Annotated in this window: 51 protein-coding genes, 1 pseudogene and 1 riboswitch (1 of these 53 cut by a window edge); of the genes and pseudogenes, 14 read left to right on the plus strand and 38 right to left on the minus strand. The window is 38.3% G+C overall.

The annotated features are described in order from the left end of the window. Together ACNHOZ_RS24635 and ACNHOZ_RS24640 are read right to left on the minus strand one after the other, a co-directional pair. Positions 1-674: the 5' portion of a hypothetical protein gene (locus tag ACNHOZ_RS24635; protein WP_048021592.1), read on the minus strand. It extends 223 nt beyond the left edge of the window; 674 of the gene's 897 nt are visible here — the first part of the coding sequence; its start codon is at positions 672-674; the stop codon falls past the left edge of the window. A 160-nt stretch (positions 675-834) separates the two neighbouring features. Beyond that, on the minus strand, positions 835-2,172 hold the full coding sequence (locus tag ACNHOZ_RS24640) for an ATP-binding protein (RefSeq protein WP_048021594.1): 1,338 nt from the start codon (positions 2,170-2,172) through the stop codon (positions 835-837). A 347-nt stretch (positions 2,173-2,519) separates the two neighbouring features. On the opposite strand from ACNHOZ_RS24640, the gene msrA reads away from it, so the two are divergent. Continuing rightward, positions 2,520-3,035 (plus strand): peptide-methionine (S)-S-oxide reductase MsrA, encoded by a 516-nt coding sequence (gene msrA / locus ACNHOZ_RS24645; RefSeq protein WP_028412466.1) that lies wholly within the window; start codon positions 2,520-2,522, stop codon positions 3,033-3,035. 48 nt (positions 3,036-3,083) lie between these two features. Here the strand turns inward: msrA and ACNHOZ_RS24650 are convergent, their stop codons facing one another. Both ACNHOZ_RS24650 and ACNHOZ_RS24655 read right to left on the minus strand, forming a co-directional pair. Continuing rightward, the gene (locus ACNHOZ_RS24650) at positions 3,084-4,721 is read right to left on the minus strand and encodes a family 14 glycosylhydrolase (RefSeq protein ID WP_033580731.1); all 1,638 of its coding nucleotides are present in this window, start codon (positions 4,719-4,721) and stop codon (positions 3,084-3,086) included. A 104-nt stretch (positions 4,722-4,825) separates the two neighbouring features. Next, positions 4,826-5,980 carry an endonuclease gene (locus ACNHOZ_RS24655; RefSeq protein ID WP_033580730.1) on the minus strand — a complete coding sequence of 385 codons (1,155 nt, stop codon included), beginning with the start codon at positions 5,978-5,980 and terminating at the stop codon, positions 4,826-4,828. Positions 5,981-6,267: 287 nt separating this feature from the next. On the opposite strand from ACNHOZ_RS24655, the gene ACNHOZ_RS24660 reads away from it, so the two are divergent. After that, complete coding sequence (locus tag ACNHOZ_RS24660) at positions 6,268-6,744, plus strand: hypothetical protein (RefSeq protein ID WP_028412469.1); 477 nt, start codon at positions 6,268-6,270, stop codon at positions 6,742-6,744. Between the two features lie 50 nt (positions 6,745-6,794). On the opposite strand, the gene essA is transcribed toward ACNHOZ_RS24660, so the two are convergent. The 16 genes from essA to corA all read right to left on the minus strand — a co-directional run bounded on the left by essA (position 6,795) and on the right by corA (position 26,912). Then, a complete protein-coding gene (gene essA, locus ACNHOZ_RS24665) occupies positions 6,795-7,292 on the minus strand; it encodes a type VII secretion protein EssA (RefSeq protein ID WP_048021596.1) in 498 nt (165 codons plus the stop codon). Next, entirely contained in the window at positions 7,270-10,452 is a 3,183-nt protein-coding gene (gene esaA / locus ACNHOZ_RS24670) for a type VII secretion protein EsaA (protein ID WP_447697335.1), read from the minus strand. The genes essA and esaA overlap by 23 nt, the downstream gene beginning before the upstream one ends. Further along, positions 10,449-14,927 carry a type VII secretion protein EssC gene (essC, locus tag ACNHOZ_RS24675; RefSeq protein ID WP_048021599.1) on the minus strand — a complete coding sequence of 1,493 codons (4,479 nt, stop codon included), beginning with the start codon at positions 14,925-14,927 and terminating at the stop codon, positions 10,449-10,451. Before essC ends, esaA begins: the two co-directional genes overlap by 4 nt. A gap of 12 nt (positions 14,928-14,939) precedes the next feature. Beyond that, complete coding sequence (essB, locus tag ACNHOZ_RS24680) at positions 14,940-16,244, minus strand: type VII secretion protein EssB (RefSeq protein WP_048021601.1); 1,305 nt, start codon at positions 16,242-16,244, stop codon at positions 14,940-14,942. A gap of 14 nt (positions 16,245-16,258) precedes the next feature. Beyond that, on the minus strand, positions 16,259-16,498 hold the full coding sequence (locus tag ACNHOZ_RS24685) for an EsaB/YukD family protein (RefSeq protein WP_025752817.1): 240 nt from the start codon (positions 16,496-16,498) through the stop codon (positions 16,259-16,261). Between the two features lie 93 nt (positions 16,499-16,591). Beyond that, positions 16,592-16,885, minus strand: a complete 294-nt coding sequence (locus tag ACNHOZ_RS24690) for a WXG100 family type VII secretion target (RefSeq protein ID WP_028412473.1) — start codon at positions 16,883-16,885, stop codon at positions 16,592-16,594. 371 nt (positions 16,886-17,256) lie between these two features. Further along, positions 17,257-17,649 carry an SseB family protein gene (locus ACNHOZ_RS24695; RefSeq protein ID WP_033580724.1) on the minus strand — a complete coding sequence of 131 codons (393 nt, stop codon included), beginning with the start codon at positions 17,647-17,649 and terminating at the stop codon, positions 17,257-17,259. A gap of 61 nt (positions 17,650-17,710) precedes the next feature. Further along, positions 17,711-18,310: a WXG100 family type VII secretion target gene (locus tag ACNHOZ_RS24700; RefSeq protein WP_048021603.1), complete on the minus strand. Its 600-nt coding sequence runs from the start codon at positions 18,308-18,310 to the stop codon at positions 17,711-17,713. A 109-nt stretch (positions 18,311-18,419) separates the two neighbouring features. After that, entirely contained in the window at positions 18,420-18,737 is a 318-nt protein-coding gene (locus ACNHOZ_RS24705) for a hypothetical protein (RefSeq protein WP_048021605.1), read from the minus strand. A gap of 252 nt (positions 18,738-18,989) precedes the next feature. Then, positions 18,990-20,195: a DEAD/DEAH box helicase gene (locus ACNHOZ_RS24710; RefSeq protein ID WP_028412476.1), complete on the minus strand. Its 1,206-nt coding sequence runs from the start codon at positions 20,193-20,195 to the stop codon at positions 18,990-18,992. Between the two features lie 364 nt (positions 20,196-20,559). Continuing rightward, positions 20,560-21,654 (minus strand): ATP-binding protein, encoded by a 1,095-nt coding sequence (locus ACNHOZ_RS24715; protein ID WP_224980631.1) that lies wholly within the window; start codon positions 21,652-21,654, stop codon positions 20,560-20,562. Positions 21,655-21,947: 293 nt separating this feature from the next. Next, the gene (locus tag ACNHOZ_RS24720) at positions 21,948-22,700 is read right to left on the minus strand and encodes an STAS domain-containing protein (RefSeq protein WP_033580723.1); all 753 of its coding nucleotides are present in this window, start codon (positions 22,698-22,700) and stop codon (positions 21,948-21,950) included. Further along, entirely contained in the window at positions 22,687-23,346 is a 660-nt protein-coding gene (locus ACNHOZ_RS24725) for a cobalamin B12-binding domain-containing protein (RefSeq protein ID WP_028412479.1), read from the minus strand. The genes ACNHOZ_RS24720 and ACNHOZ_RS24725 overlap by 14 nt, the downstream gene beginning before the upstream one ends. 141 nt (positions 23,347-23,487) lie before the next feature. Further along, entirely contained in the window at positions 23,488-24,213 is a 726-nt protein-coding gene (locus tag ACNHOZ_RS24730; RefSeq protein WP_048021607.1) for a response regulator, read from the minus strand. Then, positions 24,206-25,792, minus strand: a complete 1,587-nt coding sequence (gene dcuS, locus ACNHOZ_RS24735) for a DcuS/MalK family sensor histidine kinase (RefSeq protein WP_048021641.1) — start codon at positions 25,790-25,792, stop codon at positions 24,206-24,208. Before dcuS ends, ACNHOZ_RS24730 begins: the two co-directional genes overlap by 8 nt. A 154-nt stretch (positions 25,793-25,946) precedes the next feature. Beyond that, on the minus strand, positions 25,947-26,912 hold the full coding sequence (gene corA / locus ACNHOZ_RS24740) for a magnesium/cobalt transporter CorA (RefSeq protein WP_048021608.1): 966 nt from the start codon (positions 26,910-26,912) through the stop codon (positions 25,947-25,949). Positions 26,913-27,063: 151 nt separating this feature from the next. Between corA and ACNHOZ_RS24745 the strand changes: the two genes are divergently transcribed. Beyond that, complete coding sequence (locus ACNHOZ_RS24745; RefSeq protein ID WP_028412483.1) at positions 27,064-27,519, plus strand: ferritin-like domain-containing protein; 456 nt, start codon at positions 27,064-27,066, stop codon at positions 27,517-27,519. 54 nt (positions 27,520-27,573) lie between these two features. Here the strand turns inward: ACNHOZ_RS24745 and ACNHOZ_RS24750 are convergent, their stop codons facing one another. Beyond that, positions 27,574-28,740, minus strand: a complete 1,167-nt coding sequence (locus tag ACNHOZ_RS24750) for a M20 family metallopeptidase (protein WP_047751748.1) — start codon at positions 28,738-28,740, stop codon at positions 27,574-27,576. 143 nt (positions 28,741-28,883) lie between these two features. Between ACNHOZ_RS24750 and ACNHOZ_RS24755 the strand changes: the two genes are divergently transcribed. Then, entirely contained in the window at positions 28,884-29,939 is a 1,056-nt protein-coding gene (locus tag ACNHOZ_RS24755; RefSeq protein ID WP_048021614.1) for an aromatic acid exporter family protein, read from the plus strand. Between the two features lie 32 nt (positions 29,940-29,971). On the opposite strand, the gene ACNHOZ_RS24760 is transcribed toward ACNHOZ_RS24755, so the two are convergent. Beyond that, positions 29,972-31,426, minus strand: a complete 1,455-nt coding sequence (locus tag ACNHOZ_RS24760) for an alanine/glycine:cation symporter family protein (RefSeq protein ID WP_048021616.1) — start codon at positions 31,424-31,426, stop codon at positions 29,972-29,974. Positions 31,427-31,681: 255 nt separating this feature from the next. Between ACNHOZ_RS24760 and ACNHOZ_RS24765 the strand changes: the two genes are divergently transcribed. Then, positions 31,682-32,434 (plus strand): lipase family protein, encoded by a 753-nt coding sequence (locus ACNHOZ_RS24765; RefSeq protein ID WP_053074090.1) that lies wholly within the window; start codon positions 31,682-31,684, stop codon positions 32,432-32,434. Positions 32,435-32,458: 24 nt separating this feature from the next. Here the strand turns inward: ACNHOZ_RS24765 and ACNHOZ_RS24770 are convergent, their stop codons facing one another. Beyond that, the gene (locus tag ACNHOZ_RS24770; RefSeq protein WP_014461888.1) at positions 32,459-32,947 is read right to left on the minus strand and encodes a DinB family protein; all 489 of its coding nucleotides are present in this window, start codon (positions 32,945-32,947) and stop codon (positions 32,459-32,461) included. Positions 32,948-33,293: 346 nt separating this feature from the next. On the opposite strand from ACNHOZ_RS24770, the gene ACNHOZ_RS24775 reads away from it, so the two are divergent. Next, positions 33,294-33,449: a hypothetical protein gene (locus ACNHOZ_RS24775; RefSeq protein WP_014461889.1), complete on the plus strand. Its 156-nt coding sequence runs from the start codon at positions 33,294-33,296 to the stop codon at positions 33,447-33,449. Between the two features lie 132 nt (positions 33,450-33,581). Here the strand turns inward: ACNHOZ_RS24775 and ACNHOZ_RS24780 are convergent, their stop codons facing one another. Then, the gene (locus tag ACNHOZ_RS24780; protein WP_013055087.1) at positions 33,582-34,106 is read right to left on the minus strand and encodes a type 1 glutamine amidotransferase domain-containing protein; all 525 of its coding nucleotides are present in this window, start codon (positions 34,104-34,106) and stop codon (positions 33,582-33,584) included. A gap of 305 nt (positions 34,107-34,411) precedes the next feature. Between ACNHOZ_RS24780 and ACNHOZ_RS24785 the strand changes: the two genes are divergently transcribed. Continuing rightward, positions 34,412-34,834 carry a DoxX family protein gene (locus ACNHOZ_RS24785; RefSeq protein WP_014461891.1) on the plus strand — a complete coding sequence of 141 codons (423 nt, stop codon included), beginning with the start codon at positions 34,412-34,414 and terminating at the stop codon, positions 34,832-34,834. A 67-nt stretch (positions 34,835-34,901) separates the two neighbouring features. On the opposite strand, the gene ACNHOZ_RS24790 is transcribed toward ACNHOZ_RS24785, so the two are convergent. The 7 genes and pseudogenes from ACNHOZ_RS24790 to ACNHOZ_RS24820 all read right to left on the minus strand — a co-directional run bounded on the left by ACNHOZ_RS24790 (position 34,902) and on the right by ACNHOZ_RS24820 (position 41,694). Continuing rightward, a complete protein-coding gene (locus ACNHOZ_RS24790; RefSeq protein ID WP_048021617.1) occupies positions 34,902-36,065 on the minus strand; it encodes a M20 family metallopeptidase in 1,164 nt (387 codons plus the stop codon). A gap of 229 nt (positions 36,066-36,294) precedes the next feature. Beyond that, positions 36,295-37,092, minus strand: coding sequence for a HoxN/HupN/NixA family nickel/cobalt transporter (locus tag ACNHOZ_RS24795; RefSeq protein ID WP_014461893.1), 798 nt, complete (start codon positions 37,090-37,092; stop codon positions 36,295-36,297). A 133-nt stretch (positions 37,093-37,225) separates the two neighbouring features. Beyond that, positions 37,226-37,408: riboswitch (cobalamin riboswitch) on the minus strand. A gap of 105 nt (positions 37,409-37,513) precedes the next feature. Next, a complete protein-coding gene (locus ACNHOZ_RS24800) occupies positions 37,514-37,933 on the minus strand; it encodes an organic hydroperoxide resistance protein (RefSeq protein ID WP_028412491.1) in 420 nt (139 codons plus the stop codon). Positions 37,934-38,085: 152 nt separating this feature from the next. Next, positions 38,086-38,679, minus strand: coding sequence for an undecaprenyl-diphosphatase (locus ACNHOZ_RS24805; protein WP_033580715.1), 594 nt, complete (start codon positions 38,677-38,679; stop codon positions 38,086-38,088). Between the two features lie 146 nt (positions 38,680-38,825). Further along, a complete protein-coding gene (locus ACNHOZ_RS24810) occupies positions 38,826-39,758 on the minus strand; it encodes an ABC transporter ATP-binding protein (RefSeq protein WP_034266954.1) in 933 nt (310 codons plus the stop codon). A 1-nt stretch (position 39,759) separates the two neighbouring features. Next, positions 39,760-40,455, minus strand: a pseudogene (locus ACNHOZ_RS24815) (ABC transporter permease); the annotation flags it as partial. Positions 40,456-40,479: 24 nt separating this feature from the next. Beyond that, on the minus strand, positions 40,480-41,694 hold the full coding sequence (locus tag ACNHOZ_RS24820; RefSeq protein ID WP_048021621.1) for a DUF418 domain-containing protein: 1,215 nt from the start codon (positions 41,692-41,694) through the stop codon (positions 40,480-40,482). Between the two features lie 170 nt (positions 41,695-41,864). On the opposite strand from ACNHOZ_RS24820, the gene ACNHOZ_RS24825 reads away from it, so the two are divergent. The 6 genes from ACNHOZ_RS24825 (at position 41,865) to ACNHOZ_RS24850 (ending at position 47,785) form a co-directional block, all read left to right on the plus strand. Beyond that, on the plus strand, positions 41,865-42,590 hold the full coding sequence (locus tag ACNHOZ_RS24825) for a response regulator transcription factor (RefSeq protein ID WP_048021623.1): 726 nt from the start codon (positions 41,865-41,867) through the stop codon (positions 42,588-42,590). Between the two features lie 155 nt (positions 42,591-42,745). Then, positions 42,746-44,341 (plus strand): sensor histidine kinase, encoded by a 1,596-nt coding sequence (locus tag ACNHOZ_RS24830; protein WP_230683534.1) that lies wholly within the window; start codon positions 42,746-42,748, stop codon positions 44,339-44,341. 80 nt (positions 44,342-44,421) lie between these two features. Beyond that, positions 44,422-45,114, plus strand: coding sequence for a response regulator transcription factor (locus ACNHOZ_RS24835; protein ID WP_048021627.1), 693 nt, complete (start codon positions 44,422-44,424; stop codon positions 45,112-45,114). Positions 45,115-45,117: 3 nt separating this feature from the next. Next, entirely contained in the window at positions 45,118-46,464 is a 1,347-nt protein-coding gene (locus ACNHOZ_RS24840; RefSeq protein WP_048021629.1) for a HAMP domain-containing sensor histidine kinase, read from the plus strand. 72 nt (positions 46,465-46,536) lie between these two features. Then, positions 46,537-47,112, plus strand: coding sequence for a PepSY domain-containing protein (locus tag ACNHOZ_RS24845; protein WP_048021630.1), 576 nt, complete (start codon positions 46,537-46,539; stop codon positions 47,110-47,112). A 133-nt stretch (positions 47,113-47,245) separates the two neighbouring features. Beyond that, positions 47,246-47,785 (plus strand): PepSY domain-containing protein, encoded by a 540-nt coding sequence (locus ACNHOZ_RS24850; RefSeq protein ID WP_048021632.1) that lies wholly within the window; start codon positions 47,246-47,248, stop codon positions 47,783-47,785. A 37-nt stretch (positions 47,786-47,822) separates the two neighbouring features. On the opposite strand, the gene ACNHOZ_RS24855 is transcribed toward ACNHOZ_RS24850, so the two are convergent. The 7 genes from ACNHOZ_RS24855 to ACNHOZ_RS24885 all read right to left on the minus strand — a co-directional run bounded on the left by ACNHOZ_RS24855 (position 47,823) and on the right by ACNHOZ_RS24885 (position 54,748). Further along, a complete protein-coding gene (locus tag ACNHOZ_RS24855; protein WP_447697336.1) occupies positions 47,823-49,100 on the minus strand; it encodes a DUF445 domain-containing protein in 1,278 nt (425 codons plus the stop codon). A gap of 127 nt (positions 49,101-49,227) precedes the next feature. Beyond that, positions 49,228-50,583 (minus strand): amino acid permease, encoded by a 1,356-nt coding sequence (locus ACNHOZ_RS24860; RefSeq protein ID WP_013055076.1) that lies wholly within the window; start codon positions 50,581-50,583, stop codon positions 49,228-49,230. Positions 50,584-50,806: 223 nt separating this feature from the next. Continuing rightward, on the minus strand, positions 50,807-51,457 hold the full coding sequence (locus ACNHOZ_RS24865; RefSeq protein ID WP_025752888.1) for an amino acid ABC transporter permease: 651 nt from the start codon (positions 51,455-51,457) through the stop codon (positions 50,807-50,809). Positions 51,458-51,471: 14 nt separating this feature from the next. Next, the gene (locus tag ACNHOZ_RS24870; RefSeq protein ID WP_013055074.1) at positions 51,472-52,110 is read right to left on the minus strand and encodes an amino acid ABC transporter permease; all 639 of its coding nucleotides are present in this window, start codon (positions 52,108-52,110) and stop codon (positions 51,472-51,474) included. Positions 52,111-52,184: 74 nt separating this feature from the next. Continuing rightward, entirely contained in the window at positions 52,185-53,000 is an 816-nt protein-coding gene (locus ACNHOZ_RS24875; RefSeq protein ID WP_028412504.1) for a transporter substrate-binding domain-containing protein, read from the minus strand. A 21-nt stretch (positions 53,001-53,021) separates the two neighbouring features. Continuing rightward, positions 53,022-53,750: an amino acid ABC transporter ATP-binding protein gene (locus tag ACNHOZ_RS24880; RefSeq protein ID WP_028410185.1), complete on the minus strand. Its 729-nt coding sequence runs from the start codon at positions 53,748-53,750 to the stop codon at positions 53,022-53,024. A gap of 476 nt (positions 53,751-54,226) precedes the next feature. After that, positions 54,227-54,748, minus strand: a complete 522-nt coding sequence (locus ACNHOZ_RS24885) for a M15 family metallopeptidase (protein WP_048021637.1) — start codon at positions 54,746-54,748, stop codon at positions 54,227-54,229. A gap of 214 nt (positions 54,749-54,962) precedes the next feature. Here ACNHOZ_RS24885 and ACNHOZ_RS24890 point away from each other — a divergent pair. Beyond that, positions 54,963-55,548: hypothetical protein (locus ACNHOZ_RS24890; RefSeq protein WP_447697337.1), on the plus strand; the 586-nt coding region annotated here is incomplete at its 3' end.

The following is a 55,548-nucleotide window of genomic DNA, read 5'->3' on the forward strand; positions in this document are numbered from 1 at the left end:
ATGTCAGCAATACCGTCTTCTTTATCTGCATGGTTTCGGTACGACATAATTGTGACTTCATCAGCGTACTGAATAATCCAATGCCCCAGCGAACCGGAACCGTTGCTATTTTTGAATAGAACTTCGTCAAACCAAAACGGTATATCTACAGCAAGCGGCAAGTGTAACTGACGAGACTGTACTGCAGCTTGAGAAATAACATATTGATACTGCAGAATACTTTTCGCTCGATTATTTTTCCAGCTTTTATACAAATACGGCTCTATATCTAAATGAACCCCTGAAAATTGCTGTTGTTCTTCCGCTTCTGCTTGGTAAGCTGTTATCCAATTAAAAAATGCGTCTTGCTCTTCTATACCAGAAGGCCCTATCCAAGAAGGAGCGCCGTCAAGTGCGTAGACATCTATACCCTGGACTTGCGCTTGTTGGATAAAATGCCTATATACAGAAGGTGAAAGATGAGCGTCAATTTGTAAATAAACCTTTGTCACCTTTTTTTCTTGAAGTTTTTCACGGATAGCTTCTTGGTCCAACATCCATTTCTTTGTATCCCACACCCACGTCGACAGCGGTATATTCATCTCTGCATTCACCTTTGATCCACATCCTGTTCCTTTCCCCATATTAAACAGCCATACAACCACCAGAAAAATAAGAACGCACTTGCTTTTCACACTCTATTTCCTCCTTTATACGAGCCAGAACTCATATAAAGAGAGTCTGGCAGCTTGGCAACTTTATGGTGAATTTCTCCCTTAGATCTGTAGCTTTCAGCAAACTCTCCCTTATCAATTTTTTCAGCCTAATCTTTATTTGTTCTAGCGGTTGCTTGATTTACTTCCCTGTATCTTTCTTATGGAATAAATATGCCTGCTTTGGATGGTTTGGCTGATTTGGATATTTCAACTGTAATTGTCCTTTTCGTAATAGCTTTGTTAAATAATTATTACGTACTCCATCCGGCGTTCTTTCTAGTAAATAAGCAAACTCTTTAAGCATGAGCGGTTTTTCTTTGCATAATTCAAGAATAATATGCTCCATCTGATTAGGCGAAAGCCGTTTTTTTTCACGAGCCAGCGCTGCAATATCCCATAGCTTCGTATCAATATCCTCACCATTCACTGAATTAGAAGAACCATCTTCCGATTCTTTATTATAGGAGCTTTGATAACTATTATAGGAGTAATCATCTTTATTATATGAGTTAAGTTCACTATTATAGTAGTTTTCTTCTTTATTATAGGAGTTATTATCGTTATTACATGAGTTTAACTCCTCTAATAAATCTTTATTATAAGAGTCTTTATTTTTATTATAGTAGTTATTTTCGACATTGTTTTCAGGTATGTTTTGATATTTTTCGACACTTTTAAAATTATTTCCCAAATCAGTTACAGACGTATGATAAGTGTCTTTTTCAGAAGAACTAATCTGTCTTTCTTGAGTGGACAGAGATAACGTGACTACCGTACGATGCATAGAAACATCTTGATCAACAGAAGGCTTTTTATAATGATGCAAGCTCCAGTTTTGCTTCACTTTTTTCAAGCCAGAGCCCGAACGTTCACATAGCCCTAGTAAACTGAATAGCTTAACGATATTCGGGTTTCGAAGCTGACTAACGGTTTTACTAAAAACTGAATCTGTAGGTACTAACAAAAGACCTGGATTAGAAAAAACGTAATGAGAAGGTTGCTTTTCTAAAATAACGCCGCCCTCGCCATTATAATCTGCATGAATAAGCATATTGATTAAAACTTCTGTTAAAGAGGAAGCGATTGACGACTGGGGTTCGCTATTGCGAACAATTTCATGAATATGGAAATAAAAATCGAAAATATTTCCTGACCACGTCCCGTCTTGAGAGGTAAAACGCTCTGTCCATTCTTCATTCCCTTTACTTTCCCGGTATTCTAAAAAGTATTGTGGTAAAACTTCTGTGATAATCCGTTCTTCACTGAATAAAAGCAGGCCTGCGAGCGTAACTCCTTCTTTATGGGTATCTCTTACCTTTCCCCATGCTCCTACTTTGTATAAAAACTCTTTTGTTTCAAGCGCATTCCAAGGATGAGCTGGTTTTACTTCAGCAAATCGATCCCGGTAGCTTTTGATCGTATCAAAATTTAATTCATTTAATCCATAGTGCTCTAGGATGAGATTATCTTGTAACATATTCAACTCTCCTATTATCTTTGTATATTTATTTAACAGCGCGAATATGCTGTTTCTTACCTCTTGTTACTAACGTACTAACTTTATTTATCTAGATGCCGCATAGATCCTGCTTCTGCCGCCTAATCTCTGCTACATCGATATATACACCTCATCTATTCTATCATTTTTTCTTTCTTCTCTCCTGCATTTTTCAATCTTCAACATAGCCGAGTTTATTGTGTAAAAGCTGTGGATATTTATCTTTATCCACAGCTTTTACACAACCTACAAACCCTTTTCTAGCTGTTTCAATATAAATTTGTTATAATACCCTTCATAACAACGGATTAAGTGAGGGATTACGTATGGAAAAAGCTACATTTGCAGGTGGATGTTTCTGGTGTATGGTTACACCATTTGAAGAGCTAGAAGGTATTCACGGCATTGTATCAGGATATATGGGGGGAACTGTGGATAACCCTACCTATGAGCAAGTAAAATCTGGCACAAGCGGTTATTACGAAGTGGTTCAAATCACATTTGACCCTGAAGTGTTTCCGTATAAACGTTTGTTAGATCTTTATTGGCCGCAAATTGATCCAACAGATGATGGAGGTCAATTCCAAGATCGAGGCTCGCAGTATCGAACAGCAATTTTTTACCATAACGATAGCCAAAAGCAGGAAGCTGAAGAGACAAAGCTAGAGGTCGCAAAAAGCGGACGTTTTAAAAAACCAATCGTGACAAGCATCCTTCCTGCCTCTGCGTTTTATGAAGCGGAAGAGTATCACCAAGATTTCCACAAGAAAAATCCAAAGCATTATAAAGAAGACCGCGCTAAGTCTGGTCGAGATGAGTTTATTCAAGCGAACTGGAAATAATTCTCATGTTCGAAACAAAGCCGCATAGCGTTTGCTATGCGGCTTTGTTTACCAATTATCTGTATAAGTTGCTGTTGTTGACGGCACGCTCCAATATTGCTGCGAAGGCTGCCATGCTTTTAACGAGCCATCAGCTCTCTTCACAATTGCTTTAAATTGAACATTTTGACTCGCAGGAAAATAGACGGTGCCTCTCCAATCGGCTGTAGATGAATTATATGTTAATTTAATTGGATAAAGGGACGTATCCCACTGACCTAGCTCAGCTCTGTCTCCAACAATATAAACCGTTTCTCCTACCGCAGTTGGCGCATTTTTTACTACAACCGTTTGCGCAACTGGTGTAACGCCCAGCGTATTTTTAAATTGCCCCATCAGCGTATCATTGTTAATGACATCGTAGAAACGAAGCAAAGTAAATCCTGCAAAATTATAGTTAAAGGCCATTTCAGCTGCTTTTTTATATTGATCTTCACTGCCTATAGTTAGAGCATTTTCCCCGTTTAAAACAATTCCTTTTGCATTCGCAATACCTGCTACTTGGCGTACAAGCGTCTTTGGCATAGAATATTCGGGATAACTTCCGCTGTCCGTCATTTCTAAGCACGTAAACGTTATATCTAATTTAGCTGTTTTAAAAGCGTCTAAAAGCGCATTGTAATCATTATATCCAGCAGGTTTTTCTGCAGCATGAGGAATCGTCGGATTATTATACTGCCAATGAATTCCCGCCACTTTTGCACCGATTGGTACGTTAAAGGTGGCATCAAAAGCCTGATGAGCTAACTGTCCAATACGTTTTGTGTGATCTTCCAAAGCTCCTTGATACCATGCTAAGAAATCTTTTCCATAAGCTGTTGAATAACCATCTTTTAAGAACTGATAGCCATCTGATGGCGGTAAAATTTGCGATGCAGAGGTTAAATTGGTTCCCCATGCCTGATTGACGCCGGCGAGTGAACCGTATTTAGTCAAAGCATATGATTGAAACTTGCTTTTGGCGAAGTTCGTATACACTTGAAATTTTCCTCTAGAAGGATAGCCGGTTCCGTCTGCTGCTGTATAGGACGGATAACGAATTTCACCTGCAGGGCCTCCGGATAAATAGATTTTAGCAATCACGTCTTTATAAGGTGCTAACGCTTGCGCAAATGCCGTATAGAGCTCTCCGTATTGCTTAGAAATAACGTCAGTTGCCAGCGGGCTTAGCGTTTCTTTATTTGTCGTACCTGTTTCAGATTTAAAGTAAAGGCTGTCATCACTTTTTAAGTTCCATACCCAAGACGGAAGCGGAACGTTACAATCATCTCCAACATTACCGCCGCACTGATGAGTAGAAATAATAGGAACGATCTTTATACCTGCATTACGAGCAGCTTGAGCAAAGCGCTGAGCATAGGAAAAATCAAACTGCTGATCGCCGTTCTTCTCCATATCTCCCCACCAGAAGTCTACTGTCACCGCATAAAATCCATTTTGTTTCGCTTTGCGTAAATCGTTCTCAAACGCTTCCCATGTTGTATAGTCTGTTACCTTTTTTAAAGGCGCCATTAAGTAGGTTTTGTAACCAGGATTCATTGATTTTCCATCTACGGCAGCCGCTCCATTAAGTGGATTCAAAATGAAAGCGTTAACAAAAATGAGCACCAAAATAAAAGCCAATCCTTTTTTACATAGCTGTTTCATAGCTTCCCTCCATTTTTTCAAAATCACCTATAGGTATTCGGCGGATTTTAGTTTTTTCCTTTTTCTTTTATAAAAAAAGACGCCCCGCCAGGACGCCTCCTACATTAGTTCCAAATCTCATTCACCCATTCAGGATGGTCAATAAACGGATTGCGGTTATGCTGATAGTCTGAATAAATAATATCATTTCTGCGTCGTTCTCGATCATCTACTGGATCTTCGGCGTTCCATTGAAGAAGCACAGATAATTTCCCATGATAAGGAGCAGTGCCATTATTCACTGTGTTATTAAGTTCTAAGTCAGGCTCATCACTTACATCGCCTTCATAGCGTACGGCCATATAAAACAACATACGAGCCACATCACCTTTTACTTCATCTCGAGGTTCCCATGAATCACTGTCAAAATAATTTCCGAGTGCCTCGCTATGTTCCGTCCCTCCGTTATCAAAATCTAAGTTTCCTCTCGTACCATTTACAGACACATCGGTTGGACGTAAATGATGAAGGTCTGTTCCAGGACCCATAGCTGTTCCAAAGTCCCCGTGAGACTTTGCCCAGACGTGCTCACGATTCCAATCGTCCACTCCACCTCCATTTGTACTCTTACTCTGTGAACGCCCCGTATAGAGCAAAATAACGTTATTTGCATTAGCTGGATCTTCATCCGTTTTCTTTAAAGCTTCCCATACGGCTGAATACGAAAGTTCTGTGTGATGGTCAATAATGTTATGAAGCTCTGTTTTTAAGGTGTTTCCTGTTTTTCCAGCTGCGGTACGATAATAGTCTTCTACTGGAACAGTTGGCTCTGTGGGGTCTGGAGTCGGATCAGTTCCTCCTGTTTCTGTACTGATAGAAGTAACTGATTTTATTCCCGGGTGTGAAAAGTAAGGGGTGAGTGTGCCCGTAACAGTAAGACTTTTCCCTTTTAACTCCGAGCGACTTTGAAGTCCAAATGTACTTCGCAAATTTGAAGGAATTTGAACGTATACCATCTTGTCTGTGTTGGTTTCATTTGCACTGTCAGCGAGAGCAAGTGCATAATCGTTTGGGTAATTGCTCGTAATAACTGTAGATGTGCCTGTAGGTTGACCTACTACATATCCTTTAACAGCTTGTACACTATTGTTTTGATTTTCAAGAGCTTGTGACACAGATAAAGATGCCGCTGCTTGACTAACAGGAGTTAAGCTCACTACAAGAGCAAAAACAAGCAGGGACATTACCCATGTTTTTTTACACAGAGCATGTAATCTCACTTTTTTATTCCTCCTTATGATAGGTTTAAAAACTCGTTTCCTTCCACCTCTTTATATTATTTTTTCACTGTGAATTCCCTGCCTGTTTTTTGTTAAGTTTTATAGTGAAAAAGATGTGTTCTTCTTTACAGTGGCGGCTGCTTTATGCGAAGGGTTATATTTTTAAAAGTCCACACTGGAAAAAGCATTATGTGTCTTTCTTTATATATGGTATAATCAACCGAATCGTAAAAGAGCTTATACCATTTCAGAAAATGAAATGATTTAAATAGAAATGAGGATTGTCTATGCTTAGTTTTGACGAAAAATTAGCTATTATTTCATCGTTTCCAGAGCTGCATCGAAAAGATGTATCTTTAGGACGCGTGAATTTTCATTATGAAGAAAGCGTGTACGATAAAACGGTTGTTGTGCATCATCTGCATCCTAACGGAAATGGATTTGTATATGCAGGTTTTTTAAAAGGATATGAAACAAATGACAAAGGTCTTGTGAATATCCGTGATTACACTGAAGAAGATCTTCGATCAATTATTGAAGCTTCTATTGAATCTTTGTCTACCCTTCCTGATACAGCTAGAGAAGAAGCTATTGTAGGGAATGGAAATGAACAGCGCTGGAACGGCCCAGACAATGCAACGCTTTTACTTGTTCATGAAGATGACCTGTGGAATATTTATTCTGGCTTGAATTTAGAGGCAGCATTTTTATCTTACGAAGAAGCAGAAGATTATTTGTTTGAAGAAGGCTTCCGCCGCCTGTAAATTTACGTCTATACGCAAAAACCTCGCTGTTGATTAACAGCGAGGTTTTTTCATTTTTTCACAGAAGGCTGAGGGCTAATGCGCGGTATTAAAACCACAAATAATACAACAACCCCCACACCAATCAATAATAAATAAAACCATTGTAGATCTGATGACTTTTCAGAAGCCGTTTGTTCTGTCCGATCTTTCTTGTAGGAAGTGTTTTTAGAAGAAAACAAGTTATATTCTTTTGCTTTCGCAGAAATCGTATTATCTTCAGCTGATGCGTTCGCAAAAAGACTTTCTTTTAAACTCTCTTTCTCTGCATCTTCCTCTTTTTCAAATGTAAGATCCTTTATTTCCTCCGGAATATTTCCTACTTCTTTTTTATTTTCTAGCAAAGATTCGGGGTCTAAGTTAATGGGATCATCTTTATATACATTTGGTTTAATCTCTTCAACGTTTCCATCATCATCTTCAGCCGCTGCTGCTATAGGGAAACAAAAAAGTGAAAAAATAAGAACAACACTTCCAATCTTCTTACTAAGCACTATAGGTTTCATCATTTTCAACCTCTTTAGTCGTCTTTAAAGCACGAATAATAGATGGCAGAACACTTAAAACGGCAGTCATTCCCAGTAATACAATAAGCGCCTGTCCAAACAGAGACTGCGTATCATATTGAATGGACATGTACACTTTAGATACTGGATCTTCGTAATTAAAGTTTGGCATAGATAAGTTAAGAAGTGGGGTAATATAAAATAAAATCAACCCTACTGTCGTCACCCATCCAGCGAAGCTTCCTAATAAGAAAGCAATACGCACAAGTGTAGATGAAGCAAGCAATAAGACGATCGTAAAGATTGACCATTCCATTGCCCGGTCTCCCGATAACGAATAAATATTAAGGCTAAAGATACTTACCATTAACCCTACAATCAAATTCAATAATCCAAAGAGCGTACCTTTTACAAGCATCGGTGCATGTCGGTAGTATTGACTGAAATAGCCAATTAGTAGGCTGCTGATTAAGATAATAACCAAAATGACAACCGGTGGAACCTCTTTTACTTTTTCAGCCGGCACTTCACCGCTTACTTGAAGAGGATTTGCTAAATAATGATAAACGTAATCGTTATTCTGTCCATCTACTAATGTATTATTTAACAAGCGGTATACCTGGCCTCGCACCAACTTCGTTGAATCCACGTTTTGGGCCCACTTGCTGTTAAGCGTGTCAGCCTTATCCTGAACTTCATTTACACGCTTCTGCAATTCATCTGTGTACGTGACAACATTAGCTTGTCTTTCACCTAAAGATGAAATGAGTTCGTTCATTCCCTTCAACTCTTGACCCATGCTTTGCTGCAGCGTCATTAAGCCTGTTACGTCCGGAGCTTCTTTCTTTTCTAATGCTTGATCTTCACCTGCGCTAGATTGAAGCTCTTGATTCATTGCATTTGCTTTTTCTTGAATAGCTGATAGCTCTTCCATAATCGATGCTTGTTCAGCATCAACTGTTTGTCCATATTGATCAGCAAAATCTTGCACTGAACTTTGGAACTGTGCTAACTCTTCTTTTGTTAGAGACAGGTTTTGTTGAATTTGCTTACGCGCGTCTTGAGAAGAAACGGTTCCAGCTAACGCCTGCTGCAAACTTCCTTTAATAGAGTCATTGTTAAGGACGCTGTTCTGTATGTCTGTATTTCCTACTTGAGCTAAAGTCAAATCATACTGCGATAAATCACCGTAGTACTTTAACAGATCTTCGGCACTGCTGCTTTTAATCTTACCTAAGAATGTATTGCTCAGCTTTTCCTTTCGAGAAGCTGAAAGGTTTGGAGAAGATAAGATTTTATCTTCTTTGTTTTTAATCATCGTAATGAGACCATCAACATCCGCACTGCCTTTAGAAGGTTTTTTGCCGTCTTCTTTCAACTTTTCATTCTCTTTTTTTAATCGTTCATTTTCTTCTTGAAGCTTAGCAATTTGACTGCTCGACGACTTGGTTGCTTCTTCTAAGTCTTTCTCTGCTTTGTTTTTCTGTGCTGTCAAAGACTTAACGTCTGCTTCCAAACTGGCAATTTTCTGCTTCAGCGCATCCGTATTTTCTCCTGAAGTTTCAGGCTGAACGGTTACATTTTGCAGCTCATCTTTGACTGCCTGTACCTGTGTTTTTAGATTAGCCACTTTTTCAAGCGCACTTTTCACAGCATCGGATGTGCCTGATGTATCAGGTGTATCCGGTGTATCTGGTGTTTCAGGCGTTCCAGGCGTTTCCGTGCCCTCAGGTGCTTCAGGCGCTTCGGGTGTTTCACTCGTCATGCCTTGAAGCTGCTGTTCTAAATCATCAAGCCCTTTTGATATATCATCAAGCTTTGCTGTTTGCTGAGATAAATCCACTTGAATTGGTTCTGACGTTCCTTCGCCTTGACCGGAATCTGGCTGAGTTCCATCATCTTCTCCAGGATCCGTCGGCGTCTCTCCACCTTGATTAGGATCTGGCTGAGTTCCGTCACCTTCTCCAGGGTCCGTTGGCGTCTCTCCGTCTTGATTAGGATCTGGCTGAGTTCCATCACTTTCCCCTGGATCCGTTGAGCCCCCGCCGCCATCATTTGATGAAGCTGTCTCTAGCTGCGCACGAAGCGGCTTTAGCTTGCTTTCAATTTGATTTAGGGTTGTTTGCTCAGACTGCTGTTTGTATGAACTGATGATTTGGCCGTTCAAATCTTGCAGAGCTTTTTCTTGTTCACTGACGTTATCTGCTTGTTGATCTCCAAGTTCTCCAACGGCTTTTTGATTTTCATCCAGCTGCTGTTGAATGGAAGATAAGCCAATAAACACTTGATTGGCCTGCTCATTAAAATTTTGCTTAGAGCTTGGCTGATTAGATTCAAGGGAAGACAACCCTTGTTGAATCGCAGCGACGCTTTGAGCCTGCGTTTTTTCAAGCATTTGTTTCTGTGTTTCTTGATATGTTTGATATTGATTTACATATTCAATGAAGCTGTTTAAATTCTTTTCAACCTGTTCTACGTCGCCTTGTCTGTCGCTAGAACCTTTTTCTGCTTTATTTACATTATCTTGGATTTGCTGAAGAATTTTCTTTTGATCATTTAATTCACCTGCTAAATCTTTTGAATTCGGTTTATAAAAAGCGACCATTGTTTTTTGAAAGGCGATTTCTTTATTTAGAATTTTATCGAACTGTCCGCGTACCTTATCCACTTCCTGTGATACATAACTCCAGTACAAAGAGGACATTTCATTATTAACCTTTGTAGTAGCATCTTCTAATTCCCCTACTACTTTTTCCTTATTAACTGCGTTAAGCTGACTTTGAACTTTGTATTCCAAAGTAGCTTTTTCTGGCTTTTTTTCCTGATACGATAAAATATTTTGTGAGAAAGTCGAGGGAATATAAATAACCGCATCATATTTCCCATTCTGTAAACCGCTTGTAGCTGCGCTTCGTCCAAGCACGGTCCATTGATAATCCGACCCCTCCTGTAAAAGAGGAGTCACTTTTTCTCCAAATTCTATCGCTTTTTCATTGTTTTCTTTTACTCCATTATCTTCGTTAACAACCGCAATCGTTCTTGTTGAGTTTTCTGTGACTTGTAGCGGGTTGTCTCCAATATACTGGAAAAAGAAAGAAGGAAGAGCCAAAATTAAAACAACAGCTAATATGACTTTAAGTGTATACTTACGCTGTTCGGTCATGTTAAGATCTTCCTTTCACTTACACATAGCGGGATTTGAATTCTTGTTTCTTTTCCACTTTTAATATAATAACCGAAGCCAGGGTTAACGTCGGCTTCTTTTCGGTCATAAGGAAGTGTAAATAAGCTTTGCTCTGTTTTCTTCATCAACAACACAGCTTGGCCAATTTGCTTCACTTCTGTTGTTAACGCGTCAAATCCTTTTGAAAACTCATTGTTGTTCCCTGCAACAATCAAGTTAAAGCCCAGGTGGCTATAATTTTTCATCAATTTTGTAATACGATCCTGCAAGACACTGTCTAAGTTTTGCTGGAATCGTACAAATCCGTCTACTACAAGCATGATCGGGGCAAATGAAAGGCCGTGTACGGTTCCTTCCTGCACTGCTTCCAAATACTTATTTTCACGTCGCTGCAATCGTTCTTCGGTTAGGTCAAGCCAGTCGACGATCTGTTCTTTTGTTTCCATGTAAACAACTTGCTCTTCAGCTGCATAGCTTGATAAACCACGGTCAACCGAATCAAATAGTCCGATTTGCTTCACGCCTTGTTCAAGCGCTGTTTGCAGTATGACTTTCACTACATTGGTCTTTCCTTTTTGCGTCTGTCCCATGACGATACAATGCTTATTTTTCGTAAAGTTCATATGCACCGGTCGAACAAACTCTTCATCTAACCCAAGAGGAATAACTCCTTTTTCGCGAATAACTCTTCTGTCCGTCATAAATTCGGCAAGTACAAGTTTCGATGACAGCATTGGCACCGGCTCCGGAAGAATAGCATCAGCGTATTGATTCTTTAATCGTTGAATGTGCAGCTTAACTGCATCAAAAATTTCAAAATCATCTTTTCCTTCCGCAGGTAAAAACAGCTGTGCAAAATAAGGTTGATCCGTTTTGATAATAGCCCGGCCTGGAATAGACTCTAGCGCATACGGCGTACGCCCTAAAATAGAATACGCTTCTGAATGATCCATTAAGTAATGAACCACCTTCGTTTTCAAGTTATTCATAAGTGACTGACGAATAGAATTCACGCGCGTTGCGGTAAAGATCATATAAATTCCTAAAGACTGGCCGTCACGCACAAGCTGCGTGAACTGCATTTCTAGATCTTGCATTTCTTCTTTGACAAGATCAAAATTATCAATCGTGATAAAAATTAGAGGAAGCTCTTCTGAACTTAAAGCATTATACATTTTGATATTGCTAACTTCCTGCTGTTGAAATAACTGCTTTCGCCTTGCGATTTCTTGTTTGATAATCGTCATGAATTTTTCAATTTTACGCATTTGATCCATTAAGAAATAATCCGCCGTATGAGGCAGCTGACGAAGCGGCAGCAGCGTACCGTTCCCAAAGTCAAAAATGTAATAATGAAGCTGCTCTGGGCTCTGTCTTTCAGCTAGACTAAGAAGCAACATCATGACTGTAAACGATTTACCGTATCCTGACGAACCAAATATACCAATGTTTCCATCGTCCATTAGCTGATAGTTATATACCGTTTGACTTTGCTTTTCAGGTTCATCAATTAAGCCAATTGGGAATACGCCGTCTCGCTTCTCTTTGTACTCACTGCGAAGCAATCTCTCTTTAAGAGGCGGCAGCCATGGACTATTTAATTTTTTGATACCTAATTCCTGCTGCGTTTGTTCGATTTTTTGCACCACAACATCAATTTCTGCTTCCGCTTGTTTGGATGACGTCTGCTGAGTAGATACATCAGATAAAGGAATCAACCCGAGATCTGTGACAATGGCTACTTCATCTTCAGCCCCATACGTATCTTCCATGTACGGCGCGCCGCTCCAGGCTGACTGAAACAGTTCATACACTTCATTATTTCCAACCTGCAGATAGCCTCGACCCGTCACCGTAATAGAAGCAGCGTCTGCATTTTTTAAGATTTCTTTACTATCAGCGGCATCTTGGACTTTTAACGCTACTTTAAAGCGCGCATTACTCCAAATTTGATCGTCAATAACACCGCCTGGCTTTTGTGTTGCTAAAATTAAATGAACGCCTAGACTACGTCCAATTCGCGCCGCGCTGACTAATTCGCGAATGAACTCTGGTTCTTCACTTTTTAACTCAGCAAATTCATCCGAGATTAAGAATAAGTGAGGCAGAGGTTCTTCTGCCATACCTTGCTTATATAAATCTGTATAATCATTAATATGATTGACTTCATATCTATCAAACAAGCGTTGGCGTCGCTTTAATTCACTTTTAATAGAAGCTAAGGCTCTTGTACTAAAATTCTTACTTCCTTCAATATTTGTAATGGTTCCAAGCAGGTGAGGCATGTTTTTAAACGGCTGAGCCATTCCTCCGCCCTTATAGTCAATCAATAAAAATGCGACTTCATGGGGGTGGAAATTCACCGCTAGAGAAAGAATGTACGTTTGTAAAAATTCACTTTTCCCTGACCCCGTCGTACCTGCAAGTAATCCATGAGGGCCGTGAGCTTTTTCATGAAGATTTAGTTCAACAATATCCTCTTTTCCTTTTAAACCAATTGGAACCGCTAGCGACTTAGCTGATTCATTGGTGTGCCACCTTTGCACGATATCCAGCTCACCAATTTCTCTTGCTTTAAATAATTCTAAGAATGAAACGCTATTTGGAATTGAGTTGGTCATGCCAACTTGGTGATCCAATGTCCGCAGCATCCTTGCAAATCTTTCATTATAATCAAGCGTGTGTTTATCAAGCTGAAATGGAATATTCACAGCTTTTTGCTTTTGAATTAATATATCCCCCTCGGATTCGTTAATATAACGAACGAGTGTGTGAACATGCTCCGTTAAGCTTTCTTTCGTCTCTGCCGCAAATATCGTAGAGAACCCCAGATGAGGGTGATACCCTTCTAAATACTCTAAGATAACGTGATCTGCAATTAGCTGCTGATTCGTAATAATAAAAACAAAGTGAGGCAAGAAAACCCCTTCTCCTTTTGCTTCATCTAAGTCGCGTTCTCTCAGCATTTCGTAAATAGAAGATAAAAGCTGATCTCTCGTTTGTTCATTATAAATGAAGCCTTTCGCAAAAGAATGAGGCAGCTGAAAATGAGGGAGCCATTTCATCCATTCCCACTCTTTATATTCTTCTTCATCAAAAATGAATACGAATCTCACATCATGATAACTGTGGGAGAATGCCAGCTGTCCTACAAGCTGATGCAGTTCATTCTTCACCGTCTTCATCTTTCCTACCAGACCGATAGAGCCTAAACCTAAGTGAGCGGTAACAGGCGCATTTTTGACTTCTCGATAGACTTTTTCCATGTGCTGAGACTGCTCAAGCAAATCATCAATTTCTCGATTAGCCATATCTCCGCTATTTAAAGAAATTTGGTAGCTTCCAGGAACTGTTCCTTTTCCAAGACGCACCTGTAAGAAATCACTGCTTTCCACAGTTCGTTCCCAAATTCGATCGGAAATCTGTTCTGTTAAATATTTCATTCGTTCAAACGTTGGAAAATGATAAGATAATACATCTTGTTGAACTGATGCTAGTTCTTGTAATTCCTCGCGCTTGTTCTCTAAGTACTTTGTATAAATTCGACGACGACGCTCTTGGCGCTTCTTGCGCTGTTTTTTATCTTTGAAATATTGAACGGTAGATACAATCAGCGTGGTCGTAAACATCATGACAGATATAATAATAAAAATTCCCCTGGGCTGAATAATCGATACCGTACCCATGACTAAAAGCATGACTAATGGGGGTAAAATGGTAAGCCATAAGCTTCGGTTATTTTCATCATTGTCTTGAGACGGAAAGGACAAGCTCACCTTATCATTAGGCAAATCATATATCATGCGCGGTGTCCGTCTATAAACCGGGTACTTCTTTTTCATTTCAGAAATAGGTTGCGCCGTAGCCGGAAGCTTAGATGCATAATCATAGTAGCTTTGAATCTTCAGCAAATCTTTTTCGATTAATTGAATCGTCATAGAAGACCATAAAATAAGATCTCCGGGCTGAAGGTTCCTATTCTCTTCTATTCGGTGTCCATTAAGATAAAGCCGTTCTTGGTTATAAAAGACCTTCCACTTCCCGTTTATCTTTGATAAGTAAAATCCTTCTTTTGGCTCTACTACATACTTTTCTTTCTGCTGATACACATCAGCTGCTTCATCACTTGTGGAAAACGAGACTTCTGATCCGTAATCAATATAATAGACAGCTTCTTTAACAGCCGTCTCTGTAAGGGCAAAGGTTAAAGCCTGTCCTTGTTCTCGCCATACAAACGACTCAGAAACAGATAGCTCTGCTATCCTTTCTTCTCCATAGGAAATCAAGAGCCGGCCGTTCTTTTCAGATGACAGCGTCATTTGCCCTTTCTCAAACGGATAGGAAAAAGTAAACGTTTGATGCTGAGTGTTTCCAACCGTTGCTTGGCGAAAGGTTTTAAAATCTATAGGCAGCTGCTGATACGTTTGCCCACTAACTATCCAAAGCATATTCATACAACTACCTCCCTACTTCGATTGATCTTCCTGCTGTTTTTTCTGCTCTTCTTGTTTCTTTTTCTCGGCTTCTGCAGCTTTCTGTTCTTCTTCCTGCTGCTTGGCCGCCTGTGCTTCCTCAGCCTGTTTCTCTTCTTGCTGCTTGGCTGCTTCCGCTTCTTGCTGATCATTTTCTTTCTTGAATTCTTCCAGTTCATTCGCTACTTTATCAAGCTCTTCTTGCTTTTTATCAGCCGCTAAATCGTTGTCTGTCTTTAGCTGACCTTCGTATTTCATTAATGCATAGATAATTAACGAACGTTCTTCTAACAACCGGCTCACTTCTAAAGCTTTTTTGTTGTCTCCTCGGCCAATGTAAAACCAATAGGCAAAGTACTGAGGATCTGACTGAAGCGTAATAGTCTTTAAAGCATTTGCCTTTTGCTCCTCTCCCAACTTTTCATTAACAAGATAGGAGGTTGCTATTTCGTATTGCACAATTTTAGGCATACTTTCAATATCGTAATCTTCAAGTGTGTCGACTACTTTGCTGTAGTTTTTTTCAAGAAAGTATTCGTTGCTTTCTACAAATGCTTCTTGTTTCGGCTGAGCAAAAAAATAAGAATAAAAAGTATAAATAAGAGCTGGAATTAATAAGACAAGTATACCGACAGATGAAAACTTAAAAATGGTCCAGCGTTTTTGAGGAAGTTGAACAAGTGTCTTTTGATGTTTTTCAATTTGGGTTAGCTTATGCTGAACAAATTGACTCAACTCTTCCTCATTGCTGATATGCATTATTTTTTTAGCGTCTTCTTTTAATTGCAAGGTCTCGTATAACTTAAAATACTGTTCAAATGTATGCGATGAGTCAACGGCCGCCGCTATCGTAGCCTTTAACTCCTGAAAGCTTTGTTCCTCGTTAGGCTCATAAGGAGGTAAACTTTCTTTCACTCCATAATGTAAAAAAGCAGGACTTAAACTTTTATCAAAAATGATATTTTCTGGACAAATCAACAAATGCAGCCTTGAAAAAGAATGCTGCTTTACCTTTTTGATAAGCTGATCTGCAAACAGCCACTTTTGCTGTTCTTCTTTTCCCCTTAATGCTGTAAAAGGTTGAAATTCAGAGGTAGGCTTAATTGTTATTTTAAGTTCATCATCGCTCATCATGATTTCTTTTTGAAAAGCCGTGTTTACATCCTTTAACATTTCAATTTCAACAGAACGATCAAGTCGAATTTTTTCTTTTTGAAAAACAAATGTATATTCATTATTATGACGTGTCATTACAGCTTCGAGCTGCTCTTCTAAGTAAGTCGGTTTCTTCTCTGACATTCTAATAGACTCCTTTAGAGAATTTCGATACAATCACCTGTGGTAATTCCGCAGTTAATCATCGTCTCATTTCCCGAGAAAATAAGATTTTTATTTGAAACACGTATCCACGCACCGTCCTTTGGTGATTGAGTAATCTTTTTAGCTTGCCAAACGATCTCGACTACTTTTTTGATTGAATGATAGTTTGATAGTCGCAAATCGAACCGATCACCTGTATAGTGCTTTAAGTCTACTGTTACTTCTATATACATAGGGTTTCATCACCTCAAAACATAGAAAAAGCGCCTTCATCTTTTGAGAATGGGGCGCTCCTTTTATTACTTCACTTAGATTATTAGATGAAGTTAACCGCGGATTTGGCTAGCGATTTGGTTATCTGTATCTTCAAGAACATTTGCAGAGTCGTCTAATTGCTTAGCAATTTTTGTAAGTAGGTTAGACATTTCAACGAAAGAAGGTTTTAATTCTTCGTATTGAGCAGCAAACGCTTCGCTTGAAGCACCTTCCCACATATCTTGAAGTTGATTTTTCATTGTATCAAGACGGCTTACTAGTTCTTGAACTTGACCGCTTTCGTTAGTATAGCGACCTGACATGTCGCGAAGCTCTGCTGGTGTTACGCGAATAATTCCTGACATACATATCTCTCCTTCGGTTTATATATTTACTATTATTGTAAGAAACTCTAGTGATAAGGTCAAAGGTTACTTGCAAAAGCCTCCAAAAATGAGAATATGTATCTACAAATACCCCTAAAAAATGCAAATAAAACCTTAAAAACCAAGATTTTGTTCTCATTTAAACCTTTTCCATCTAATCTATAGGTACCTATTTAAAGGAAAATAAAAACTATAAGACTATTAAATTACATTTCTATTTATTATCTATAGAACTATTTACTAGTAATAAAAAAGCAGCAGCCTGTTTAAGGCCCTGCCTATATATATATCCTATTTATTTAAGACTCAGACATGCTTGAAAAAAGGACATGTGCTTGTTATCGCCTTGGCTACTGCTTAAAATAATTTTGATCTTCTTTTAACATTCTTATTTCTTCCGGGATGAATAATTTTGAGAGAGGCGTGTCAGGATTAAGTAATATGGCTATTTCTTCATTTAATACAGGCAGCATATCCTTAAATGATACACATACGGTCTTTTCATCTTTTAGCATCTGTTCAATCGGATATTTTGACGAAAAAACAGGTAAATATCGATACGCTGCACTTTTCATCGTCTGAACGTAGTGCTCTGCAATTAATATATCTGATGCTACATGTTCTGAGCTAACAACTAGCCATAAATTGCTATTCATTAAAGTTTTATAAAATTGAGCAATTTTTTTATTATCTTTCATTGCTTCAATTAACGATTTTTCTAATAAGTTAAATGTATACTTCATTGCTGAGACAATCCTGTAAGGAACTGTACCATTTCACTTCCAGCGCCATCATATACTTCATTCATTCTCTCTTCACTTCCTCTGTGCTGTCACTAAACATAATGTTTGAAGGATTCATCTCCTGACTTAAAATGCCCAATCCCATTTGAATAACCCCATAAGTAAAAAATTCCGTTCGACTGCATGTAGAACCATTCACTACTTTTTCTTCCCAAGACATAGAAAGCGAACTCCACATAACATTAAGAGTACCTAGAGGTTTTTCAATCGTTCTATGCATATTGTCATACGTGTTCCATTCTTTTAAGTTCTTTATGTCATTCCACGTATCTTGCGAATGGGCGCTCCCATCGCTCCATACGCTCGACCAAAACTCCGTCCAGCCTGAAGAGCCTTCTAGCTCTCCATCTGCTTTTCTCATTTGCTCCGCAGTGTCTTTTACTAATAAATGTGCATTTTCCGTTAGCGAATCAAGTTTGCGAATCATATGCTGTAACTCTTCCTGCAAGTCCAGCACTTTATCAATATCTGCAACAGACAAGAAATGTAGATTTGTAGCTTCCCAGCTTAGTTTTTGAAGTGCATCAGCCGTCTGTGAATGAGACTGTTGAATTCGCTCTGCAAATGTCTGCAGCACCTCTGGATTTACTTTTATCTCCATGTATGTCCGTCCCCCTATCTCTTGTAAGCCTTCAGTCATCATCCAAACATTTTTTAAGCCTATACGGAAAGACTCACTTTCTAAAAGAGTGAGTCGATAATGTTATTTATTACGCCGATGCTAGCTCTCTTAATCGTGAAATTTCTAAGCGTAAAGTTTGAAACAATTCATCCCTTACGTCGTACAGATGAAAAGTGGATTGCGTAATATCATTATAAATATCCTCATATGAGCTCTTAGAACGCCCTGACCAATCTGACGCATATTGTTGGTGCGAATTTTGAAACAGATAGATACCTTCTTCAAGAAATTCCATGATATGTTGAACTTCATGTAAATATGATTCTAATTGATCTGCATCTCGACTATATTCTTTGCTTTTTCTTCTTCGCTCTATGTCGTCAAAGAGATCATCAATTGCATCCATAAAATGTCCCCACGTCCTTCTTCCTCTTTTATTAGAAGTCTCTTAAAGTAATGTTAAAATAAGGTTACAAAAAACAAAATCCATCATTCAAACTATTTTCATACCTAGGAAAAAATATCTACATTTCTCTTTTTTTACTTATTTATACAGGGGAAATAGAGAAAATAAACAACGCCAGGCTGCTGTAATAAAGCAGTAGACGTTGCTTTTTAGGTTGTGACACTGCTGTTATAAAAAGGAAGAATACCTAGTTTACATCCGACCTTTTTGTTTCTTTTTCTTGTTAAATGGCTTTTTTGAAGGTTTTTTAGCTGTACGGGACTGCTCTTTTGTACCTTCATCGACGATTTCGCCCATATAAAGCTCTTTTTTCGCTAATGAAAGTTGAAGTTCACGTGCGATTTGTTTTAAATTTCGCTCTTCTCGTTCAGTGACAAGAGAAATGACTGTACCTTCTGCTCCCGATCTGCCTGTTCTACCTGAGCGATGTACGTATTGATCTGCATCTTGAGGAACATCGATATGAATTACATGCGTCAATCCCTTAATGTCTAATCCTCTAGCTGCGACATCCGTTGCTAATAAGACAGGGAAATCTCCTTTTCGAAACCCTTTAATCGTCGTAGCACGATCTTCTTTTTTCGTTTCACTGTGTAAAGAGCCTGCTTCTACACGCTTAAATGTTAATTTTTCTTCAAACTCGATCAGAGTATCAATCCCTTTAAAAAAGGCTAAAGCTTTCATTTGTTCTTGACGAACTAGTTTTCTAAGCACGTCCACTTTATCTCTAGCTTCACTTTTGATGTATACATGCTCTACCTTCGAAGCTGGGAGTTCATCTCTTCCTACCTCTATTTCAAGAGGCTGGTTCATCATGTCTTTCGCTAGCGATTTGGTACGTTCTGATACAGTAGCTGAGAAGACTAGGATTTGACGATCACTTAACGCCATTTTTACAATCTGTTGAACCGTTTGAACATGCTCAGGTACAAACAATTGATCCGCTTCATCAATCACAATTGTTTTGACTTCGTGCATTTTTAATTTCTTCATTTTAATTAATTCGTTCAAACGTCCTGGGGTACCAACAATGATATTAGGGCGCTTTTTGAGTTTTTCTAATTGCCGTTTCATATTTGCTCCGCCAATAAACGCAGCGCTTGAAATACCGCTTCCCTGCGACCAAGTTTGAATTTCACCATGAATTTGCATAACTAATTCATGGGAAGATGCTAAAATAACCGCTTGAACATGAGATGGTCCCGGCTGAATGCGATGTAAGACAGGCAACAAATATGCCAGTGTCTTTCCTGTTCCCGTTGGGGATTCTCCTATTACATCTTTATTAGCTAAAATCTCTGAAATAGCTTTCGTTTGAATGGCAGTAGGCTCATTGAACCCTGCTTTTTTCCACGCCTCTTGTAAAAAAGGCTGTAAAGTCTCTATAAACTGACTCATATCTATCTCCTTTTCCATGCTTTTCTCGATATTATAAACGATTTTTTTATTTCAATTAAACGAATGTATCAGTGGCCATGTGCGTTAATACTGACCTTAATTTCTATTTATAAATAAACCTTCCTTATCCCAAGGGACCCTGTCAATCCGTCAGTAGAAAAGTCGATTGTTGCCTTAACTTTTCTACATCGATATACATAGCTTCAACTATGATACACTATTGCTTCTATAGAAAACAATATGATCCTCTTTATTATGGACGAAAACTTGTATAAGAAGGAGGTTTTATGTCCTATATGGATCCGAATGCAAAAGGCTCAGCTGCTTACTTCCTCTTTTTCAAGAAAACAACCGCCTCTCTGAACTACGAAAGGCGGCTGTTTCGTTCTGTAATTGGCATATCAATAGTAACCGTTGTCCCTTTTCCTTTACCGCTTTTAAAATGCATGGTACCTTGATGACGCTCCATGATTTTGTAACACACGGCCAGCCCTAAGCCCGTTCCAGCTTCTTTTGTAGAATAAAACGGCGTCCCTACTTGTTCAATCCTCTCTTGACTCATTCCGATTCCATTGTCTTCGAAGTGAATCAATGCTCGTGTATCTTTTTCTTCAACTGTTATTGTAATATGGCCTTTCTCAATAATAGCTTCTACACCGTTTTTGATCACATTGATGAACACTTGTTTCAACTGATTTGCATCAGCCGAAACATAAATAGGCCTTTTTGCTGTTTCTTTCAATAAAATAGAAACATTATTTAAATTGGCCTGCGCTTCCATTAGCGTAATAACTTGTTTTAAAATCTCGCATAAATTGGTCTTTTCAAAAGATACATGCTGCTTTTTTCCAAGAATGAGCATTTCACTGGAGATTAAGTTGATGCGGTCGATTTCAGACATCATGATATCTAAATATGTGTCATTTGTTTCCTTAGAGGCTTGCATAACCTGTACAAAACCTTTTAAAGAAGTAAGGGGGTTTCTAATTTCATGTGCTACGGCACCTGCCATTTGTCCAATAACCGACATTTTTTCCGAGGTTATCATAAGCTCTTCATCTTGACGGTATGTAGTAATATCGCGTGCAATCATAAATACACCTACTACCTGCTTATGAACAATAATGGGAAGCAAAGAACACCTAAGCAACCGTCTTTCTCGCTTTCTATTGATCACATTCATTTCGAACTTAGCACCTTTTCCATTCAGCACTTCTTTAAAATACTCTTTACACATATCAAACTCTTCAGCTGCGATAAGAGCTGAAGGTTTCATCTTTTGCAGTTCTTCACTGGAGTATCCAACGATTGCTTCACCTTCCGGGTTAGCAAGAAGTACTTCACCCGTTTTACTTATTTCAAAAACACCATCAGGATTATGTTTGAACAAAGATTGATAGTGCTGATTGCTCGTTTGAAGTTCGTGTTCTTTCACTACGAGCTCTTGCTGGGACTCCACTAGTTTATAAGCTCTCCTATATACCAACCCATACAAAATAATGCCCGTAGCTAAAATAAAAAACCAACCTTTGTATTGTTGAAAAAAAATATATACTTCAAAACGACCTTGCGCTAATGTTCTAGATATATTATCAGATATCAAGATCCATACAGCGCCAATAATGATATATATAATTGAAATTCTTAAAGCTACTTTACGCGCGTGTTTCACCAAATTTTAATCACCTGTTTATCCGTATTGATCCCCTGTCTTATTGCCTTTATATGAAGTGTTCACTTTTTGTAGCCATTTCATGCCGTTGTAAAAAATTGATGAATGGCCTGACCTAGGTTACTAATAGATTTTACATTTGCTTGAAAATGATACTGGTGAAGCCATTGACTGTGATCGGGTGTCACACCTGTTAAATAAATCTGTACGCCCATTAGCTGAAATTCCCATATTAAATGTTCTAGGGCTGCAACACCTCGTTCATCAATTTGACCGATTCCATTAAAATCAATGATAACTCGATCAACCGTTTCCTCATCTATTTGTCTGAGCAGCCGATGTTCATTTTTCATGATGACTTCCTCAAATAAATCGCCAAACAGAGGTATAAGCACCATGTTGTTCGATAAATGAATAAACGGTCCCGACAGCTCTATAACTCGGTTCATGGCCTTTTCTAATCGTTCTTTTTGCAGCAGCAGTTCTAAGTCTGTTTCAGATAAACGCGCTGTATGCTGTTCGATTTTTTCTGAGAGAATTCTAATTTGAGAATCTTCCTCTACACATATTACATGCGCCTTATCTTGCTCCCATTTGCAATTCACAGTATAAAGAGACATCTTAGCTTTACGCGAATGCATGACTAATTCTGTTTTTATTTTTTCCTTCTTTCCTAATCGTTTTCTAGCTTTGTTCTGACTATCTTCATCAACAATTTCTAAAAAATGTTGAACCTCTCCGAATAAAGCGGCTGCTTCATCAGATTGCGCTAGAATATTCATTTCCTCATCCATAATAAAAGCAGGAAGCGGAGCATATTTAATAGTCGACAACCTTAATCCCCCTAATTGATTGATAATGAAAAAGCTCTTTCAACTCCTCTAGCTGTGCAATAAATCGAACTTGATTTGTTTGAACAAGAGGAAACTTATAGTTTGAAACTACTCGGCCTCCAACTAAAATAAGCGGCTGATGTTTTGTCTTTTTTAATCCTTCTATATATTCGTTTGCTTTTTCTATATGATGAGTTAAACTGAACGAGATTCCTACTAAATCAGGTTTCCATTGTTCAACAGCGTGCGTTGCATGTAAAAGCGGAGAATCTGCTCCTAAAAGTTTCGTCTGCCATCCGTGCTCTTCAAAGAGAATGGAAATCATTTTTAAACCTAAAAAATGCTGTTCATTTTCTATACACAAAAACAGACCTTTTTTTTCACTTTTAATAACTTCTTGTCTTATACACAATTGATAGCGTGACAAAACATAGTCACAGGTAGTAGTAGCTAAATGTTCATCAGCCACTGAAATTTCATCTTCTTCCCACATCATACCGATTTGAGCCATTGACACTGAAATGAATTGCTGAAAAATATAAAATGTGTCGAAACCCTGCTGTCTTTTTTTCCACACAATATTCCAAGCTTCATCTTGATTCCCTGATAACAGTAATTCAGTCAAGCGTTCTATGCTTTCAATCAAGAAACCACCTCTTTTTCAGTCAAACGACTTGTTTTTTTCCTTTGTTATTATCAACCATACCACTTAACTCACCGGCACTCTACAGTAAAATATTCTCACACCGACAAAATAGCACCGGACGTCTCTGACAGGTAAATCTTTTTATTTTTCAAAGTCAACGAGGTAGTGATGCAGCAAGTGACGGTTTTGTTCATTGTATAAGTACGCATACACAGGACGTCCTATTGTGCCGTAAGTCATTCTTTCTCCAAGAAGACCTATATCTGTTAGAAATTTTAAATATTTTCGAATAGACACTCTTGAAATTCCCGTTTTTTCAGCCACATCATCGGTCGAAAAAGGGTGATATTTAAGATGCACAATGGCTTCTACGATGACTTCTAATGTTCCTGTCGTTAGACCCTTAGGCAACGGCTCTACCGGAGCTTCTTTTATTTTTTTATTAGACAGCAGCCCGTCTAATTCCTGTTGATTAAGCTGAGGTTGCTGTTTTAACGTACGAAATGTTTGTTTATAAGCCGAAAGTGCTTGATAAAAGCGTTCAAATGTAAAAGGCTTAATCAAATAATCAATCGCTCCATAGCGTAAAGCTTGCTGAATCGTTTGGGCATCCGAAGCAGCGGTGATAAAAATGACGTCTATTTCCTCTTGCTTTGTTCGAATCTCTTGTAAAACTCTCAAACCATTTTGCCCAGGCATAAAGATATCAAGCAGTACTAAATCAACTTGATATTCATTTACCTTCACTAAGGCTTCATGACCCGAATGAGCAACAGCGACCACTGTAAACCCCTCTATCTCTTCAATGTACTTTTGATTAAACTGAGCAACCATTGGGTCATCTTCAACAATTAATACTTTAATCAACTTGATCTCTCCTTGTTTCGTACGGAATATCAATATAGAATGTGGTACCGCTATTTATAAATGAGTCAATAACGATTTGGCCACCTAGTTCATCAATCGTTTGCTTCACTAAATGCAGCCCAAACCCTCTGCTCGTTCCTTTTGTAGAAAAGCCTTTCTTGAAAATCTGATTCATTGTATCGGAAGGAATGCCGCAGCCTGTATCCGTAACTTGAATCGTAAGCTTATTGTTTTTATACACAAGCATAACGGACACTTTTTTAGAGGCTTGATGACAAACTGAATCAATTGCATTATCAATTAAATTTCCAATAATGGTAATGAGATGATGAGTAACGTGTGGATCTGAAGGTTCTGGAATAACTTCATCAGCGGAAAACGTCAGTTCTACGCTTTCCTCTCTAGCATAACTCATTTTGCCCATGAGAAACCCTGCCAACGCATGATCTTTAATAGATTTAGTCACTGAACTAGATTCATCGACACGATGATTAACAAGCTGATGAATATACGTTTTTAGCTCATCATAATAATTCATCTGCACCATTCCTAAAATCACATGAAGTTTATTCATAAATTCATGCGATTGTGCTCGAAGCGCTTCCACATACATTTTAACACCTGTTAGCTGTTCTGCTAAGATATTAACTTCTGTTTTATCCCGAAACGTAGAAAGTGCTCCTACAATCTCTTCGTTTACCACTAGCGGAACCCTATTAACTACAATGGCTACTCCATTTATGACTTGCTCTTCATCATAATGAGATTCCCCCGTAGACAAAACGTCGTCCAATCTGGAGGTGGGCATATATTCTCGAATAGACAAACCGATTGGCTCTGGTGCTAACCCTGCTTTAACAAATAAGCGGCGTGCAGAACGATTAGCAAGTGTAATATTACCTTCTTTATCAACAGCTATCACTCCTTCACGAACCGACTGCAGCATGGTGCTTCTCTCTTCTAGAATTTTAGCAATTTCAGAAGGTTCCAAGCCAAATAAAATTTTCTTTATGTAATTCGCTAATAAAATAGCACCAAGAACGCCTACAAGTAAGCCAATTAATGAACCTAAAACAATTCGACGATGCCCATCTCTAATCGCTTCATTTACATTATTCAAAGAAATCCCCACAGCCACTGCGCCAATTTGTTGATTTTTTTCATTATAAATAGGTGCAAAAGCGCGCAGAGATTTATCAAGCGTTCCTTTTGATACAGATACATAAGATTTCCCGTGCAATGATTTTTGCTCATCGCCTCCGGCAAACCTCTTTCCTATCTTTTTAGGATCTGGGTGAGATTGGCGGATTCCATTCATATCTATAACAACGATAAACAAGACGCTTGATTTTTTACGAATTCGTTCAGTAAATTCCTGAATTGACTGAGGTGTTTTTGTCTTTAGTCCTTTTTTCACGTTCGTTGATTCTGAAATAATTGTAGCAATAGTCCGAGCTTTTTCAGCCTGTTGATCTCGGATGTTTTTTCCAATTGAACTGCTAACTAATAAATCCGTTAACAATAGCGATAGAATTACCACCATGCATACAAGCAGCACCGTGATGCTTCGCAGCCCCATTCTTCCGTGTTTCACATTCTTCCCTCGCTTCCCTGCTTTCCTTGTTTATAGCACAAGAAAAAGATCTTATCTAGAGGCAGATAAGATCTTCGCTTATTTAATTTCATTTTTACTGAGTTGATGAACATTTATACAGGAAGGTTAACAATCTACTTTATAGTTTAGGTCCTTTTCGATATTTGAACCATCCCATTTTATAAAAGGCAAAGACCATTACGCCTACAAGCCCAATCATAATGCCCAGTACAATAAAATAATTATATTTTCCCGTCAGTTCCGGCATATATGAAAAGTTCATGCCATAGAGGCCAGCAATAAACGTCAACGGTAAGAAAATAGCTGACATCAGCGTTAGCGTAAACATGATTGAATTCATACGATCCGAGTTGATGGACATAAAGCTTTCTCGAATATCATTTGACAAATCCCTGCTTGCTTGCATAATTTCAATCATATTTAATAGGTGGTCATAAATATCATTAAAATAGCGAACCTGCTCTTTTGCTTTTAACGCATTGGTTGACATAATACGATACATTAAATCTCTCATGGGGTTTAAAATCCGGCGCATTCGTGACAAATCACTTCGGATGTCATAAAGCTGCCTCATTAGTTCATCCATAGGTTCGTCTTTTGCATTGTCTTCAATGTCGTCTATGTGATCTTCAAATTTATAAAGCACAGGGAAGTATTCATCAACGGTATGATCTAAGAGTTCATACATGATATCCCATGTTCCATCTTCGGTAGCCTCAGGGTCTTTTTTGATAAGCTCCCACACTCTAGCCACGCTCGTTAGCTTGTCCAAGTGGTAAGTGACTAAAAAGTTATCCCCCACAAATGCAGATACTTCTAAGTGCTCAAGCTCTTCTTTATGAAGTGCATAATACACTAAAAAATAATGCTCATCATACAACTCAAATTTAGCCCGCTGACCTTGATTCAAACAGTCCTCAACTGCTAAAGGATGAAAATTAAATTGTTCAAGCTGCTTTTTTTCTTCCTCGGTGGGATTGTAAAAATCAACCCAATACCATTGAAAGTCATGGCTTGAACGAATCTCATTCATTTCTATGTCTTTAATAGCTCCTTCTTTGGTTTTAGCTACAATTTTAATCATAAGATAACCTCTGTCTTTTTTGATACTATTCTCTGCACATACCCTTTTTACCATTTTGTTAAACTTTTTTCTTTTAATGTACGCCTTTTCTTGTCTATACATACGATGATGGTGACGACAAGAGAACAAAACGGTGAGGAGGTATATCCATATGTATGAATTTTACTCCCGGCATGAAGAATATTGGGAAGATGATACAAGACTAGACGAACAGCTTTTAAGAGATATAAACAAAGCTGTAAACGATGAGTTTTCTGCTATTCACTACTATACACGCCTAGCAGAGCTGGCTCCTAATGATCAGTTTCAACAAGCTATATTAGGTATTCGGCAGGATGAAATTAAACACTTTGACTGGTTTTCTAAAGCCTATTATGATTTATCAGGCAGCTACCCACAGATTTCATTAAACATAAAACTGCCAAATACTTTTCAAGAAGGGGTCTCTGAATCCATTAAAGATGAAGTAGAAACCGTTCCATTTTATCAATCAATCGCTAGAAGAATCACAAATGCTCGAATTCAAAGCCGCATTGTTCGAGCTGCGAGCGATGAACAGCGCCACGGTCAAATTTTTCGAACCATTCAGTCCCACTTCTCATACTAAATAATACGCTTGCAGTCGCAAGCGTATTATTTAGTATGGTTTTATTATTACCTCTTACTTTGTAGCATTAAATTCTTCTTTAATTTTTTGGAGCAGCGTTTGATTTGTTAATACGTCATACCCTGTTAATGCCATTGTTTTTGCACCAAGTATCATTGCTTCTCTTCCTTGCTCACTTAAAGCTGCTTCTCTAAATTCGTGCGTATGACAAACAAAATAATCATCACAAATTTGAATATACGGATGAATAGCCGGAACAACCTGACTCACATTCCCCATATCTAAAGATCCATGATCGCCTTGGTCTTCCGTAATGCTTTGCTCGCTCACACCTAATGAGATGAGATTATTTGTATAGACGTCGGATAATGTTTGATTCGTTTGCATATCATCATAAGAAAACTCATAGTTTGAGATTTTTAATTTTGTTCCCGTCGCTAAAGCAGCACCATGTGCACATGCCTTCACCTTATCTGTTACTTCATCTACATATGCACGAGTTGAAGCGCGAACATAAAATTGCGCTACTGCATAATCCGGTACAACGTTGGCCGCCTTGCCACCCTCTGTAATCACTCCATGAATACGTACATCCGGCTTCACATGCTGGCGAAGCGCATTAATGCTATTGAACGTTTGTAATACACCGTCTAGCGCATTGATTCCTTCATGAGGGGCAGCGGCTGCATGTGCAGATTTTCCGAAGAACTCAAACTGAATCGCATCCATCGCAAGAGAACGCCCGCTTTTTTGATGACAGTAATAAGGGTGCACCATCATAGCTACGTCTAAATGATTAAAAATACCTTGTTCAGCCATCGTTACTTTGCCGCCTCGTGTTTCCTCTGCAGGCGTTCCGTATACGTATATTTTACCGCCCGTTTCTGCGACTGCTTTACTCAGACCAATACCAGCGGCAATTGACATGGTTCCAATTAAGTTATGTCCGCATGCGTGTCCGAGATCCGGCAAAGCATCGTACTCTGCCATAAACCCAATCGATGGACCTGGCTTTTGACTGTCATAAACAGCGGTAAAAGCCGTTGGCAAGTCACATGTACCAATTTCAACTGTGAACCCTTGTTCTTTTAAAACATCTGTTAATGCTTTGCAAGCCTTAAATTCTTCATGGCCAAGCTCAGGATTTTGTCCAATATATTTGCTTACATCATAAAATGTATCCTGTAATTTATTAATTGTTTCATTTATTAATTGTTTCATTAGTTGTACTCCTCTTTTAAATATTTAAACAAATTATAGTATATTTATTCGTTTTTTGAAAGCTAGTTTTTAAGACGTGTTTTCCTATCACCTTAATATGCCTTATAATTAAACTACTAACTGTTTTAAAGAAGGTATGCATAATGATTAACGTAAAAAAATTTAATTTTTTAGGCGGTCGTATTATTAAAACAGGCATTGCCGTTTTTTTGACTGCACTCATTTGTCAGTCCGTTGGCTGGCCGTATATGCTCGCTGTTATTACAGCTATTGTTACGATTGAACCAACCGCTGCGGATTCTATCAAAAAAGCGTTCATTCGCTTTCCTGCTTCAGCAATTGGAGCTGCTTTTGCCATGATTTACACATTTCTTTTAGGCGTAACGCCGCTTACCTATATGCTTGTTGCTGTTTCTACTATTATATCCTGTTATAAATTGCGTTTACATGCCGGAACACTCGTTGCAACGCTAACAGGAGTGGCTATGCTGACGATTGTGCACGACCATTATTTCATATCATTTTTAATTCGCCTAGCGACCACTAGTATTGGGCTGCTTACTTCTTCACTTGTAAATATCATTGTTCTTCCTCCTAATTATACACCGATTATTACGAGGAAAATTCAAAATCTCTCAAAACAAATGAGTAGCGTCTTACAGCAAAGAGGAAGCGAACTTTCTCAAGTACACGCTTGTCATAAACAAACAAAGCTTCAATTTCAGCAGCTTTCTGCTGAAATTGAAAAAATTGAAACGCTTTGTGAGTATCAGCGAAAAGAATGGAAGTTTCACCATTTCACTCGTACAGCTATGAGAAAATTCCACTATGAATATAAGAAACTTTCACTTATGAGGCAGCTTGTCTACCATATTGGTAATTTAATTTATTTGCCTGCTCACCAGCTTCAAAGTGCAAAACATCAAGTGATTTGGGACACTTTCACTTCCTTTCATAACGTCTTACAAAATGAACAATATAAAAGCTCTTTGCAGCATCAAACGCTTGTTTTGACTTTTAAAAAAAGGTTTTGGGCACATAAGCAGGAAGAAAACAGAGTGGATCAGCCTTTTTCAACAGAAACAACCATGCTGTACGAACTTCTTGCGATTCATCACCTGCTTGAAGAACTACACCGTATTCATTGTTTGAAGGAACGCTATAACTTAAACAATTCGCCTGTCTCACTTTCTTCATAAAAAAATCCTCACATATGTGAGGATTTTCTTGTTTACGAAACTTGTGACTCATCTTTCTTATATTCTTTCTCCCAGTAGTCCGCATTTTTAATTCCTAGCTTAACAGGATCAAACACAGGGTCTAGCCCCTGTTTTTTCTGAGCTTCATAGTCTTTTAATGCAACTAACGCAGGCTTAGCTAAAATTAAGATAGCAATTAAATTTAGCCATACCATAATACCAAGTCCTGCATCACCTAGCGCCCAAGCTAGTGATGCTTGTTTAACTGACCCGTAGAACGTAGCTCCTAGAAGGACAAGCTTTAATGCAAACATAGCCCACTTTCCGTTCTTTCCGCGAGTTAGATAAGCAATATTTGTTTCGGCGATGTAATAATAAGCCATAATCGTTGTAAATGCGAAGAAAAATAGAGCAACTGCCACGAAACCAGCCCCAAATCCAGGTAACACTGTTTCAATAGCAGCTTGTGTAAATCCAGGTCCTGCTTCTACACCCGGTAAATTCGAAATAATAAATGAACCGCCCGGTCCTTCCGTATTGTACATGCCTGTGAATAAAATCATAAAAGCCGTTGCTGAACAAACGAACAGGGTGTCAATATAAACCGAAAAAGCTTGTACAAGTCCTTGTTTCGCCGGATGCGAAACTTCTGCTGCAGCTGCTGCGTGCGCCCCTGTTCCTTGTCCTGCTTCATTTGAATAAATGCCCCGCTTCACTCCCCAAGAAACAGCTAAACCAACAATTCCTCCAAAAGCAGAATCTAATGCAAAAGCACTTTTAAAAATAAGAGCGATAACTCCCGGCAACTCGGAAATGTTCATGGCAATAATGATAAGAGCTAAAATAATATACCCAAGTGCCATAAAAGGTACAACGAATTGGGCCACCCCTGCAATACGCTTAACGCCTCCAAAGATAATAAAAGCAAGAATAATAACTAATCCTACTGCTGTAACCGTTGGACTAACGCCAAATGCATTGTCGATGCCAAGCGCGATGGAGTTAGACTGAACGCCCGGCATTAGGATACTCATCGCAACAAGTGCTGCAATAGCAAATAAAATGCCATACCATTTCATACCTGTTCCTTTTTCAATATAGTACGCTGGACCACCTCGATATTGGCCATCTTGTTTAACTTTATAAATTTGAGCAAGTGTTGATTCGATGAATGCACTAGAAGCACCAATAAAAGCAACTGCCCACATCCAAAATACAGCTCCTGGACCTCCAAAAGCGATAGCTGTTGCCACTCCAGCAATGTTTCCTGTTCCGACTCGTCCCGACAGCGCTAAAGACAGGGCTTGGAAGGAAGAAACTCCTGCTTCTGAGCTTTTACCCTGAAACATAAGCATAACCATGTCTTTTAAGTGTCTTACCTGCAAAAACCTCGTTAAAATTGAGAAAAACAGGCCAATCGCAAGACATCCATAAATAACAGGCGTGCTCCATAGCACATTATTCAAACTCGTTACAAATTGCTCCAAAAGATAACCCCCTTATTTTTTCATTCAGACTATTTTAAATTATAAGTTAAATTATAAATTTTAACAATAAAACTCTAAATTAAAACTTTTTTTTAGTTAAAATACACAAAAAAACTTATAAAATCCTCAAAAACATCCAACGATGAACCGTTTACATTCCGTAATTATCGCTTTCAAAAGAGAGATATCTGCACCTTTCTTATCAGGAACACATAGGCTATAGGAGTTACTTTCTATTAGAAGGTGTGAAAAACAATGATGAGAATAGAGCCTTTATTTTATCGTCCTTTAGCTCTAGACCTTCTTTATGCGTGCGTCTTAGCTTATAAGCAATACGCACAGGGAGGCACATTTGATGTACCTGAAGGCTACCGGCTTATTAAATCGTTTAAAGCTTCTGCCATAGGGGTTCAAGAATGGTTTGGTTTTATTTTAGAATCTGATGACTCTATCGTAATTGCCTTTCGAGGAACTCAATCTGAGGCAGATTGGATTGCTGATGCTCGCATTAAGCAGCGCCCTTATCCATACAATCAACAAGCCGGTCTCGTCCACGAAGGTTTTTTAGCCGTTTACGAATCATGCCGTGATGAAATTTTTGAAACGTATCAGTCCCTTACCCCCAAGCCACTTTATATAACGGGGCATAGCCTAGGTGGTGCACTCGCTGCTCTTCATGCCTTAGATGTCGCCACAAACGCATCTTTTCCAGAGGTTACAATGTACAACTACGGAGCTCCTCGAGTAGGTGATCCTCAATTCGTTCAAACATACACAAATCTTGTTTCAAATAGCCGCTGCTTTGTTAACACGACGGATACGGTTCCTAAAATCCCTCCGAAGCGACTCTATTCCCCTTCCACAAAGCAAACAATTTATTACGATCAAGACCCTCTTCAACTCTCATTTACCATTCAAACAGGTTCTACCGTAGGGAACCATAATCCCCAAACGTACAGTGTTGGCATTTGGATGATGTCGGATTATCCTATTTTGGTCCAAAAATAAAAAACAGGCGGAAAGCCTGTTTTTTTATGCACCGATTGCTGCTTTGATTTCTTCTATTTGTTCTTGATGACGCTTTTCGTGATAACCAATAAAGTCAATCCATTGCTTTAAATCCATTAACCCAAATACAGGGTGTGGAAATGATTTTTGCTTTAGCTTATCTTCACTTGCTGTTTCTTCTAACTCTGCTAAAGCCTCTCTTGATTCTGCCAGCTTACTCTTCATTTCTTCTAATGTCTGCTTTTCATTAGAAGGCGTAACTTGAGCCGGTGCATCTACTTTTCGCGAACGGTCTACCGCTAAATGAAACGGCTTATCTTCAGTGGGCTGATCTACACCGTTTTCTAACTGATCCTTTACACGTGAAACAATCATGCGCTCCATCAAATATAAATGTTCTAATACTTGCATAACGCTCCATGTATTAGATGCTGGCTGCTGATTTAATTGTTCGTATGTTAATGATTCTACACTGTTCAATACATCATTTCGAAACTGTTCATTTTTGTTCATTTTTCATCCTCCTCTAGGATTCCTCTAACTTATCGTACCAAAAAACTCTTCCATATAAAAAAGATATCCCTTTACTTAACCTTGTTTTAACTGCAATTGTTTCACGTGAAAAAATCATATTTTCTATTTGACATTGGTTAACCAGGGTGTTATATTTAGATTTCTGGCTTTTCTTTAAGAGCTAGACATAGTGAAAGTAACTTGAGAGGATGTATCGTACAATGCAAGGTAAAAATACTGGCATTCGACACATGTCTTTGAACAAAACTTATTCACACTGGATCGGCTTCGGAGCCGTAAGGATGCAAGAGAGGTAGGGCTTGCGTCGTTTAGGTTAATCGATCATGTGGAAAAACAAACCGCGGCAATGGATGAAATCCATGCAAGCACAATCAATGCTAATTGTGCCCTAACAACAACGAAACATACAAAAACCGTAATCATGGATTTTATAAAGAAAGTAATCATTTTGTTTTTACACTTGCAAAAAGCAAGTTACTGATAAGAAACACGAACAAAAGCGAGCAGATGCATCTGCTCGCTTTTTTAATGATGATTTTTTATTTACTTTATCATTTCTTTTTTTAGGGAATCTTATAAAAAAGCCAAAACCAATATGGTTTCGGCTTTTTTCTTATTGCTCTGCTAGTACATCAGCAAATGCTTTTGCATAAGGAGGAAGGTCTGGCGGACGGCGACTTGAAATGATGTGGCCGTCGATTACGACTGCTTCATCATGCCAAATAGCTCCCGCATTTTCCATATCATCTTTGATTCCTGGCGTACTTGTTACGTTTCGGCCATCTAAGATTTTTGCAGAGATTAATACCCATCCTGCATGGCAGATTTGGCCGATTGGCTTTTGCTGTTCATCCATATGACGAACCATTTCAATTACTTCAGGGTAGCGGCGCAGTTTATCCGGCGCCCAGCCTCCAGGTACTAAAATAGCGTCATATTCAGCTGGATCAACATCTTTAAATGCGTAGTCCGATACGGCTGGAACACCGTATTTCCCCATGTACGTTTCGTTTGCTTTTTCTCCAACTAAATGTACTTCTGCTCCTTCTTCGCGAAGACGCATCACTGGATACCATAGTTCTAGATCTTCAAAGTCTGCACTAACAAGCGCAATAACTCTTTTATTTTCTAAGCGCATCGTAACACCTCCGCCATCAGTATAGCATGTTGGAGAATAAGATTGAAAATAAGGAACTAAATTGTACATAATTAAAGGATTTTTCAAGTGCCCTTCAGAAATTTTTTGTATGCCAAATGGTCTAATTTTATATTTTCACTTGACTGGGGACAAACACCACACTACAATGTGTAGTGTAGTATTCATAATGTTGTAAAATTATCCAAATAAGAAAGACTTTCTGATTTAATTGCTACATTTCTTTTTTCGGGCTTTCACACTACATAATGTAGTGTTTTTCAAATACACTTAAAGGAGGAAGTAAAGTGAATAAAAACGTCGAAATTGGTTCACTTATTATTCGTTTAGTATTAGGTTTTACATTTTTAGTACACGGCTTTCAAAAATGGCAAGGGGGAATTGAAAATACAGTAGGGTTCTTCGATAGCTTAGGAATCCCTGGTTTCATGGCATATATTGTTGCAACGATTGAACTTGTAGGTGGTATTCTTATTATTCTTGGTTTAGCAACAAGAGTCATAGGTGCTTTATTTATAGCAGTAATGCTCGGCGCTATTTTCACAGCCAAGCTTAAAAGCGGATTTGTTGGCGGATTTGAGTTTGATATCGCCTTAATTGCCATGTCTGCTCACCTATTTCTTGCAGGAAGCCAGTTCCTTGCTCTTGATAAAGTGGTATTTAAAAAGAAAGAAACTGCTTTTTCTCTTCAAGAAGAAAGCAGTAAATAAAAAAGAAAGCTTATACTCTCCCAATATAAGCTTTCAGGTTAGTCCCGCCGTTTGAGGCGGGCTTTTTTTATATTTGAAGCAGTAAATTCGCAAATAAAGAAGAGCGCTCGGACAACGTATCAATTTGAATATGTTCATATTCCGCATGTATTCCTTTTCCGCATGCTCCTAATCCATCCAACGTGGGAACACCAATGGCCGCTGTAAAATTGCCATCACTTCCGCCTCCAACAGCTGCTTCTTCTAATTTCATACCCAGTTTGGCCGCAATTGACTGAGCGCATTCAAATAACTCTTCCGTTTGTTTAGACTTAACCATTGGAGGACGGTTCATGCCTCCTGTTACTTCAATCTTAATCCCTTTTAAAATGGGCGTTAAATTCAAAATAATATCCGTCATACGTTTTGCTTCTTCTTCTGTAGAAACACGTAAATCCACGTGCGCTTCTGCATATTCCGGCACTACATTTGTACCGCTGCCTCCGGTAAATGTCCCAACGTTCACCGTTGTACCTTTTTCATAATCGGTTAAGCTCTGCAGAAAAATCACTTGGCGCGCAAGCTCTTCAATCGCATTGATTCCTTCTTTGTGGTGATTACCCGCGTGTGCTGCTCGTCCCCATACTTTTACGGTGAAAATTCCCGCTCCTTTGCGCGACGTTTTTAACGCACCTGAACCCGCCACCGCCGGTTCTGCTACTAGCACTGCTTCACTTCTTTGTGCTTCTTCTTCAATGTATTTTTTAGAAGAAATTGACCCAATCTCTTCATCCGAATTGCAGAAAAACACAATTTTTTTATCGAGCGATAAGCCAAGCTCTTGAATCGCTTTAATCGCCCATATAGATTGCACAATGCCGCCTTTCATGTCTAAAATTCCCGGACCGTACAGCTTGTTTCCCTCTGTTCTTAGACTTAGCCTTCCCTTTTCCCATACCGTGTCAAAGTGACCGATAATTAAAAGCTGCTTTTCTCCTTCTCCAATCGTAAATTTCAAATGGTTTCCTACTTCTTTTTCTTCTATAATTTCGTAGCCTACTCCTAAACGCTTTTGAAACAGCTCCGTTAAATACATTCCACACTGATCTACTAACTCTTTACTGTAGGACGGTGATTCTTTTTTCACAAATCCAACTAAATCTTCAAGCATCTCTTGTTCGTGTTCTTTTAAATAACTAAATACACTTTGTTCTACCATTACCTGACTCAAATCAATTCCTCCTCCAAACAACCCCTGCTGCTCGCATTAAATGCTTTTATTTATCGTACGTATAACTATGTTCTACGTTTCACATAACGACCTTAAATTATCCTTAATTATAATGGTTTTCAGACAATTTTCCATCCTTTAAATATAGATAATACTTTAACTTATTCATAACCGACCGAAAATAGCCATAAACTTCAACAAATTCATACAAAAAAGCTTCAATCTTCAACAGATTAAAGCTTTCGTTTGACTAATTGACATTTATTTTAATATTTTTCCCTTTTGACTTCACACTCACAAAAACAAACATAGACACTAAAAAAATAAACAAAATAACGCCAACCATTTCAAAGTTTACTTCGGCCCACGGGTTAAAGAAAGTGAATGCTAAATAGAGTGACACACCATACGCGAGGACAACAATAACCCAGCCCATCAAGCGGGAAGCAGATCGCCCAAACTTACTCGATTCATTCACCATTTTATGTACAATCAGTGAATCGATTGTATCTGTCAGCATCATACCAAACATAAATACTAGTCCTAATAAAAGCGGCGTATACTTGCCTGCGTTCCCTACAGCTAGAGACCACACGGCCGTTTGACTGACCGTTTCGGCTGCTAAAGCGAACAATGCTCCTACAAGAATAATTAAAAAAGGATTCGTTGTTCCTTTTGCGATTTTCGGAATAAACTTCCCTTTTAACCCGCTCAGCTCAAACTCTTCCTCTTTATTTTTGGTTCGAAGCAAATGATATGTGTTTAATGTCCCGATTAGAAAGAGGGAGATAATGGATACCCAAGATGCAAAATGATCGAAATACGATGGAAACGTAAAATTCTTCATCACCACGCCAAGCACCCCGGCCGTGACGGCCACCATTCCTCCGTGACCTAGTGAAAACAGCGTGCCGACCCACGGGGCAAAACGGCTCCCCATTCGCCAATTATATCGGGTCTGGCCATCAATAAAAGCTAAGTGATCTGCATCCAATCCGTGCCTGATTCCTAATAAAAAGACAAGTAAAAAAACTGATAAACCTTCCATTTCCTACACTCCTTTTTTTAAAATAAAACGTAAAAAAGCCTCAATTCTATAGAAATTGAGGATGTGTCGGCATATGAAAATAAACAGCAATTGCTCACTGCGTACCTTGATACACCGCCTCTTTCCTAGAAGAGTCAAGTGTACAGAATAGGTAGGTCTCCTGGCTTGAGATCATCATTTTCTACCGCCTTCCCCGTTTTGAGTGACGATAAGATAGAAAACTCCCTGCTTACAGTGGCTGGACCGCTCGAGATTTGCACTCGATTCCCTGTTACCTCTTACGCTATGTAAGAGCACCTAAACTGTGCGAATGATTCATTTTCTTCCTCATTATACTAGTACTCCTTACAAATGAATAGAGAAAATTCAAATAAAAAAGCCCTGCTAAGCTTTACATGCTTAGCAGGGCTTTTTAAAGCAATTAAACTACTTCTACCGTTACGTCTACGTTGCCGCTGATTGCTTTTGAATACGGGCAGTATGAGTGGGCTAGGTCTACATATTTTTTAGCTGTTTCTAAATCTAAGCCTTCGATATGAGCTTCAAGCGCTACAGCAATTTTCACTCCTTGATCAGCTTTATCTGGAAGCAGCTGAACCGTAGCTTTTACTTCACTGCTTTTAATTTCTACGTTATGTTTTTTCAACATAAATTCTAACGCGCTGTTGAAACAAGCACTGTATCCAGCTGCAAATAGCTGCTCTGGGTTTGTTGCTGTTGTTGCTTCTCCACCAAGCGCTGGAGGTGTTGCAACGTCTAGATTAAAGATATTATCTAAAGAATGAACTTCTCCTGTTCTTCCACCTGTGTTAACGACTGTCGTTTCATATAAAGCTTTCATGTATAAATCTCTCCTCTTTTTTAGTAATTTTATTAAAATTTTTTATTTATCGTTTCTGTAATTTAATTGTACACAATTTAATTTTAAAAAACAAGTGTTAAATACATTAAAAATTTTCCAATAAAAAAAAGCCGCGTATATGCGACTTTTTCTTAATAATATTGAGACTGTTCGTCATAAGCTGATTTTCGAAAAATAGACAAGTTAGTAATAGCCCTCATCAGTTTCGTATTAAAAATAACATAATGAATAAACAGCGCCAGCACGCAGCCTAAAACGGCTCCTGTTAACACATCGAATGGATAGTGAACGCCAACCCATACGCGTGAAAATGCAATGAGTGCACCCATGACAACCCACATGCGCCCTGAACGTTTGAAATGCAGCCAAATGGTAAAAGTGATAACTAATGCAGACGTAGCATGATCGCTTGGAAATGAAGAATTCGCGGCGTGATCAATAAGCTGATTCACGTGGTGAGAGATAAACGGACGATCTCGATAAGCAAATAAACTAATCACTTTATTGATAATGACTCCTGTGGCACAAGCACATAAAGCTTGAAATGCTACAACACGGCTGCCGTTTTTATTAATAAGTAAAAACAAGCCGAGTAAAACAATAAGTACATACTGGGCATAATCTGCAAAGAATACCATCAGCGAATCTACAAACTTCACATGCGAGGCGTACTGATTCACCGCATGGAAAATGGTATAGTCTACTGAATTAATAGCTGATAACATAATCGAAATCCTTTCTTATTTTTAAATGTCATTAGCTATCTTATCAGTTTCTGAAGAAAATGAACATATTTTTGTCAGAAGCTTCCTAACTGGTATTTATAAATAACGTAGTCAGGCTGAGTGGTAAGCCAACAGATTTTTGCCCATTAACTTACCTGCGAATGATCCACGATGTTTTTTTGCAAAAAGATTTCTTCTAAAGAAGGCTCTTCTACGTGAATTTGATAAATATCGATGCCGCATTGAATCAATTCGCGAATAATCAGAGGGATATTTCTCTCTTTTTGAAGCATCACTTTTGTGTACGTGTGATGGTATTCCACGTCCGGACTCACTGTACGGAAAAACTGTTGAATATATTCTTTATGACTGCTTGGGTAAGGATCATGTTTAATCATCACCGTTTTTTTCGCTTGGTATTGAAAACGCAGTTCTTCCATTGTCCCTTCTACTAAAATAACACCATTTTTCATAATCGCTACACGTGTACAAATCTTCTCAACTTCATTTAAATTATGAGACGTCATAAAAATTGTCTTGCCCTGATTTTGAAGTTCTCTTATTAATTCATGAATGTGGAGAGCAGATTCAATATCTACTCCAGAAGTTGGTTCATCTAAAAAGATAAGATCTGGGTCTGTTACAATCGCTTGAGCAATTCCTAACTTCTTTTTCATTCCAAATGAAAACTTTCCAACTTTCTGATGGTCATGTCCTTCTAATCCTACTTTCTTCAGTACATTACTACAGTGTTCTTTAGAAAAACGATGTCCGTTTATCTTTAAAAAATAGCGCAAATGATTGAGTGCCGTCATCTCATCATAAAAGGTAGCATAGTCAGGAAGCACACCTATTTTCTTCTGAAGCTCTAAATCAATATCACTCTGTCCCAGCAGCGTAAATTCTCCTGCTGAAGGGAATGAAACGCCGGTAAGCATATTAATAAATGTAGACTTCCCTGCTCCGTTCCTCCCTAAAAATCCGTAAATTTCTCCTTGTGGGACTTGCAAATTAATACTATTAACAATTGTTTTAGATCCATACTTTTTAGTTAATTTACTTGTTTCAATAGCATACATATTATACTTCTCTCCTTTTAAAACTCCAAAGTCCCGTACATAAACAGAGTGCTGCAAAAATAAGAAGAACCGTTAAATACCCTTTCTCCAACTTTAAATAGTAGTAGGGTGTCACATACTTAAACCATGCAATGTACGCTTTTGATGAAAATATGCTCCATCCACTCAGTACCGGTAGAACAAACGATAAAATAATTGATAAAAACATAGTATGAGTTGGACTTGGTATTAAAGCTGAAAGCATTAAAACAAATGAAATGATACAAACGGTGAATAGCAGGCACTCTAAAAATATATAAAAAGAAAAATGATGCGAAATAAACCCAATCAGTAGAAAAGAAATAGAGATACAAACAAGCCAGAAACAACAAATTCCCAAGAATTTCCCTAGTACAATACGCTCTCTTGATGTTTTGGTAACTAAAAACCTGGCTGTTCTTGTTTTAATTTCTTGATTAATAACATTATGAGAAAGACTTGAAATAAACAAAGGTCCGAACCCGAGAAGCATCACCAAAATTCCCCCGTTGGCTCCATCTCGAATCTGTGCGCTCGTCAGTTGACCTCCAAGTTGACTAACTAGATGGGCTATTCCATAGGAAGCACCGCATACGATTAAAATAACGATAATTGATTTAACACTTTTAAATAAGCTTTGAAACTCTTTTACACTAATGGCCCACATTTTTAAAATCTCCTTTTTACATAAGTTTGACTGCTATCATCCAACAAAAGGATGATTTATTCCCTCAGGTAAAGCTTTTTTCTCTTTGGGCTTTCCGTTCCAAGAAAAATTTGTCCATATGCGCAGCAGCTTTTCCACCGGTCCAGTTTGAAATTTTTGCACGTACATATAACTGCCGATCAGCTGAATTCCGTATATACCGATGCAGACAAAAATCCCTGCTATCATGCCGAGCTTTCCGAAATAACCTAATCCATAACCGTAAAAAATCGTCGTGCATATAACCGTTTGCATTAAATAATTACTAAGCGATATCCTGCCTACGCTTTCAAAAGCCTTCATCAAAAATGACCTCTCGCATTTCACATATACCCAAGCAAAGCCTGCAATATAACCAAGAGATAGGAGACTCCCACCTAACATATGTGTAGAACCAGCCCAATTAGCATCTGGCCATACGTACATAGTTCCTTTTAACAGTAAGCTAAGCGGAATCAACACGGCCGCCCAACGGCCATACTGTTTTTGATTAGCTGAAACGTCGTAAAACCACTTTTTCTTCCCTGCGTACATGCCAAACAAAAATAAAGCACCCATTATAAATGGTGTAAACAAGAAGGCAAAAGCAAATTTATATCCTGCTATATTCATCGGATCAACGTTGTTGCGGTGGTCTTTAATTTGTTCATAAGTTCCACTTCCATACACATGAATCGTATCTTTTACGTATGTGGTAAGCGTTTGTTTATCACTAAGAAGATACATATTATCGTTTAATGAACCGTAACCAGCTGCTCCCGTAAGAACTAGTAAAATCGATGCCCATACCAACAGCGTTTTAGCTTTACGGTTTAAAAAGAAAACTAATAAAAATATCCCCATCATTCCGTAAAACGTAAGAATATCTCCTTCCCATAAAAGTACTCCATGCAGTAGGCCAAACCCTAGAAGCAGAAGAAAGCGGCGAAAGAAATGCCTTTTTACTCCTAACTGACTTCTTTCTAAGCTTTCTTTCATCTTCACCATTGAATAACCGAATAAAAAAGTAAAGATTGGCATAAAACTTTCTTCTACCGCGACTTTTAAAAAGACATAGGCTGCTGAATCACTTGGTGATAGCGAGAAGAGATGAATCATATCCTTTCCGTAAATGCCATATTGAAAAATCAGCATATTCGCTAGTAAAATACCAAACAAGCTGAATCCTCTCATACTATCAATTACTTTAACCCGCCTAACATCATTACTCATCCTTTTAACTCCTTTACTATGTGTCTGTGTATTTAGTATATGAAATGAAGTTTTCAAGAAAATAAACGGGAGATTATCTTTTCTTTAACATTTTCCAATTTTGTTAATCTTTTCGTAATGTTCTTATGCTAAAATCGAATACGTATGAAATGAAACAGAGGTGATTTATATTGGAAGATGCATCTATCTTGCTAGTTGATGATGAAATTGCTATTGTCAAAATGCTGGAGACAGTATTAAAAAAAGAAGGATTCAACCAAATCTATAAAGCTCACACCGCTCAAGAAGCGCTAGATGTTTTACATAATAAAACGATTGATATTATTTTGTTGGACGTCATGCTTCCCGATAAAAGCGGATTTGATATTTGTCCTAAAATCCGTGAGCTCTCAAACGCATATATCCTGTTCATAACAGCCAAAGTATCTGACTTGGATGTGTTAACGGGTTTCGCCATGGGCGGAGACGACTACGTAACCAAGCCATTTAATCCTTTAGAGATTGCGGCACGAATTAAAGCACGATTGCGCAGAAAACAAGCGCTGACGGAAAGAAGTCCTGTAAAAATGGAATTACAGCCTTCAAATCGCTATGAGTTTGATCGTTTTATCGTAGATGAATCCGCTGGAGAGCTCATTGTAGATGGTCAAACGGTTGCTTGCCCCGCACAAGTATTTTTGCTGCTACTTCATTTTTGTAAAAACATGAACGTGATTCTTTCTAAATCACAGCTGCTTGAAGCCGTTTGGGGATATAACCAGTTCGTAGACGATAATACGGTAACCGTTCATATTCGAAGAATTAGAGAAAGAATCGAAGATAACCCTAGCAGTCCACAACACTTAGTTACGGTACGAGGGCTTGGATATAAATTAGTGAATGGAAAAGCACTATGAAATCAATTAAAAGAAGGTTGACCTTTCATTTTTCGTTTCAGTTTATTATGACTTCTATTTGCATTTGCTGTGTTATTTTTTGTTGTTTTATATTTATAGCTGTATATCTTACGAATCAAGATATAAGAAGAGACTTTCCTACAGGATCTCTAAGCATGTTAACAACTGATACAGTTATTGAAAATGGAAAAGCTACTATACCAAAAGATTTAACAAAAGAAATTAAAAGTGAAAACTTATGGTATCAAGTAGTAAACAAAAAAGGAGATGTAATTGGAGAAGTCAATACTCCTAAGAATATCCCTAAACATTATACAATTACTCAACTTCTCGATATTGAAAAACAGAAAAAATTTCGAAACTATCATATCGTCACAGAACTGGATACGTTTCTTGTACAACCTACATACTACATACTAGGCTATAAAAATGAATTAAAAGACCAGTTATACGATTTATATAAAAACTACAGCCAAGACGGTCTTCCAATAACGGAAAAAGTACCTCAATTAGAAAAGCAGTTATTAAGTAAGGATGCTTCTCTACAAGTTATTAACAACCAAGGTAAAGTTGTCTCTTCCTTTCGAATGTCCAAAACAAAACAACAGTATGAGCCTTTAGACATTATTTCCCGAAAAATTGAAAAAGATAAATATGAATCTACAGCTACAATCTTTCATGATTCAAAGAAAAATTATTCCTGGATTTTTCATACCCCTAACAAACATCAAACTATTTCTGACTACTCAATTATTAAAAAACTAGTAATTGGCGCAGTTATTGTTACTGCTTCAGTTCTTTTAGCAACTATATCTATTTCAATCTGGAACGCTTTTCGCTACGGTGGGCCCTTACTTCTCTTCACCAGCTGGCTCGGACGCATGGGAAGCGGAAACTATTCAGAAGTGCTAACAGAAAAAGAGCGGAAGCGCGTCTTTCGGAAGAATGGAAAAGTACGTTTTCAATATCGTTTGTATTCAGAAGTAATCACAGCTTTTTATGAGATGGCGGAGCAGCTTAGCTTAGCTGAAAAAGAACGAAAGCAGCTAGAAACCACTCGTGAAGAATGGATGACGGGAATATCACATGATTTGCGAACCCCCCTTTCGACGATTCAAGGATATGGTCATATGCTTGAAAGCGGCTATTATGATTGGAACGAAGAAGAGCTAAAAGAAATTGGCCAAACTCTGCGTGACAAAAGTGAATATATGGTGGGGCTTGTAGAAGATTTTTCACTGGCCTTTAAGCTCAAAAATAATGTGGTTGCCTTAGAAACAAAAAAAGTGGACGTTCATCAATTGCTTCAGCATATTGTTTTAAAATTCGTTAACGATCGAACTATTAAAAATGTTCAATTCTCTTATGTACCCGTTCACCTTCAACCTTTTATTCAAGCTGACCCGCGCTGGTTTGAAAGAATGGTTGATAACCTAATTTTTAATGCTATTAAACATAATCCGGAGAACACCACTATTACAATTTTGACCATTCTAAAAAGTGACCACGTCTTGATTACAATTCAAGATGATGGAATTGGAATGGATGAAGAAACGCAGAAAAATTTATTTGACCGCTATTACCGCGGCACAAATACAACCGAAAAAACAGAAGGTGCTGGACTTGGCATGAGTATCGCAAAGGCCATTTGCGAACTTCATAAAGGGCATATTGAAGTGAAATCCACTCCTAACCAAGGCACTTCCATTACCTTACATATTCCTCTTTCAACCAATCAGCAGCCGGGCTAACCTCCAGCTGCTTTTATACACCTCAATCCTCTCCATGCTATAATGTACGCAACTATACATAGACACAAGGGGGAATTTTTTTGAGTAAAGGCAGAATTTTAATTGTAGAAGATGAGCGCAAAATTGCTCGTTTAATTCAGCTCGAACTTGAACACGAAGGGTACGAAACGGGCATGGCTTATACAGGGACAGAAGGATTGGCAGAGTTTCAAGAACACAATTGGGATTTGCTGCTTTTAGATGTGATGCTTCCTGAACTGAGCGGACTTGAAGTACTTCGTCGCATTCGAGCAAACAATGATCAGACGCCCGTTATCTTATTAACCGCTCGAGACGCCCTTCCTGATAAGGTAAGCGGACTAGATTTAGGAGCGAACGATTACATTACAAAGCCTTTTCAAATTGAGGAGCTTTTTGCACGTATCCGCGTCTGGCTTCGCCATCCTACATCAGCATCTCCTGCTGAAAAAGAACCAGATACTCTGCAGCTAGGAACTCTAGTTGTGAATGAAAAAACGCGAGAAGTCACGCGTGAAAATGAAGCTATTGAGCTGACTCCTAAAGAATATGATTTGCTTGTCTATATGCTTCAAAACAACAATCAAGTGCTGAGCTTTGAACAGCTTCTTACAAACGTATGGGGATTCGATTACTACGGAGACACGAATATTGTATACGTATACATTCGTTATTTGCGCAAAAAAATTGATGCTCCATTTTCAACACCCTACATTCAAACAGTGCGGGGCGTTGGCTATATGCTTAAGGAGTAGCTCATGAAACTGCAAACAAAGATTATCCTTACATCAACTGTGCTGCTTTTTATTCTGCTAGTGATTGCGAACAGCTCGATTTACTTCATTTTCAAGAAAACCATGGAAGACAATGCAATTGAACGTTTGCAAGCAGAAACAAGCAACGTAACAAATGGGCTAAAACAAACAAGTTCGACGGTTAAACAAGCCAATTTGCTTCGTGCCTATTTACCTCCTAACGGAATGATTCGTATTTTACCTAAATCAGGGAGTCCTTTAGTTGTATCGGTTACTGATCAAACGAAAGAGCTTCAGGACCTGCCTTATTCTTATTATTCAAATGAACAAACAACCATCAAAGAAGACGACGGCCACCTATACGCAATTTCGCATACTCCCGTCATTTGGACGGACGGCGAAGTTGTTTCTTTGGAAGTCACAGAACAGCTGGCAGATGTGGAACAATCTCTGCAGACATTAAAATTTATCTTGCTCATTGCCTCTCTTGTTATATTAATTCCGACCATATTTGCCGGACGGCTTTTAAGTAAAATTATTTTGCGGCCTATCAAATCTCTTATTCATACTATGGAAGAAATTCAAGTGTCTCGCACATTTAAAAAAATTGACCTCTCTTCTTCTTCTAAAGATGAGTTAGATCAAATGGCCAATACCTTTAATAATATGATGGATTTATTAGAGGAAAACTATAAAAAGCAAGAGCAGTTCGTATCGGATGCTTCTCATGAATTAAAAACACCACTTACCGTGGTAGAAAGCTATGCCAATATGCTAAAACGATGGGGGATGAAGCGTCCAGATATTTTAGAAGAAGCCATCGAAGCCATTCACTCTGAGTCTTTACGCATGAAACAGCTTACGTCTCAAATGCTGGTGCTTGCGAAAGATGAGTCGCAGTGGGAGCTTCACATGGAACACGTAGATGCGGCGGCCGTCTGTAACCAAACAATCAAGCATCTAGAACAAGCTTTTGAACGAACCATTTATTTAAATATAAAAACGGATCATCCCGTCGTAACAGCGGATGAAAAACGCTTAAAGCAGCTGCTGTACATCCTCTTAGATAATGCCATTAAATATAGTGAAAAAGCAGTGGAAGTAACTATAGCAAGAAGCGAAAGCTTTATGATTACGGTCACAGATCAAGGAATTGGTATCCCAAAAGAAGACTTATCAAACGTGTACGAACGCTTTTTTCGCGTAGATAAAGCAAGAAATCGAGAAACCGGTGGTTCAGGGCTTGGATTATCCATTGCTCGAAAGATTGTAGAAGCCCATAGCGGACGTATTGAGATTAGCAGCGATGAAGGAAAAGGGACATCCGTAACGGTTTGCTTTCCTCTTTGATTTCTCACCGTTTCTTAGAGATTTTTAAGAATTGCCTGCTATACTATTTTTCATAATACTGGAGGTGAATGTATGAAGAAAACGGTGCTTTTTATACTTATTTTTCTTGCCGTTGGTTCAGCTTGCTTTTACGGAATAGCAAAAGCAATGAATCGATCTGATACCATTTTATCCGAGTCTGAAATCAGCCGTATGATTCAGCAGAAATATGGCGGCACAATTGAAAATGCAAGCTTTTCTCAAAAAGATGATGAACCGATTTATCTAATTACTTTGCTTAAAGATGATATTCCATACCACATCACAGTAAATGGAGAAAATGGAGAAGTCCAGTCATTAATCAAACAAAAAGTAGAGAAACAAACGTCTACTCAAACTAAAAATAATACAGAAAAAGAACAAAAAAAGAGCGAGCAGCCACCCGTTTCTCCTACATCCGACGAGCCTCTCATTTCAATGGAACAAGCAAGAGATATTGCTTTACAAAAAGTAAAAGGAACGTTTTCCTCAGTTGAAATAGAAGAGGAAGAAGGCCAAACCTTCTACGAAGTCGAAATTGATCAGTCTAAAACAAGAGAAGCTAAAGTAATGATAAACGCTTACTCTGGGCATGTAGATTCCATCACCTACGAAAATGACGACGACTAAAAGTACAGCGGAAAGCTGTGCTTTTTTTATACACCTTTATTTATTTCTAAGAAAATTTTAAACTTCTTCTTCTTTTCCTTTAAAGTTCATGGGCTAAGATAGTCTTAACAACAAATCAAGGAGGCCGTAATATATGAAAGTTATTACAACCGTTTTAGCCAGTGCAGTATTAGTCGGTGGATTAGGTGCAAGTGCATATGCCATGACGGATCAGTCCAAAAGCAATGACAAGAAGCAAACCAAAACGATTGAAGAAGCAAAGGCAAAAGACATTGCTCTTCAAAAAACAGACGGCGGTGACATTACAAATATCCAATTAGCCGTAGATGACGGCGTTAAACAATATGAAGTAGATATCACAAAAGGTAATAAAGAATACGATGTAGATATTGACAGCAGCAGTGGTAAAATCATTGAATTTGATGAAGACCAAAAAGACGATGAAGATAAGAAAGAAGAGAATCTCCAAAACGCTTCCCCTGCTATTTCATTAGATCAAGCGATAAAAACAGCTTTAAAGAGTGCTAAAGGAACCGTTAACGAAACGGATTTAGACCAAGAAAACAACCGTTTAGTATATGAAATCGAAATTGACACAGCCGATAAACGTGAAGCAACTGTTTCAGTAGATGCCAAAAACGGCGACGTAATCAGTGTAGAAATAGATGATTAATAGAAAAAGCACGCTCCAAAAGGAGCGTGCTTCTTTTTTATACCGCTAATTTAATAACCGTTAACACAATACCAATCAAGAATCCACATAGAGCTCCGTTCACTCGAATCCACTGCAAATCTTTTCCGACATTGTTTTCCATCATATCCACAAGCGTTTCATCATCTAATTTATCTAAGTTTTCTTGAACAAGCTGCCCAATTTTTGAATGATTCTCGTCTACAAAACTCATGATTTGCTTTTGAATAGCCGTATCAATTGCTTCTTGACGCTGTGCATCCCCTTCAAGAGCATCCAGCCAGCTCTCTACGTAAGGAACGGCGTAGCTTTTCATAAATTCAGGGCTTTCAATAAATGCCGCCACTTTCGCTTTCATTTTATCGACGATTTCTGTTAATTTATTCGTTACATTTAATTCATTAATAATTTTTTGTTTCCATGCTTCTAATTTCTCAAGAAGCTCTTCATTGTGCTCCAAGCCTTGCAGCTCTTTTCTAATTCCGTTTACCAAAGCAAGGCGGTATTCATCCTCTTCGTTACGAAGACGCCCTGTAATAGAAAGCAATAAATTTTGCAAAATAGACCCTAGCTTCTCTTCATTAATCATGCTTTGAAATGATTTGAGAGCAAATTGTAAAATACCATCAAGCTCAATATTATCAAGCGCATTTTTAGCAATACTTCCGAGCTGATACTGCGTTTCTTCTTTTTTAATCCAGCTCTCCCCTTTATTTAAAAGAACATCAAGCGCTTTTTCATCATACTGATTTTTCACCACTTCTCCAACAATCGAATGCACAATAGGCTTTAACTCTATTGCTGAAAGCGATGATTTGAGCTCTTTTTCAATAATAGGAACGACTTTCTCTGTATCCACACGATTAATCGCATCAACAAGCAGTGCGGTTCCTTTTTGTTGAATCGTTTCCGAATGAACACCTTTTCGAACAATCGGAAGCAAACGCTGTGTAAACGCAATTCTTTTTACTTTTTCTTGAATACTTTCTTTTGACAGCCAGTCGTTTTCAAGGGTTGAGACTAGCCCTCTTGTAATACGCTGTCTGTTTTTAGGAAGCAGCGCAGTGTGTGGAATAGGAATGCCTAAAGGGTGACGAAAAAGAGCCGTAACGGCAAACCAATCCGCTAATCCGCCGACTAATCCAGCTTCGAACCCACCTTGAAGCAACCGACCCCAAATTGAATCACCAAAAGGCATGGTGGCAACGAAGCCCACTCCCATAATCGCCAAAGAAATCGTGGCTAAGTGCTTTGATTTCTTCTTTGGATTTGTTGTAAATACATTATTTGATTCCATTGTAGTCCTCATCCTTTATTTATTTAACTAAACATTTCATCTAGAAATATGTAACGTGATACAGAAATTTTCGCAAAAAAAGAAAGACAAGCTTTTACCCTCGTCTTTCTAGTATATTGCCTTTTTGCTATACTTCAAACTTTTTTTCTTTTCGACTTTTATTAATAAATGAAAAAATGAGGAGTACGACCAAGATAACCGCACATACACTGGATCCAATCACATTGTTTTTGTTAAACATAAATGATACAAAAATAACAAGCAGTGCTGCTGTTGCAAAGAGCGTTGTATAAGGAAACCACTTTAATGCGAAAAACGGCTTTTCTTTATACCCTTTACGCAGCTTTAATTGAGCTAAACAAATACTTACCCAAATAAGAATAATCGTGAAGCCGGGAATGGTCATTAAATAACTAATTACATTATCCGGTGTTTTATAAGCTAAAAACACACCCATTAAAATACAAACAGCCGTAATCATCAAACCATTAATCGGAATACCGTTTTTCGAAACTTTCAAGAAGCGCTTTGATGCTTCTCCGCTTTGAGCCATAGCATAGAGCGTACGCGAAGTTGCATACATCCCTGAATTCGCTGCTGATAAAACAGCCGTTAATAAAACGAAGTTCATAATATGAGCCGCACCCGGCAGTCCGGTGATACTAAACACTTGCACAAATGGACTGTCTTGTCCTGATACAGAATTCCAGGGCATAAGGCCGCAAATAATTAAAATAGGCAAAATATAAAAGCCAATCACCCGCCATACTGTGCCTTTGATCACTTTCGGTAACACGTTTTTCACATCTTTTGTTTCCGTTACGGCCACACCAATTAATTCAGCTCCGCCGTAAGAGAACATCACAATTAAAAAGGCACTCAGCACACCACTCATGCCGTGAGGGAAAAAGCCTCCATGAGCCGTATAATTTGCCCAGGGATTTTGCACATCACTTGGAATCACACCGAATAAAATGAAAGCTCCCAAAATGATAAAAGCGGTAAGAGCAATTACTTTAATACCGGCAAACCAAAACTCAATTTCTCCGTAATACTTAACTTGAAATAAATTCATCCCTACAATCAGCACTGCACAGAGAAAGCTTAAGAGCCAAAGAGGTACAGAAGGGAACCAAAACTTCAAAAAGCTTCCTCCCGCAAGCAGTTCAACAACTGTCACGACAATCCAGTTCACCCAATACAGCCACCCTACAATAAAAGAGGTTTGCGTACCGAATGCCTTATGCACTAAATTTTGTACGTTCATATTCGGATAGACAATTGCCATCTCCGCCAATGCTGTCATTACAATAAATAAGATAAGACCGCCAAATAAATACGCCAGTACCACACTTGGTCCTGCAATACCTAGCGTATCAGCACTACCTTTAAAAATACCTGTCCCAATCATACCGGCAAGCGCAATGAGCTGCACATGACGAGGCAACAGACCTTTTTTTAAATTTTGATCTTGTTTTTCCATGATGCCCGTCCCTTCTGTTCATTTTACGTGTTAGTTTAACCAAATCACTTCTTGCGCAAAAACCCCTACCGGATATTCAGTAGGGGGTGAACCAACACTGTTTTTCTTCTCTATGTTGAATGAAAATGATCTGATTTTACCACTGTTACTTTAGTCATTTTATGCGTTGAATTAATACATTGTCAATGTTATTTATTTTCCAAAAATAAAGTCAAAAGAGTATCTACACCCTTTTGACTTCTAGTCTTCTTGCAATGATGGATAAAGCATAGTTTACAATAAAATACATCATCGCGATGATCAAAAACATTGGGACTACGTAACTTTGTTTCTGTCCGTAAATGATTTGAGCGTTATGCAGCAAATCAGGAAGTGCGATCACTACTGCAAGCGACGTATCTTTTAATAAGGAAATAAATTGACTAACTAAAGGAGGTACCATTCGTCGCAAAGCTTGTGGCAATACAATAAAACGAAGCGTTTGGTAATAGTTTAAACCTGATGAACGTGCCGCTTCAATTTGTCCTTTTTCAATTGATTTTAATCCGCTTCGGATAATTTCTGAAATCATAGCAGATTCAAATACAGTGAGGGCCACAATCGCTGCTGACGTAATTTCCATATCAATTCCGATTTCAGGTAAAGCAAAGTATGTAAAAAAGATGATTAAAAGAAGCGGCAAATTCCGGATAATTTCTACGACAAAAGCGAGTACATGAGACAGAACTGGAATGCGGGCATACCTTAAAATACCTACTATACTTCCAATAAGAAAACTTAACACAATCGAAATGAATGCCACTTTTAAAGTGACCCAAAATCCTTCCATTAAGAAGGAAAGGTGATCAGGAGAATAAGCACCCATAAAATCCATCACTTTCACTCCTTTCAGCTTGTTTTACCAAGACGTTTCTCAAGATAACCAACTCCTAAACTCAACGGAATGGTTAGAACTAAATAAAACAGAGCAACAAAAATATACACATCAAACACTACATAAGTTTGAGAGGAAACAAGATCTGCCTGATACATTAAATCAAAACCAGCAACAATCCCTAACACGGATGAGTTTTTCACTAAATTAATAAATTGATTCCCAAGAGGAGGAATGACAATTTTAATGGCTTGAGGCAATATAATGAATCGCATAGCCTGACCGTACGTAAGGCCGGATGAACGCGCCGCTTCAAGCTGCCCTTTTGGAACTGCCATAATTCCCGCTCGTATGGCTTCGGCTATAAAAGCTGCCGTATAAATAGTTAATCCCAGCACTCCGGCTGCTGTACCGCTGATTCCTGCCACAATAAAAATAAAAAAGACGATAACCACAAGTGGAATATTTCGAATAAACTCTACGTAGACAGTGCCAATTACATTTACTATTTTGAGAGGGGCTATTCGCATTACCGCAATGATTGTACCAAGTACAAAACTGGCCACTAAAGCAATCAGACTGGCGATAATGGTGTACTTAAAACCTTCTAAATAAAGATCCATATTGTTCGTCAGAATTGAAAAATCCAGCAATTTTCTTCCTCCTTTCAACTAAACAAGCAGGATGAGCATAATGCTGCTCATCCTGAGAAAAGAAAACTGTACGCTTATTGTTTGATCCACTTGTCGTGAATTTCATCATATTTTCCAGAGTCTTTCATCTTTTTAAGCGCATCGTTTAATGCATCTACAAGCTCTTTGTTTCCTTTTTTCACAGCAATGCCATAAGGCTCTTCTGTGAACGGCTTTCCTACTAATTCATAAGAAGGATCTTCATCAGCCATTCCATAAAGAATAGCATCATCAGTTGTTAAAGCATCTCCTTGCTTAGATTTTAAAGCGGTAAATGCTTCTGCATAGTTTTCAAACTCTAATACCGTTGTCTCCGGTGCTTTTTCGCGAATATTAATAGCTGAAGTTGATCCTTTAACAGCCAACACTTTAGTACCTTTCTTCAAATCATCAACGCTTTTAATTTTACTGCCTTTTTTCACAAGAAGAGACTGGCCAGCTTGAAAATACACATCCGTAAAATCCACTTCTTTTTTACGCTCATCTGTGATGGTCATTGTTGCAACAACAGCGTCAATATCTCCTTTTTGAAGAAGAGGAACCCTTGTCTTGGACGTAACTTCTTTAAATTCTACCTTGTTTTCATCTCCTAAAATCTCTTTAGCCAGCTGCTTAGAAATATCAACATCAAAACCTTCTACTTCACCCGTCTTTGGATTCTTTAAGCCAAATAAGCGCGTATCATTTTTAACTCCAATGATAATTTTCCCTCTGTCTTTAATTTCAGTGAGCGCATCTTTTTTAGCTGATGATCCACTCGTTTCTTCACTTTTTCCTCCACAAGCCGCTAACATCATAGCCGCTGCTAATGAAAGCACGGCTGCCTTTAAAAACGTTTTTGATTTCTTCATATTACTCCCCCTATTAAACAATTAATGATTTAAAATACGGCTAAGAAATAAACGCGCCCTTTCTTCTTGCGGGTTTTCATAAAACTCAGCCGGAGTTGCCTCTTCTAAGATTTTTCCTTGATCCATAAATACAATGCGGTCTGCTACTTCTTTAGCAAACCCCATTTCATGAGTTACAACTACCATCGTCATTCCTTCTTTAGCCAATGTTTTCATGACATCCAGCACTTCTCCAATCATTTCTGGATCAAGAGCAGAGGTAGGCTCATCAAAAAGCATAATCTCTGGTTTCATCGCAAGTCCCCTCGCAATGGCTACACGCTGCTGCTGGCCACCTGAAAGCTGGGATGGGTAGGCGTTGGCTTTTTCACCGATTCCTACTTTATCCAAATAGTATAGAGCTGTTTTCTTAGCTTCTTCTGACGACTGTCCCAGTACTTTCATAGGCGCTAAGGTGATATTTTCTAAAACCGTTTTGTGCGGATATAAATAAAAATGCTGAAAAACCATACCTATATTGCGGCGCAGTTTGTTAATATTTGTTTTTTTATCTGCAACCAATATATTATTTACCGTCAATTGTCCGTTAGATATTGTTTCTAAATAATTTATGCATCGCAGCATCGTGCTTTTACCCGAACCCGAAGGTCCAATTACGACGACAACTTCACCTTTTTTAATCGTTAAATTGATATCTTTTAATACGTGAAAATCACCGTAATATTTGTTCACTCCGTCAAAAACAATCATTTTCCTCCTCCTAATCTACGAACAATGATAAATATTTAAATTTTTAAAATATTTAAAATATGTTAAAAATTATATTCTTACCCTTAAAGCAAAGTCAACAGTTGACAAATTATCTCTTTTTTGTAATCAAAATGAACTATCTTCAAATAAAATATGCTAGAAAAATAAAAGGTTTTGTTGGCATTTGCCGATATGTAAGCATACGTTCGCTAGGCTGAAGGTACTTGTATCAGCTTAATCAATAGATTATATTAGTTAACGCATATCTTTATACGAATTGTCTTTCATTTTTCTAGGGCAGTTCTCTCTAATCAGCCCTTTTTCTAATTATCTGTCTATCATTTTATTATATTAATATATATAATTCTCTTAGCAGTAAATTAATAAAAAAAGTAAATGCAAGCTTCCATTCATGTTAGAGGTTCTGACATAAATATAGTAAAATTATATTATTTCTCTAAAAAACACACGCTTTATTAGCGTGTGTGGCCTTTTATATTTTCCGGACTCATTTGAAAATGCGGATAGTCTTTAAAACCTTGCCAATCTCCTCCCCATTCAAACCCTAAACTTTTTGCGATATCTACAACCTCCATCCAATCAGACCGATTATTGTTATTACCGTCATATTTCATGTCCCAAATAACTTGTCCGTCTTTTAACCCAATAGCAAAATCAATAGCTAGTCCATAGTTATGATAAGACTGGCCGCCCTTTGAATAGGTAACAATGTTACCTTCTTCCGTCCTGCCTTTTGCATAAAGCTTATCTTGTTCTTCTTTTGAACGGAAACCTTCCGTAATGACAATCGAGATTCCTTGGTCGTTTGCTTGTTGAACAAGTTTATTTTTCTTTTCTTCTACGACAGGATGCAACTCAGCTGCTCCTGAAAAATCTTTTAACGTTGGACCTGGCTTTAACTCATCGCGAAACAAAAATAACAGGCTTACCGCTATCACAACTATCAAAGCTATTGCCAATTTTTTAAGAACGTTCATCTATATAAAGTCTCCATTCTTTTTTGCTGTTACTTAGATAAAATCATATCGAATTTCATTTTGTTATCCAATAAAAGAGCTGTAGTGTTCAACAAACGTCTATATTTTTTCGTTTTTTATCTATTTTCACCATTTTTTCACTATTGGTGGTTACATTAACAATTGTGGACAGCTCTGTACCACACCCCTATAACTTTTAAGGAGTGACAACAGCATGAAAAAGAAACTATTCGGTTATATCATGGCAAGCGGTTTAACACTAGGAGTTATGGCCGCTGCAAACTCCACGGCATTTGCAGCAAGCAAAGATGAAACAAGCTCTTCAACGGTTGTAGAGCGAACAAATGGCAATACAACAACTACGAGTGATGCAACACAACAAAAAGTTGATGATATTATGAAAAAAGCACAGGAAAAATTACAGAAACTCGGCGTAAGCTTACCTCAGCATCATAAAGAAGGCCCCTTTAGCAATTTAGATGCTGGTACAAAGGCAAAAGCGAAAGCTATTATGGATCAGCTTCGCGACGGTACCCTGACTAAGGAACAAGCTGAAGCCAAATTAAAAGAACTTGGCGTAGACTTTCCTGAACATAAAGGCGGTCCTTTTAGCAATCTAGATGCAGCCACTAAGAAAAAAGCCAAAGCTATTATGGATCAGCTTCGCGACGGCACCCTGACTAAGGAACAAGCTGAAGCCAAATTAAAAGAACTTGGCGTAGACTTTCCTGAACATAAAGGCGGTCCTTTTAGCAATCTAGATGCAGCCACTAAGAAAAAAGCCAAAGCTATTATGGATC

This window comes from Priestia sp. D51, assembly GCF_053345675.1.

Excerpts from the sequence above, each read along its gene's own strand:
- ACNHOZ_RS24640 (WP_048021594.1), bottom strand. The coding sequence starts at position 2,172 with ATGTTACAAGATAATCTCATCCTAGAGCACTATGGATTAAATGAATTA.
- msrA (WP_028412466.1), top strand. The coding sequence starts at position 2,520 with ATGGAAAAAGCTACATTTGCAGGTGGATGTTTCTGGTGTATGGTTACA.
- ACNHOZ_RS24650 (WP_033580731.1), bottom strand. The coding sequence starts at position 4,721 with ATGAAACAGCTATGTAAAAAAGGATTGGCTTTTATTTTGGTGCTCATT.
- ACNHOZ_RS24660 (WP_028412469.1), top strand. The coding sequence starts at position 6,268 with ATGCTTAGTTTTGACGAAAAATTAGCTATTATTTCATCGTTTCCAGAG.
- essA (WP_048021596.1), bottom strand. The coding sequence starts at position 7,292 with ATGATGAAACCTATAGTGCTTAGTAAGAAGATTGGAAGTGTTGTTCTT.
- esaA (WP_447697335.1), bottom strand. The coding sequence starts at position 10,452 with ATGACCGAACAGCGTAAGTATACACTTAAAGTCATATTAGCTGTTGTT.
- essC (WP_048021599.1), bottom strand. The coding sequence starts at position 14,927 with ATGAATATGCTTTGGATAGTTAGTGGGCAAACGTATCAGCAGCTGCCT.
- essB (WP_048021601.1), bottom strand. The coding sequence starts at position 16,244 with ATGTCAGAGAAGAAACCGACTTACTTAGAAGAGCAGCTCGAAGCTGTA.
- ACNHOZ_RS24685 (WP_025752817.1), bottom strand. The coding sequence starts at position 16,498 with ATGTATATAGAAGTAACAGTAGACTTAAAGCACTATACAGGTGATCGG.
- ACNHOZ_RS24690 (WP_028412473.1), bottom strand. The coding sequence starts at position 16,885 with ATGTCAGGAATTATTCGCGTAACACCAGCAGAGCTTCGCGACATGTCA.
- ACNHOZ_RS24695 (WP_033580724.1), bottom strand. The coding sequence starts at position 17,649 with ATGAAGTATACATTTAACTTATTAGAAAAATCGTTAATTGAAGCAATG.
- ACNHOZ_RS24700 (WP_048021603.1), bottom strand. The coding sequence starts at position 18,310 with ATGGAGATAAAAGTAAATCCAGAGGTGCTGCAGACATTTGCAGAGCGA.
- ACNHOZ_RS24705 (WP_048021605.1), bottom strand. The coding sequence starts at position 18,737 with ATGGATGCAATTGATGATCTCTTTGACGACATAGAGCGAAGAAGAAAA.
- ACNHOZ_RS24710 (WP_028412476.1), bottom strand. The coding sequence starts at position 20,195 with ATGAGTCAGTTTATAGAGACTTTACAGCCTTTTTTACAAGAGGCGTGG.
- dcuS (WP_048021641.1), bottom strand. The coding sequence starts at position 25,792 with ATGGGGCTGCGAAGCATCACGGTGCTGCTTGTATGCATGGTGGTAATT.
- corA (WP_048021608.1), bottom strand. The coding sequence starts at position 26,912 with ATGATTAAAATTGTAGCTAAAACCAAAGAAGGAGCTATTAAAGACATA.
- ACNHOZ_RS24745 (WP_028412483.1), top strand. The coding sequence starts at position 27,064 with ATGTATGAATTTTACTCCCGGCATGAAGAATATTGGGAAGATGATACA.
- ACNHOZ_RS24750 (WP_047751748.1), bottom strand. The coding sequence starts at position 28,740 with ATGAAACAATTAATAAATGAAACAATTAATAAATTACAGGATACATTT.
- ACNHOZ_RS24755 (WP_048021614.1), top strand. The coding sequence starts at position 28,884 with ATGATTAACGTAAAAAAATTTAATTTTTTAGGCGGTCGTATTATTAAA.
- ACNHOZ_RS24765 (WP_053074090.1), top strand. The coding sequence starts at position 31,682 with ATGATGAGAATAGAGCCTTTATTTTATCGTCCTTTAGCTCTAGACCTT.
- ACNHOZ_RS24770 (WP_014461888.1), bottom strand. The coding sequence starts at position 32,947 with ATGAACAAAAATGAACAGTTTCGAAATGATGTATTGAACAGTGTAGAA.
- ACNHOZ_RS24780 (WP_013055087.1), bottom strand. The coding sequence starts at position 34,106 with ATGCGCTTAGAAAATAAAAGAGTTATTGCGCTTGTTAGTGCAGACTTT.
- ACNHOZ_RS24795 (WP_014461893.1), bottom strand. The coding sequence starts at position 37,092 with ATGGAAGGTTTATCAGTTTTTTTACTTGTCTTTTTATTAGGAATCAGG.
- ACNHOZ_RS24800 (WP_028412491.1), bottom strand. The coding sequence starts at position 37,933 with ATGAAAGCTTTATATGAAACGACAGTCGTTAACACAGGTGGAAGAACA.
- ACNHOZ_RS24805 (WP_033580715.1), bottom strand. The coding sequence starts at position 38,679 with ATGTTATCAGCTATTAATTCAGTAGACTATACCATTTTCCATGCGGTG.
- ACNHOZ_RS24810 (WP_034266954.1), bottom strand. The coding sequence starts at position 39,758 with ATGTATGCTATTGAAACAAGTAAATTAACTAAAAAGTATGGATCTAAA.
- ACNHOZ_RS24820 (WP_048021621.1), bottom strand. The coding sequence starts at position 41,694 with ATGAGTAATGATGTTAGGCGGGTTAAAGTAATTGATAGTATGAGAGGA.
- ACNHOZ_RS24830 (WP_230683534.1), top strand. The coding sequence starts at position 42,746 with ATGTTAACAACTGATACAGTTATTGAAAATGGAAAAGCTACTATACCA.
- ACNHOZ_RS24840 (WP_048021629.1), top strand. The coding sequence starts at position 45,118 with ATGAAACTGCAAACAAAGATTATCCTTACATCAACTGTGCTGCTTTTT.
- ACNHOZ_RS24845 (WP_048021630.1), top strand. The coding sequence starts at position 46,537 with ATGAAGAAAACGGTGCTTTTTATACTTATTTTTCTTGCCGTTGGTTCA.
- ACNHOZ_RS24850 (WP_048021632.1), top strand. The coding sequence starts at position 47,246 with ATGAAAGTTATTACAACCGTTTTAGCCAGTGCAGTATTAGTCGGTGGA.
- ACNHOZ_RS24855 (WP_447697336.1), bottom strand. The coding sequence starts at position 49,100 with ATGGAATCAAATAATGTATTTACAACAAATCCAAAGAAGAAATCAAAG.
- ACNHOZ_RS24860 (WP_013055076.1), bottom strand. The coding sequence starts at position 50,583 with ATGGAAAAACAAGATCAAAATTTAAAAAAAGGTCTGTTGCCTCGTCAT.
- ACNHOZ_RS24865 (WP_025752888.1), bottom strand. The coding sequence starts at position 51,457 with ATGGATTTTATGGGTGCTTATTCTCCTGATCACCTTTCCTTCTTAATG.
- ACNHOZ_RS24875 (WP_028412504.1), bottom strand. The coding sequence starts at position 53,000 with ATGAAGAAATCAAAAACGTTTTTAAAGGCAGCCGTGCTTTCATTAGCA.
- ACNHOZ_RS24880 (WP_028410185.1), bottom strand. The coding sequence starts at position 53,750 with ATGATTGTTTTTGACGGAGTGAACAAATATTACGGTGATTTTCACGTA.
- ACNHOZ_RS24885 (WP_048021637.1), bottom strand. The coding sequence starts at position 54,748 with ATGAACGTTCTTAAAAAATTGGCAATAGCTTTGATAGTTGTGATAGCG.